The 57,385-nt window shown below is 49.8% G+C and carries 57 protein-coding genes, 1 tRNA gene and 1 pseudogene (2 of these 59 only partly in view); 38 read left to right on the forward strand and 21 right to left on the reverse strand.

The annotated features are described in order from the left end of the window. From ABVM99_RS08000 to ABVM99_RS08045, 10 genes are all read left to right on the forward strand, one after another. A protein-coding gene (locus tag ABVM99_RS08000; RefSeq protein WP_058799628.1) for a TIGR03752 family integrating conjugative element protein crosses the window boundary here: on the forward strand, positions 1–59 show its 3' portion. It extends 1,468 nt beyond the left edge of the window; 59 of the gene's 1,527 nt are visible here — the last part of the coding sequence; the start codon falls outside the window, past its left edge; it ends in the stop codon at positions 57–59. An 11-nt stretch (positions 60–70) separates the two neighbouring features. Continuing rightward, complete coding sequence (locus tag ABVM99_RS08005; RefSeq protein WP_305955352.1) at positions 71–334, forward strand: hypothetical protein; 264 nt, start codon at positions 71–73, stop codon at positions 332–334. After that, positions 318–734 carry a TIGR03751 family conjugal transfer lipoprotein gene (locus ABVM99_RS08010; RefSeq protein ID WP_000926982.1) on the forward strand — a complete coding sequence of 139 codons (417 nt, stop codon included), beginning with the start codon at positions 318–320 and terminating at the stop codon, positions 732–734. Before ABVM99_RS08005 ends, ABVM99_RS08010 begins: the two co-directional genes overlap by 17 nt. Next, positions 734–3,550, forward strand: a complete 2,817-nt coding sequence (locus tag ABVM99_RS08015; RefSeq protein WP_058799627.1) for a conjugative transfer ATPase — start codon at positions 734–736, stop codon at positions 3,548–3,550. The genes ABVM99_RS08010 and ABVM99_RS08015 overlap by 1 nt, the downstream gene beginning before the upstream one ends. Further along, a complete protein-coding gene (locus ABVM99_RS08020; RefSeq protein ID WP_000737122.1) occupies positions 3,547–3,954 on the forward strand; it encodes a hypothetical protein in 408 nt (135 codons plus the stop codon). Before ABVM99_RS08015 ends, ABVM99_RS08020 begins: the two co-directional genes overlap by 4 nt. A gap of 266 nt (positions 3,955–4,220) precedes the next feature. Beyond that, positions 4,221–4,628 carry a TIGR03757 family integrating conjugative element protein gene (locus tag ABVM99_RS08025; RefSeq protein WP_032676590.1) on the forward strand — a complete coding sequence of 136 codons (408 nt, stop codon included), beginning with the start codon at positions 4,221–4,223 and terminating at the stop codon, positions 4,626–4,628. Next, entirely contained in the window at positions 4,625–5,596 is a 972-nt protein-coding gene (locus tag ABVM99_RS08030; protein WP_058799626.1) for a TIGR03756 family integrating conjugative element protein, read from the forward strand. The genes ABVM99_RS08025 and ABVM99_RS08030 overlap by 4 nt, the downstream gene beginning before the upstream one ends. An 11-nt stretch (positions 5,597–5,607) precedes the next feature. Continuing rightward, a complete protein-coding gene (locus ABVM99_RS08035; protein WP_058799625.1) occupies positions 5,608–7,002 on the forward strand; it encodes an integrating conjugative element protein in 1,395 nt (464 codons plus the stop codon). Between the two features lies 1 nt (position 7,003). Next, the gene (locus tag ABVM99_RS08040) at positions 7,004–7,342 is read left to right on the forward strand and encodes a hypothetical protein (protein ID WP_058799624.1); all 339 of its coding nucleotides are present in this window, start codon (positions 7,004–7,006) and stop codon (positions 7,340–7,342) included. A gap of 10 nt (positions 7,343–7,352) precedes the next feature. After that, positions 7,353–8,897, forward strand: coding sequence for a conjugal transfer protein TraG N-terminal domain-containing protein (locus ABVM99_RS08045; protein WP_058799623.1), 1,545 nt, complete (start codon positions 7,353–7,355; stop codon positions 8,895–8,897). 44 nt (positions 8,898–8,941) lie between these two features. Here ABVM99_RS08045 and ABVM99_RS08050 read toward each other — a convergent pair whose 3' ends face one another. Next, positions 8,942–9,217, reverse strand: coding sequence for a hypothetical protein (locus ABVM99_RS08050; protein WP_007849143.1), 276 nt, complete (start codon positions 9,215–9,217; stop codon positions 8,942–8,944). Between the two features lie 746 nt (positions 9,218–9,963). On the opposite strand from ABVM99_RS08050, the gene ABVM99_RS08055 reads away from it, so the two are divergent. Beyond that, positions 9,964–11,790: an AAA family ATPase gene (locus ABVM99_RS08055; RefSeq protein WP_058799622.1), complete on the forward strand. Its 1,827-nt coding sequence runs from the start codon at positions 9,964–9,966 to the stop codon at positions 11,788–11,790. Between the two features lie 166 nt (positions 11,791–11,956). Here the strand turns inward: ABVM99_RS08055 and ABVM99_RS08060 are convergent, their stop codons facing one another. The 4 genes from ABVM99_RS08060 to silR form a co-directional block, all read right to left on the reverse strand. Then, positions 11,957–12,229, reverse strand: a complete 273-nt coding sequence (locus ABVM99_RS08060; protein ID WP_223195297.1) for a DUF305 domain-containing protein — start codon at positions 12,227–12,229, stop codon at positions 11,957–11,959. Positions 12,230–12,455: 226 nt separating this feature from the next. Then, positions 12,456–12,887, reverse strand: coding sequence for a silver-binding protein SilE (gene silE / locus ABVM99_RS08065; RefSeq protein WP_006785880.1), 432 nt, complete (start codon positions 12,885–12,887; stop codon positions 12,456–12,458). Positions 12,888–13,136: 249 nt separating this feature from the next. Then, entirely contained in the window at positions 13,137–14,612 is a 1,476-nt protein-coding gene (silS, locus tag ABVM99_RS08070; protein ID WP_058799621.1) for a copper/silver sensor histidine kinase SilS, read from the reverse strand. Continuing rightward, positions 14,605–15,285, reverse strand: coding sequence for a copper/silver response regulator transcription factor SilR (gene silR / locus ABVM99_RS08075; protein ID WP_000697968.1), 681 nt, complete (start codon positions 15,283–15,285; stop codon positions 14,605–14,607). Before silR ends, silS begins: the two co-directional genes overlap by 8 nt. A gap of 189 nt (positions 15,286–15,474) precedes the next feature. Between silR and silC the strand changes: the two genes are divergently transcribed. From silC to ABVM99_RS08110, 7 genes are all read left to right on the forward strand, one after another. Beyond that, positions 15,475–16,860 carry a Cu(+)/Ag(+) efflux RND transporter outer membrane channel SilC gene (gene silC / locus ABVM99_RS08080; protein WP_000475503.1) on the forward strand — a complete coding sequence of 462 codons (1,386 nt, stop codon included), beginning with the start codon at positions 15,475–15,477 and terminating at the stop codon, positions 16,858–16,860. 28 nt (positions 16,861–16,888) lie between these two features. Further along, on the forward strand, positions 16,889–17,242 hold the full coding sequence (cusF, locus tag ABVM99_RS08085; protein WP_001246153.1) for a cation efflux system protein CusF: 354 nt from the start codon (positions 16,889–16,891) through the stop codon (positions 17,240–17,242). A 113-nt stretch (positions 17,243–17,355) separates the two neighbouring features. Next, positions 17,356–18,648, forward strand: a complete 1,293-nt coding sequence (gene silB / locus ABVM99_RS08090; protein ID WP_004098959.1) for a Cu(+)/Ag(+) efflux RND transporter periplasmic adaptor subunit SilB — start codon at positions 17,356–17,358, stop codon at positions 18,646–18,648. 10 nt (positions 18,649–18,658) lie between these two features. Continuing rightward, positions 18,659–21,805: a Cu(+)/Ag(+) efflux RND transporter permease subunit SilA gene (silA, locus tag ABVM99_RS08095; protein ID WP_000574021.1), complete on the forward strand. Its 3,147-nt coding sequence runs from the start codon at positions 18,659–18,661 to the stop codon at positions 21,803–21,805. An 86-nt stretch (positions 21,806–21,891) separates the two neighbouring features. Beyond that, positions 21,892–22,332, forward strand: coding sequence for a DUF411 domain-containing protein (locus ABVM99_RS08100; RefSeq protein ID WP_002436620.1), 441 nt, complete (start codon positions 21,892–21,894; stop codon positions 22,330–22,332). Between the two features lie 97 nt (positions 22,333–22,429). Continuing rightward, positions 22,430–24,901 carry an Ag(+)-translocating P-type ATPase SilP gene (silP, locus tag ABVM99_RS08105; RefSeq protein ID WP_139759005.1) on the forward strand — a complete coding sequence of 824 codons (2,472 nt, stop codon included), beginning with the start codon at positions 22,430–22,432 and terminating at the stop codon, positions 24,899–24,901. Positions 24,902–24,941: 40 nt separating this feature from the next. Continuing rightward, entirely contained in the window at positions 24,942–25,139 is a 198-nt protein-coding gene (locus ABVM99_RS08110; RefSeq protein WP_000843497.1) for a DUF2933 domain-containing protein, read from the forward strand. 33 nt (positions 25,140–25,172) lie between these two features. Here ABVM99_RS08110 and ABVM99_RS08115 read toward each other — a convergent pair whose 3' ends face one another. After that, the gene (locus ABVM99_RS08115; protein ID WP_000287501.1) at positions 25,173–25,910 is read right to left on the reverse strand and encodes a peptidoglycan DD-metalloendopeptidase family protein; all 738 of its coding nucleotides are present in this window, start codon (positions 25,908–25,910) and stop codon (positions 25,173–25,175) included. Between the two features lie 288 nt (positions 25,911–26,198). Next, entirely contained in the window at positions 26,199–26,648 is a 450-nt protein-coding gene (locus tag ABVM99_RS08120) for a hypothetical protein (RefSeq protein WP_058799619.1), read from the reverse strand. A gap of 234 nt (positions 26,649–26,882) precedes the next feature. Here ABVM99_RS08120 and pcoA point away from each other — a divergent pair, with 234 nt between their 5' ends. The 7 genes from pcoA (at position 26,883) to pcoE (ending at position 33,734) form a co-directional block, all read left to right on the forward strand. After that, positions 26,883–28,700, forward strand: coding sequence for a multicopper oxidase PcoA (gene pcoA, locus ABVM99_RS08125; protein ID WP_058799618.1), 1,818 nt, complete (start codon positions 26,883–26,885; stop codon positions 28,698–28,700). A 5-nt stretch (positions 28,701–28,705) separates the two neighbouring features. Next, a complete protein-coding gene (gene pcoB / locus ABVM99_RS08130; protein ID WP_170877252.1) occupies positions 28,706–29,596 on the forward strand; it encodes a copper resistance outer membrane transporter PcoB in 891 nt (296 codons plus the stop codon). A gap of 39 nt (positions 29,597–29,635) precedes the next feature. Then, on the forward strand, positions 29,636–30,016 hold the full coding sequence (gene pcoC, locus ABVM99_RS08135) for a copper resistance system metallochaperone PcoC (protein WP_023321956.1): 381 nt from the start codon (positions 29,636–29,638) through the stop codon (positions 30,014–30,016). 55 nt (positions 30,017–30,071) lie between these two features. Further along, positions 30,072–30,950: a copper resistance inner membrane protein PcoD gene (pcoD, locus tag ABVM99_RS08140; RefSeq protein ID WP_306430878.1), complete on the forward strand. Its 879-nt coding sequence runs from the start codon at positions 30,072–30,074 to the stop codon at positions 30,948–30,950. A 54-nt stretch (positions 30,951–31,004) separates the two neighbouring features. Further along, the gene (gene pcoR / locus ABVM99_RS08145; RefSeq protein WP_001188930.1) at positions 31,005–31,685 is read left to right on the forward strand and encodes a copper response regulator transcription factor PcoR; all 681 of its coding nucleotides are present in this window, start codon (positions 31,005–31,007) and stop codon (positions 31,683–31,685) included. After that, entirely contained in the window at positions 31,682–33,082 is a 1,401-nt protein-coding gene (pcoS, locus tag ABVM99_RS08150; protein WP_058799615.1) for a copper resistance membrane spanning protein PcoS, read from the forward strand. The genes pcoR and pcoS overlap by 4 nt, the downstream gene beginning before the upstream one ends. A 217-nt stretch (positions 33,083–33,299) precedes the next feature. Continuing rightward, complete coding sequence (gene pcoE, locus ABVM99_RS08155) at positions 33,300–33,734, forward strand: copper resistance system metallochaperone PcoE (RefSeq protein ID WP_058799614.1); 435 nt, start codon at positions 33,300–33,302, stop codon at positions 33,732–33,734. Positions 33,735–34,012: 278 nt separating this feature from the next. On the opposite strand, the pseudogene ABVM99_RS08160 reads toward pcoE, so the two are convergent. Continuing rightward, positions 34,013–34,246: pseudogene (locus tag ABVM99_RS08160) on the reverse strand (S24 family peptidase); the annotation flags it as partial. 338 nt (positions 34,247–34,584) lie between these two features. On the opposite strand from ABVM99_RS08160, the gene ABVM99_RS08165 reads away from it, so the two are divergent. Further along, a complete protein-coding gene (locus tag ABVM99_RS08165; protein WP_139379931.1) occupies positions 34,585–35,682 on the forward strand; it encodes a hypothetical protein in 1,098 nt (365 codons plus the stop codon). A 612-nt stretch (positions 35,683–36,294) separates the two neighbouring features. Here the strand turns inward: ABVM99_RS08165 and ABVM99_RS08170 are convergent. Next, positions 36,295–36,561: a hypothetical protein gene (locus ABVM99_RS08170; RefSeq protein ID WP_000226128.1), complete on the reverse strand. Its 267-nt coding sequence runs from the start codon at positions 36,559–36,561 to the stop codon at positions 36,295–36,297. Positions 36,562–36,677: 116 nt separating this feature from the next. On the opposite strand from ABVM99_RS08170, the gene ABVM99_RS08175 reads away from it, so the two are divergent. The 10 genes from ABVM99_RS08175 to ABVM99_RS08220 all read left to right on the forward strand — a co-directional run bounded on the left by ABVM99_RS08175 (position 36,678) and on the right by ABVM99_RS08220 (position 44,530). Continuing rightward, a complete protein-coding gene (locus tag ABVM99_RS08175; RefSeq protein WP_001096463.1) occupies positions 36,678–37,568 on the forward strand; it encodes an integrase domain-containing protein in 891 nt (296 codons plus the stop codon). Then, positions 37,561–37,806 (forward strand): hypothetical protein, encoded by a 246-nt coding sequence (locus ABVM99_RS08180; RefSeq protein WP_058799612.1) that lies wholly within the window; start codon positions 37,561–37,563, stop codon positions 37,804–37,806. The genes ABVM99_RS08175 and ABVM99_RS08180 overlap by 8 nt, the downstream gene beginning before the upstream one ends. Positions 37,807–38,263: 457 nt before the next feature. Continuing rightward, complete coding sequence (locus ABVM99_RS08185) at positions 38,264–38,680, forward strand: hypothetical protein (protein ID WP_000559511.1); 417 nt, start codon at positions 38,264–38,266, stop codon at positions 38,678–38,680. A gap of 88 nt (positions 38,681–38,768) precedes the next feature. After that, positions 38,769–39,134 carry a hypothetical protein gene (locus ABVM99_RS08190; RefSeq protein WP_001003975.1) on the forward strand — a complete coding sequence of 122 codons (366 nt, stop codon included), beginning with the start codon at positions 38,769–38,771 and terminating at the stop codon, positions 39,132–39,134. A gap of 154 nt (positions 39,135–39,288) precedes the next feature. Further along, positions 39,289–39,597 carry a hypothetical protein gene (locus ABVM99_RS08195; protein WP_032676630.1) on the forward strand — a complete coding sequence of 103 codons (309 nt, stop codon included), beginning with the start codon at positions 39,289–39,291 and terminating at the stop codon, positions 39,595–39,597. A gap of 81 nt (positions 39,598–39,678) precedes the next feature. Continuing rightward, the gene (locus ABVM99_RS08200) at positions 39,679–40,302 is read left to right on the forward strand and encodes a hypothetical protein (protein ID WP_058799611.1); all 624 of its coding nucleotides are present in this window, start codon (positions 39,679–39,681) and stop codon (positions 40,300–40,302) included. A gap of 95 nt (positions 40,303–40,397) precedes the next feature. Further along, entirely contained in the window at positions 40,398–41,390 is a 993-nt protein-coding gene (locus ABVM99_RS08205) for an ArdC family protein (protein ID WP_058799610.1), read from the forward strand. A gap of 91 nt (positions 41,391–41,481) precedes the next feature. Then, a complete protein-coding gene (locus ABVM99_RS08210) occupies positions 41,482–42,435 on the forward strand; it encodes a DUF1281 domain-containing protein (protein WP_000493293.1) in 954 nt (317 codons plus the stop codon). A gap of 130 nt (positions 42,436–42,565) precedes the next feature. Continuing rightward, positions 42,566–43,249, forward strand: a complete 684-nt coding sequence (locus tag ABVM99_RS08215; RefSeq protein WP_000793034.1) for a hypothetical protein — start codon at positions 42,566–42,568, stop codon at positions 43,247–43,249. A 105-nt stretch (positions 43,250–43,354) separates the two neighbouring features. Then, positions 43,355–44,530: an IS4 family transposase gene (locus ABVM99_RS08220; RefSeq protein ID WP_058799609.1), complete on the forward strand. Its 1,176-nt coding sequence runs from the start codon at positions 43,355–43,357 to the stop codon at positions 44,528–44,530. Between the two features lie 93 nt (positions 44,531–44,623). Here ABVM99_RS08220 and ABVM99_RS08225 read toward each other — a convergent pair whose 3' ends face one another. From ABVM99_RS08225 to ABVM99_RS08250, 6 genes are all read right to left on the reverse strand, one after another. Then, positions 44,624–44,902: a hypothetical protein gene (locus tag ABVM99_RS08225; RefSeq protein WP_032676634.1), complete on the reverse strand. Its 279-nt coding sequence runs from the start codon at positions 44,900–44,902 to the stop codon at positions 44,624–44,626. Next, complete coding sequence (locus tag ABVM99_RS08230) at positions 44,899–45,546, reverse strand: hypothetical protein (protein ID WP_032676635.1); 648 nt, start codon at positions 45,544–45,546, stop codon at positions 44,899–44,901. Before ABVM99_RS08230 ends, ABVM99_RS08225 begins: the two co-directional genes overlap by 4 nt. 35 nt (positions 45,547–45,581) lie before the next feature. Beyond that, the gene (locus ABVM99_RS08235; protein ID WP_058799366.1) at positions 45,582–46,127 is read right to left on the reverse strand and encodes a hypothetical protein; all 546 of its coding nucleotides are present in this window, start codon (positions 46,125–46,127) and stop codon (positions 45,582–45,584) included. A 57-nt stretch (positions 46,128–46,184) separates the two neighbouring features. Then, positions 46,185–47,381, reverse strand: coding sequence for a conjugal transfer protein TraF (locus ABVM99_RS08240; protein WP_233429979.1), 1,197 nt, complete (start codon positions 47,379–47,381; stop codon positions 46,185–46,187). Between the two features lie 108 nt (positions 47,382–47,489). Next, on the reverse strand, positions 47,490–48,506 hold the full coding sequence (locus tag ABVM99_RS08245; RefSeq protein ID WP_058799607.1) for a hypothetical protein: 1,017 nt from the start codon (positions 48,504–48,506) through the stop codon (positions 47,490–47,492). Between the two features lie 176 nt (positions 48,507–48,682). After that, positions 48,683–49,243 carry a hypothetical protein gene (locus ABVM99_RS08250; protein WP_064372538.1) on the reverse strand — a complete coding sequence of 187 codons (561 nt, stop codon included), beginning with the start codon at positions 49,241–49,243 and terminating at the stop codon, positions 48,683–48,685. 197 nt (positions 49,244–49,440) lie between these two features. Between ABVM99_RS08250 and ABVM99_RS08255 the strand changes: the two genes are divergently transcribed. Both ABVM99_RS08255 and ABVM99_RS08260 read left to right on the forward strand, forming a co-directional pair. Further along, on the forward strand, positions 49,441–50,979 hold the full coding sequence (locus tag ABVM99_RS08255) for a TraI domain-containing protein (protein WP_058799606.1): 1,539 nt from the start codon (positions 49,441–49,443) through the stop codon (positions 50,977–50,979). A 40-nt stretch (positions 50,980–51,019) separates the two neighbouring features. Then, positions 51,020–51,973, forward strand: coding sequence for a site-specific integrase (locus ABVM99_RS08260; RefSeq protein WP_032676642.1), 954 nt, complete (start codon positions 51,020–51,022; stop codon positions 51,971–51,973). 276 nt (positions 51,974–52,249) lie between these two features. Here ABVM99_RS08260 and ABVM99_RS08265 read toward each other — a convergent pair. From ABVM99_RS08265 to aspA, 6 genes are all read right to left on the reverse strand, one after another. Beyond that, positions 52,250–52,325: transfer RNA gene (locus ABVM99_RS08265), tRNA-Phe, on the reverse strand. A 115-nt stretch (positions 52,326–52,440) separates the two neighbouring features. Then, positions 52,441–53,016, reverse strand: coding sequence for a transcriptional regulator (locus tag ABVM99_RS08270; protein WP_001188509.1), 576 nt, complete (start codon positions 53,014–53,016; stop codon positions 52,441–52,443). A 36-nt stretch (positions 53,017–53,052) separates the two neighbouring features. Next, positions 53,053–54,756, reverse strand: coding sequence for a protein-disulfide reductase DsbD (locus ABVM99_RS08275; protein ID WP_001651309.1), 1,704 nt, complete (start codon positions 54,754–54,756; stop codon positions 53,053–53,055). Next, positions 54,732–55,079: a divalent cation tolerance protein CutA gene (cutA, locus tag ABVM99_RS08280; protein WP_000887832.1), complete on the reverse strand. Its 348-nt coding sequence runs from the start codon at positions 55,077–55,079 to the stop codon at positions 54,732–54,734. The genes ABVM99_RS08275 and cutA overlap by 25 nt, the downstream gene beginning before the upstream one ends. Before the next feature lie 120 nt (positions 55,080–55,199). Beyond that, positions 55,200–56,501: an anaerobic C4-dicarboxylate transporter DcuA gene (gene dcuA, locus ABVM99_RS08285; RefSeq protein WP_000637595.1), complete on the reverse strand. Its 1,302-nt coding sequence runs from the start codon at positions 56,499–56,501 to the stop codon at positions 55,200–55,202. Between the two features lie 114 nt (positions 56,502–56,615). Then, a protein-coding gene (aspA, locus tag ABVM99_RS08290; RefSeq protein ID WP_000069440.1) for an aspartate ammonia-lyase crosses the window boundary here: on the reverse strand, positions 56,616–57,385 show its 3' portion. The gene runs 667 nt beyond the window's last position; only the last 770 of its 1,437 coding nucleotides appear in the window; its start codon lies off the right edge, out of view — the gene reads right to left on this strand; its stop codon occupies positions 56,616–56,618.

The following is a 57,385-nucleotide window of genomic DNA, read 5'->3' on the forward strand; positions in this document are numbered from 1 at the left end:
GCCGCAAGGTGAAATATGACGATTTCAGCCTCGCTGGTAGCAGCACGGGCATGGACTGATGGGGATAAAAATGCAGAACAATAAAAACCTCGAATATCGGGTGGACTATATACCACTGGGTGGCCGTCTCTTTGCCGGTTTTGTCAGGTGTGATAATGGCAAATGGGAAGGTAGCAGGCATGAAGTCACCGAACAGGCCCTGCTCGCTGTCGGAAAGAAGCTTCTGAGCGAGGGTAATGGAATGCAGATGCAACTGCCTGATGGGCGAGTGTTTCGTCTGTCAGCTGTCATCAGTGATTCGGATGAAGCGGAGGTGCATGTTGCTCAGTTTTAATCATCTGGCCACCATTATGTTGGTCGTTGTACCGCTTGCCCTCTCGGGTTGCAGTACGTCAAAAGAGGAAATGTTGCCGCCTGGCGACAGCACCATGCTTGAATTATGGAACGATGGTGCATCGGCAACTCATGCTACCAACGAGAGCAGAACAACACTTCGCCGGCCAGTTACAGACAGCGAACGTGAGATCAATCAGCAGGTCAGTAACAGCTACAGCCGCACCCAGGAAAATGAAATTCAGCAGACGTTTCCGCGTCTGCCAAATCCTGACATGGTCATGTATGTTTTCCCGCATCTGGCTGGCGGGAACACGCCGGTTCCAGGCTACAGCACCGTCTTTCCTTTCTACAGCCAGGTACAGTATGCGTTGCCTGGTGAGCGAACGGAGGATCTCTGATGGCTTTCCCTCTATTTAGCCGACGTCGAGCGTCTCAGGATGCTCATCAGTACGGTAACGGTCCGTTTTCCGTCAGTGGGTATGAACCGCTTACCCGGGAAGGGCAGCTGACTCATTCAGATGAAGCGCGTCTGTATTCCACGGCACCTTCCATTATCGATCATGTTCCCTGGGGCGAGTATTTGCCAGAGCATGAATGTATTCTGCTTGACGATGGCGTATCCGTTGGGGCCGTGTATGAGATTATCCCTGTGGGCACTGAAGGACGCCCGGAAACACGTCTGGACGAGATCTGCAATATTGCTGAGAACGCCCTACAGGACAGTCTCCCTGAACTGGATGATCATCAATGGGTGGTACAGTTTTTCTGCCAGGATGACTCTGATCTCTCTACTTATATGGATACTATCAGAGGCTATGTCAGGCCAAGAGCTCAGGGAACCGAATTCACTAAAGCCTGGCTGGCGGAACAGGAGCGCCACCTTGAAAATGTGGCGGTGGAACAGGGGCTGTTTGTAGACGAGGCTGTCACAGGGGCCGCCTGGAGAGGGCAAATTCGCAGAACGCGCATGGTGGTTTACCGTTGGGTCGAGACGCCATATCGTGACCCCATGCCACCGGAGGTGCTGCTGAAACAGGTCTGCGATCGTCTGACTGCAGCACTGAGCGGTGCCGGTATCCGGTGCGAAAAGCAGAACGGCGAGCAAATCCATAGTTGGCTGTTGCGTTGGTTCAACCCGGCGCCGGCGTGGGTCGATAAGAAAACATTGTATCGTTGCGCAAAACACTCCGATCATGCACCGGGTGATCTGCCTCTTCTGAATGATTTCAGCGAAAGCCTCTGGTTTACCCGTCCGCGAAGTGATGCCGAAAGCGGTGTGTGGTGGTTTGATGATGTGGCACATAAAGCTGTTCCGGTTGCCCGCCTGCGTACTGCACCTTCCACCGGTCATCTGACGGGGGAGGTTAAACGTGGTGATAATGTGAATGCCATTATGGATCTGCTTCCGGAAGGGACAGTTCTGGCCATGACCCTGGTGGTTCAGCCTCAGGACAAACTCGAAGAAAGTTTTGCGAGCCTGAGCCGCAATTCAATGGGGGAGAATGTTGATTCCCTGCGTGCTCGTGAAGACGCTGCTACAGCGCGTAATTTCCTGGGAAACAAACACAAACTTTACCGTGCGGCTATCACACTGCTTATCAAGGCTCAGGATAAGGAAACACTCGATAAACGGTATCTTGATCTCAGCAGTAAATTACTGAACTGTGGGATGGAACCGATAAATCCAGAACACGATATTGGTCCTCTCAGCAGTTATATGCGTGCGTTACCCATGTGCTTTAACCCTCAAATGGATAAACACAACTGGTACACGCGCCTTATGTTTGTACAGCATTTTGCATGTCTCGCCCCTATTTATGGTCGTGACACCGGTACCGGTCACCCGGGGCTTACGTTCTGGAATCGTGGTGGTGGCCCCCTGTCCGTAGATCCACTTAATAAAAATGACCGTACCCAGAATGCACACCTGCTGCTGTTCGGGCCAACAGGTGCCGGTAAATCTGCCACTGCGCTCGATAAACTGGCTCAGATGGTGGCTATCTACCGCCCCCGTATATTTTTGCTGGAAGCGGGTAACAGCTTCGGTCTGTTTGGCGATTACTGTAATTCGCTGGGGCTCTCAGTGCACCGTGTCAGTATCAAGCCTGGTAAGGTTATTTCACTTGCTCCGTTTGGCGATTCACATCTGCTCATGCAGGCGAAACCTGAGACGCTAGTGACAAGCGAAGAGGCCCTCCCTGACATTGATGAAGATGATGAGGACAAGGACGAAGAACGTGACATTCTGGGTGAAATGGAGATTGCAGCGCGGTTGATGATCACCGGTGGTGAAGCAGCAGAAGAGGAGCGAATGACACGCGCCGACCGCGGTATGATTCGTGAGGCGATACTCATTGCGGCTCGTAAAGCGTTTGACGAAAACCGCCAGATGTTACCGGAAGATTTAATGTTCTCGCTTGAGAACATTGCCCGCGATGTCAGCATGGGAGAAGACGGCCGCGAGAAACGCACGCCAGCGCGACGTGCGCGAGCTGAAGAGATGGCAGAAGCATTACGCATGTTTACCGAAGGTTTTGAAGGGGAGTTGTTTAACCGTCCGGGCGCGCAATGGCCAGAGGCAGACGTGACTATTGTTGATTTAGGTACGCTGGCGCGTGAAGGCTATGAAGCTCAGATGGCCGTTGCTGTCATCTCGCTGCTTAATACGATTAACAATATCGCAGAAAGGGAACAGTTCAGCGATCGGGATATCATTGTGCCAATCGACGAAGCGCATATTGTAACTGCTAACCCGCTGTTGGGCCCGTATGCAACCAAAATTGTCAAAATGTGGCGTAAGCTCGGATCATGGCTATGGTTGTTCACACAGAACCTGGAGGATTTCCCTGACACTGCGAAAAAAATGCTCAATATGGCGGAGTGGTGGATATGCCTCGTTATGCCACCTGATGAAGTTGAACAAATAGCGCGATTTAAGACGCTCACAGAAGAGCAGAAGGCGATGCTGTTGTCCGCGACAAAACTTCCGAGAAAATACACAGAGGGAGTTATTTTGTCCCGTAAGGTACAGGCGTTGTTTCGTGCGGTCCCCCCCAGTTTGTACCTGGCGCTGGGAATGACTGAAAAAGAGGAAAAAGCCGAAAGACGGGCCATTATGAATGAATTAAATTGCTCGGAGCTTGAGGCCGCATTTCACGTTGCGCGCCGCCTCGATGAGAAACGTGGCATTGGTACTATTCAGGGGACAATATGAAAAAACTGACTATGGCGACGCCGATCGTTGTACCGGACAAGGCTTTTATTGCCTCTGTTATTTTTACCGTTCCGCCACAGGGTTCTGCCTCAGTCGGTGTGGCTGACAGTGAGTCGATTAAGCATCTGCAAGGGGAGATCGTTAAGAGACTGGAGCAGCCTGTATTGCTGTCGGTCTATCCTCACCGGGTTGGCCGGCGCAGCTGCGTTGCAGTCCACCTCAGCGACGTGCATGAGAAAACCCTGGATATCCTGATAACTGTTACCGGCAATACACTCTGGCCAGCAGAACAGGAGTACCGGTCGGGTATCCGATGGAATATCTGTGTACCCGATGCAACCGATATGCTCTGGGTTCTTAAGGAAATCGACAGGGTGACCTGTGACACCGGATGTGACTTATAACCCTCCGACCTTGCCAGACAGCGGTGTGTTTTCCGCTGTCTGGTAAGGGGGGAGGCTGCGGGTGCGGGCGGCAAAGAGCCCGCGTGTATTAAAGTTCCTGCATTTAAAAAATGACATTTCCAGCGATCTGAGATTTATGCTGACGTACAGATGATGAATTACCAGGGCAAGATTAATTATCATTTTTCACGTCAGAATTAATTACTGACCCCTCCTTAAAGAGAACGCACCCTGAATAGGTTTTTCACACTCAGGGAGTGTTTTTCATGAAAATGCCATTTTGCTGCCTGGCAGCACTGTTCCTTTCCGTCGGTGCCAGTGCCGGCACAGTGATATATACCGACTCCTCTCATGCCATAGCAGCAAATCCTGGTCCGGATGTCTCCGTTGTTGAGCTCGATGCGCCCGAACGTGCACAGGCGGACATTTTCGGTCAGTTATCTGCCGATCCCGTTCTTGCAGAACAACGTGCCCGGGCAGTGATCTCTTCCCCGAATTTCCGGCAGCAGCAACAACAACTGGCGGAAGCTTATGCGGGTGTCACTCATGCCTGGTCCCTCGGCCTGGAAAAATACCCGGCTGTGGTTTTTGATGACGTCTTTGTTGTCTACGGTACGACTGATGTCAACGAGGCAACCCGTCAGCTCGCTGCCTGGAAGGAGAAGAACCGATGAAATCTTTCTCCTTCCGCCCACGTCGACTGGCGATCGCCACATTGCTGGTTTGTTCCGGCACCATGGCCAGCGTCAATACAGCGAATCTTCTGGCCAGCGCGGCAAGTACAGACTGTATCAGCTGGCGTGTCAGTGGTATCTGCTACTGGTTATTGTGTACCCCATTTGGTTGCACGGTGAAAACCTCGGTGAAAGTGACACATTTCATTCCGGAGGCTGTGGTATCGGCTTACCTCAACCCCGGAGATAACCCCTGGACTGAAATGTCCACAGTTAGTAACGCCGCCAGCGGTGCTGAAGGTTCTCTGCTGGAAAGTGTGACGGGCGTGAGTACGGGGGGCGGTCGTCAGGAGATGAAAGCTCCCGGGGAACGTAAGCAGAACCTGCATTTCTATTACGGCGACGCCTATGGCCATCCAGCAACAAAAGTCATTGGCGGTATGGTGCCGGGCTATTCATGCGACAGTGCTGCCACTCCTTTCATGCCATATTTCAACAGCTCACTGGATGCTCTGGTCTGGCGAACGGGTGTCCCGGAGACCCTTTATCCCGAAGCACTCATCCCCGGGCAACGAGAAATCGGGGAAACCACATCCGGCAATATGTGGGGGAACGTTTATCCACGTAGCGGGTTTGTCACCCAGATAGACAGTTACAAATCAGCAGCGGTTGTAGTTCAGCGTGTCGCTGACGTCATTACCCGCTCCGGCCAGCTCCACGTCTACAACCCCCTTACGGGACAGAAGTCCCCGGGTTACTGGCCACCCGAGCCGGTAAAAGAAAATACCGGCACGAAAAACCACAAATGGCAGCGACTTTCGCCTCAGTTGTCCCAGACCTGTGCAGTGTTTCCCGACACCAATGGCCAGATTGCCCAGGACGGTAACTATGCCTGGGCATTGTGGCAACCGTACAGCTGCTGCAAACGTCGCGGCCAGACGTTCCTTTCCAGCACCGATTTCTCATAAAGGTTCAGAACATGAAAAAAGCAGGACTTTTACTGATTTTTGCCTCGCTGCCGGCAATGGCAGCTGATATCTCTTTGTCTTCATCGGGGGCGTCAGTTAGCGGTAACGCTATCAGCGATGGGCTCTTTTATTCTATTGGTGGCGGTTCGGTTATTTCACCCCCGCCTAGTCGTAACAATATGTCCAGGATAGGCATTAATGGTGGCCTTAGCAGTGATCTGATGTGTGGCAATTTCGACATCAAAACAACCGTTGGCAACCAGCTGAATGGTATTACCAGCGGGTTTAAGGATCTGATGGGGAATGTGATTCAGGGGGCGACCGGTGCTGTCATGAGTATGCCGGCAATGGCTATTCAGCGCGCAAACCCCGGGCTGTATGAAATGCTCACCAATGGCGTTCTGCAGGCCGGTTTGAGCTTTGATAAAGCGATGTTGAACTGTCAGAGCATGTCGAAGAAGCTGGCTGATTATACCATTGGCAATAAATGGCAGCAGGTAGCTGTCTCTGAAGAGTACAAAGATATTGTGGCCACAAGTGGCGGCGATGCGGTTTCCAGCGACCAGAAACTGCAAAAAGCAACTGGAGAGGAAGGTGTGACGTGGGTTGGTGGGCAGAAAAGAGGCGGCAAGGGGCAGCCCGCAATTCAGCCCACTCGGGATCTGGCCAAAGCTGGTTATAACATGATGAATAATTTGCCAGTGACCAGTAACAGCAGCGTCGGCTCCTCGATCTGCAATGGTACCGCATGCCAACGTTATAAATCTTCTGAAGAGGCCGCAGCGGCCGTTGTTAAAGTGCTTGGTGATCGCTCCATCAGGACTTGCCGGGAAACCAGTGAATGTACCAGTGGTGGAACCGATAACCAGCCGGGCAGTGCTGTCGCTGGTACTGGCTTTTCTCCCATCCTTGAGGATGCCACGAAAGAGAATCTGGAGCAGCTTAGTAAGCTGATTAGTGGTGAACTGCAGCCCACCACTGATAACCTTTCCGCACTGAAAACCGGCAGTCTGGTTGTCACCCGCGGGGTAATTCAGGCATTACGTGACGATCCGGACAAAGCGGCCCTGGTTCAGCGGCTTGCCGGCGAACTGGCGATGTCCGATACCGTTGAAACCGCGCTAACAATGCGCAGGATGCTCACCACCGGTGAATCCGAACCTAATGCTGCAGAGCAGCCGGAAGCCATTGCTGAGGGTGATCGCCGCATCGATGCCCTCGATCGCGAGCTGACGGCGCTGCGTAATGAGATGGAGTTACGCAAATCTATAAGCAATAACAGCCTGCTGACGGCACTGGAGCGGCAGGGGACAAGGAATCAGGATAACCGTCTGCAGCAGAAAGCCGGTAACGAGGACCAGGGCTTCAGCCAGATGGGCCAGTCTCAGTCTTCCGGAGCAAACTGATATGAGACTTTACCCGTTCAGCGGCCATATTGGCCGCATTCTCCTTATGGTGCTGCTCATTCTGTTGATGACGGCCTGCATGTTTGCTATCGCAGCGGTATTTATGGCTTACGACCCTGATGGCCACATCACACGGCGCTGGTTGCATGACAGCCGATGGGGACTGTTTGCCTGGCGACTGGTTCTTTATGGCTGCCTTATTACCGCCTGGATATTGAAGGTACGCCCACAGGCATTAATCCGCTGGCCGGATGGGCGTCCGCGTCTTGTGCGTATGGAACTGATGGGGGTGTTGTTCCTGGTAGCCACGGAATATGTGGCCTGGACAAGCGCTGTGTAAGGAGAGGACGATGACCGCAAACAGTTTTCTGGAATATTTTCTCGTTCTCTTTGGCTGGGTAATGAACAATGCCATGTGGAGCATTCTCAGCAATACGGGCCTTTTTGCATTGCCACTGGTGGTCAGGGTTCTTGGCGTCTGGCTGAAAGTGAGGGAGGAGGGGGCTGACGAGGGGAACAAAGGGCTTCTTGCCCTTCCGCGAATCGAACATGCACTGTATGTGTCTTATCTTGTGATGCTCTTTTGCTGCATTCCACTGTTGCCGGTGGATATCAGCACGATCAAGTTCGACAGTTCGCGCGCTAAACAGTGCGGCGTCAGTGTGCCGACCCCACAGAATTCTGGCTACAAGGGGCTCGTTAATGATTTTGACGGTCGCACGGCCGAGGTTCCAGTATGGTGGTATCTCCTGCATATGATGTCGAAGGGCACAACGCAGGCAATGATTGCGTCAATCCCATGCGGTACGAATTTGCGACAGATGCGTTTTGACGTTCAGAACACGAAACTGCGTGATCCTGTGTTGCTGCAGGAGGTCCAGGAATTTGCAGATCAATGTTACTCGAGAGCATATTTCAGACTGAAAAACAGCAACAGTCAGCTCAGTGATGCCACCATCAACTCCGTGGGCTGGATAGGTAGCAGCTACTTCCTGAATACTTCCGGATATTATGACTACTACACGGCTATGACGCCACGTAGCCAGTGGCCTTACAACAGCAGCCGGGACAGTGGCTATCCGGATACTGGTGCAGGTGGATATCCAACATGTAAGACGTGGTGGTCCGATGGTACTTCCGGGCTTCGCAAACGAGTTCTGGCCAGCTTTAGTGATAACACACGTAAGGAGATGCAGCGCCAGTTCTCCGGACAGCAGTGGGAAGAAATCGCCCTACGCTGGCTTGTCAGCCCACGTAACGCAGATCTGTCCGGGGGCGGTACCACTTATGCTGTTGGCAGTAGCGATACAACCACCGGAGTAGTTGGTAATCTTACACGCCTTACCTCGTCTATTGGTGTAGGACTGAAACAGGCCGAGGCGTTACCTGGTTTTGATGCAATGAAGCAGGCACTGCCGATGATCCAGGCATTATTGCTGATGATGATAATCACGGTCATTCCTGCGTTAATGATGTTCAGCGCCTACGATCCGAAAACCATTTTTACTATCTCGTTCGCATTATTCGCTCTTCAGTTCATTACGTTCTGGTGGGAATTGGCAGGCTGGCTTGATGACAGATTGATCACCATCCTCTATGACAATATGGCTGAGCAGGGGATTGCAAACAGCTCGGTGCCTTTCGCGGCTTTCTTTAGTTCAACGGCTGATGGATGGATTATGAACCTGGTACTGGGGATGATGTACCTGGTCTTTCCGATGTTTTGGGTTGGTATGCTGAGTTGGGCTGGAGCCCAATTAGGTTCAATGGCAAGCATGATTAGTAACTCTGCAAAAATGCCAATGCAAGCTGGTTCTGAAGCAGGAAAACAAGCACAAGGAATAGCTATTGATGCAGCTTCAGGTGGTATCAAAGGTGGAATAAAAAAGGCCTAAGTAAGTTATATTTCAAAACGAAAACGGTGGTTATTACCACCGTTTTATTTAAAATCTTCTTTGCGTTCCCAGCTATACCAAAGCCACGGCCTATTTTTTCTGAATTCGGTATCATCATAATTTTTCGGCGCTTTAGAAACTGCAGATGCTACAAAATTCAGTACACTACTCCCCAATGAATTGGTTGCGCTTGTTAGTGCAATTGGCTCAGGTTTTTTCCGCTTCAGCTTGGATTCATCACAAACGATATTGCGGCGTTTTGTGGTGAAGCGCGCAAATGTGCTGCTCAGGTCATCTTTATTGAAACTGTCCTCGCTCATGGTAACGACTCCTCATTTCGTCTAATAAATAAGCTACTAAATATCCACTATACGCGCAAATTTTTTAGCGCTATTTAAGCCGCATATTCTTGTTTCAGGTTTTTAGAAAACCGACCGTTCCGTGGGGGGCAGGCGTAGCGCCTCCCGTACCTGATCGACCATGTCTATGAAATCCTCTTCCTTCTGCAGGAAAAAAAAGCCTGATGTACCTTAAACAGGGTCGCCAGATCGCGGCGTTCCGCCTCGATAAAGAGTGCAAACGCCAGGGATGGCCAGCCTGCTCTCGTTGCTGCTGGATTGTTCTCGTGTTGTTTAACTCCAGATCCGAAAAATGGAGTTTTTGGATCCAGAACAGCAAAGTGCGTGATATTTCCTGTTAATGCAAATATATATGTAATTTATATTAAATAATGTTAACAATGCCGAATAAGCATTAGTCAGAGATTATTATTAACAATTTATGCAATAAACGCCTTCATGCCCGCTCCGGATATAAAAGAACGTCACCAAAAGCGTCCTCCGGCCGTCGGATGCTGGGACGCCAGCTTCGTCACCTATACCAGCCCTGGACAGTTTCGGGTGATTGACAGGGCAGTAATGTTCAGTAAGCGCGACTGGATCATAATCCCGGAATGCCATTAGGATATTCTGAATAACGATATAGCCCTGCACGTGGGCAGGACTTAACAAAATATACATTGTATTCAGGTTCCGGTAACAATGCTTTCTTACACACAGGACTGTATATGCGGCTCAGAAAATTAAAACTGAAAAACTTCAGAGGCTACAGAAATACCACAGAAATCATTATCGATGAGTGCATGACGGGCATTGTCGGCCGAAATGACTTCGGGAAATCAACGCTTCTGGAAGCGCTGGCTATTTTTTTTGAAACAGAAGGAATGAAGGCAGACAAGAATGACATGAACTGTTTCAGCCTGAGAGAAGGGGAGGGCCGTTTTGAAATAGCCTGTGAATTCGATGAATTACCCGATTTTATCATGATCGATGACAGGGTGCAGACCACTCTTGCCTTCGAACATCTGCTGAATAAAGACGGCAATTTTGAAATCGTCAAATCGTTTAAAGCAACGACCTCAGGAAAACCGGAGCAGACCTGCATCCGCTGCATCCACCCGGATGAGGAACCCCTGAGAAATTTACTGGGCATGAAAATTTCCGACCTCAGGGCGGCGGGAAAAGATGTGGAAAAAAATGTGGCAGATAAACGCACTGCATCGTTATGGCGTCAGGCCATCAGGGAAGCCGCAGCCCCCTATACCTGTTCGGAAATTCTGCTGGATGTCGATAAAGAGTTCGGAACCGATACAAAATCATTATGGGGTAAGATCCTCGACTTGCTGCCCACGTATGCGATTTTCAAAGCCGACAGGGAAAGCAGCGACGGGGATTCCGAAGCCAAAAACCCCTTACAGCAGGCCGTAAAAGACGCTCAGGCTGGGCTGCAGGACAAAATTACAGCGCTGGAAAATGAGATTCAGGACAGTGTACTTGATGTCGCACAGAGAACGCTGGATAAATTACGTGAAATGGCACCCGAACTCGCCAGTGAACTAACTCCACGATTTAAGGAGAAACCCAAGTGGACCTTCAATTTCACCCTTGATGGGGAAAATGGTATCCCCATCAATAAGCGAGGTAGTGGGATAAGAAGGCTTATCTTGCTGAATTTTTTCAGGGCTGAGGCTGAGAAGAATGTTGCGGGGACGCCCAGAAATGTGATTTATGCCATAGAGGAGCCTGAAACTTCACAGCATCCGAACTATCAGATGATGCTGATGAAAGCGTTACTGGCACTGGCAGGCCAGCCGCACCGTCAAATTATCGTCACCACCCATGTCCCGGCGCTGGCCGGATTGATCCCTGTCGAAGGCGTACGTTATGTCACCAGAAATGAGACGGGTGAACCCGTTGTAAAAATGCCGGATGACGATGTGCTGAAGGAAGCAACTGAAAGCCTGGGGGTGTTGCCAGAGACTGGTATGGAAAGGGCTAAAGGCATTGTTCTGGTAGAAGGAAAGTCGGATGTCACTTTCCTGAGGCATGCGGCCAGTTCATTTAAACAATCAGGTGTGCTGCCAGCCTCTCTTGAGGACGTGAAAATTGTGCCAGTCCTCATAGGAGGATGCGGGAGCGTCAAACACTGGGTTACCTTAAATCTGGCCAACGATCTGGGGCTTCCCTGGTGCGTATTTCTGGACTCCGATATTGGGGGAGACCCTGCACAGGTTCTGTCCATTCAGAAACGTAAACAAGAAGTGGAGGAAGCCGGTAAGGTATTCTTCGCCACGCGCAAACGTGAAATAGAGAACTATCTCTGCCCGGATCTGATCGAAGAAATTACCGGTGTAGCAGTCACGTTTACGGACACCTGTGACGCTAAAAAAATAATCGGCCGGGCTGTGGGAATGAAACCCGATAATGTGCTTGATAAATTCTGGCCCCAGATGACAGCGGAAAGAATAATCTCAAGATCAACCTATCATGACGGAACGCAGGAAAGAATTGAACTGATTGAGATCCTGAGCGACATTATTTCCATGACGAGATAATGTGTTAAAATAATCGCAGCTGCATATATTCCGGTCCACAGCAAAGGACCGGAGTATAGAATATAAAAAACCCGAAATTAATCGGGTTTTAATTATTTAACGTTTAACAGGATCCCGTGCCCGGGAGTGATTTAAAATTACGCTTATCATGGCGTTTTTGCAATCTTTATTTTTGACTGCCAAGCCATTTATTCATCTGCTCGATTTCACCTTTCTGAGCTTTAATGATGTCCTGCGCAAGCTTTCTCATTTCGGGATCTTTTCCGTATTTAAGCTCGGTCTCAGCCATTGCTATTGCTCCTTCATGGTGTGCGATCATACCTTTTGCAAAGGCCTTATCGGGATCGGGCTCATTAACGGCGGCCATCATTTTTTCATGCATGTCTTTCATGCCAGCCATATATTCCTGTGACGATGCCGATGAGTGCATATCTGACATTTACATTTCCGAATGTTCGGCAGAAATTGCTGGCAGGGATAACATTAATATAACAAAAAGGGTGTTTTTGATTTTCATTTAATAAATCCTTTTCAGGTAGGTACCGGTTAATTGTAGCTGAGTCATATAAAAAAGCCCCCTGATGGGGGCAAAAATGTCACAACATATCCGGTTAAGGAATAATCTATCAAGGAAAGGGTAAAAAGCACGGATACTACAGTCGCATTCAGCCTACATTGATCATGCGGCGGTGCGCTTCGGCCATGGCCTGATGTGGGCCGGACTGACCGTTATTCATGAATTCATGGGCAACCGCTGCTCTTTCATGCTCATCCATCGCCGCGTAAGACGTTGAAGGGACGGTCGTGGATACTGTGTTATTTCCCATCATCTTCTGATGACTTTCCACCATTTTCTGGTGCGCATCTGCCGATCCGTTCGTCATGGTTTCATGAGCAATAATGGCCTGTTCATGCTGGTCCATACCGGTCATACGGGGAGCAGTCCCCTGGATCCCGACAGGAGCCGCAGCAGACTGCATCTGGTGAGCAGGGGCCTGTGCATTGTTGACGCGCTCATGGATATTCACGGTTTCAGTGGCCCAGGCCGAAGAAATTAAACCAAAGCCCAGCAAAGATGCTAATACGATATTTTTCATGATAACTCTCCATTTCTCAATTAATGATGTCCGGGGAAGTACAACCGGTGTTTTCAGTTTCATAACTTAAACAGGTTCGGCAGTTCTTATTTCTCCGGGAGATGGCTGGATATTCATTCCTGGCGTACTCTGACGCCGGGTATTGATGAAGCAATCCAGCCTTCCTGATAAGTTGCACTAATTATATCGAATGGCTTCTGTTTGCTGCATGACAGGCTAATGACATCTTTGTCATTTAAATCTTTATTCTCAGTGTTGGGGATCCGGAATCATTTTCTCCAGTCTGGGTACGGATAAAATAAAACGTGTCGAGCGTATATCCGATTCCACATGCACTCTTCCGTGATGTGCTTCCACGATTGACTTCACAATCGCAAGACCGATGCCGCTGCCTTCTCCTTTTCGTTGTCTGGACGGATCCACCCGATAAAAACGGTCAAACAGCCTTGATAAATGCTCTTCAGGGATTGGTTTCCCCGGATTTTCAATCACAAGGTCAAAAAAGCTCCCCTGTTTTCTTATTGAGACGGTGATTGCCTGTCCCTCAGGGGTATAACGCAGGGCATTGGATAACAGATTATTGATCGCTCTTCTGAACATTTGTGGATCTCCCTCGACCAGACAGGGCATCCCGTTAAATTTGAGCGTGATATTGCGTTCTTCGGCCCAGGCTTCGAAAAACTCGAAGACTTTCATGACTTCCGCTCTGAGGTCAAACATGACCCTGTCAGGTATCAGCTGATTATTATCTGCCTGTGCCAGGAACAGCATATCGCTGACCATTTTGGTCATCCGGTTATACTCTTCAAGACTGGAATAGAGGACATCCTCAAGTTCCCTCTGTGTTCGATCCTGACTCAGTGCGATTTCAGTCTGCGTCACCAGATTGGTGATGGGCGTTCTGATCTCATGCGCGATATCGGCAGAGAAATTGGCCTGGCGGGTAAAGACATCCTCAATCTTTCCAATCATATGATTGAACGAGATAACCAGTTGCTCCAGCTCAATGGGAACGCGTGTCGGTTCCAGTCGCGCATCAAGATTCTCGGAGGTGATGTTTTTAATGGCATTGCTGACATTACGAAGGGGCAGGTGCCCCTGACGGACAGCGATTCGAATGATCAGAACAATCAACAGGCTTATCACGACGGCAATCGCAATCAGGTTCTTTTTCAGCGCATCGAGGTAATGGAGATGGAAATTAATGGATAGGCCAGTCAGCATGACATAGTTCTGCTGTTTGCCCTGAAATATCGCCTGAGCAGAGGAGGCGATAATCCTGTATGTTTCCATCTTCATTTCGGACCCGGTATCCATCGGTCCCGCAGGATCCTCCACCGTCCAGAGAAAGACATCCCGTGCGCGGCTGTGCTCGCTAAAATCTGCTGAATTCACTGCCGGGCGTAGTGCCGCCCCCTGAGCTGAGCTAAAGAGCACTTCACCCCTGGGATTGAGGAGCAAAAGGGCAACGTTGCGGTAGCTGGCAATTGATTCCTTTATTTTGCTTATTTTTTTATCATCCGGATCCACCGGGGACTGCAGTATACGGTTCAGTGTGGTGCTGATTTGTTGAAGATCGCTGACATCCTGCTCGGCAAAATGATTTTCAACAGAATGCAGCATAAACCAGGTGAAGGCGATAAAAGCCAGTATCGTGGACAGGCTGATAAAAAAGGTCAGCCGCAGAGCGAGTGAGAAAGGGCGTCTGGAAGGTTTGCTATGCATCCGGGACCTCCAGCATGTAGCCCACGCCCCGGACTGTCTGGATCAGCTTTGTCTCGTAATCGTTGTCTATTTTAGCGCGGAGTCGCTTTACTGCGACATCGATCGCATTAGTGTCGCTGTCAAAATTCATGTCCCAGACCTGAGAGGCAATCAGGGAGCGGGGAAGAACCTCTCCCTGATGGCGAATGAAGAATTCCAGCAGGCTGAACTCTTTACTGGTGAGCACAATGCGGTTTCCGGCGCGACTGACTTTTCTGGATACGAGATCAATCGAGAGGTCAGCCACCTTAAACTGGCTTTCCGTGATCATCGTGTTTCCCCGCCTCAGAAGGGTTCTCACCCGGGCGAGCAGTTCGGCAAACGCAAAGGGTTTAACCAGATAATCGTCCGCACCCAGTTCCAGTCCTTTGACCCTATGTTCGATCGTGCCGAGGGCTGTCAGCAGTAAGACCGGCATACCCTTTCCGGCAGTGCGCAGCATGCGGATGATATCCCAGCCGTTCACATCAGGTAGCATGATATCCAGAATGACTAAATCATACTCGGCTGTCATGGCGAGATGATATCCGGTAAGACCATTATCAGCGTGATCCACTACGAACCCTGCCTCTGTAAGCCCTTTGCTGAGATATTCACCTGTTTTAATTTCGTCTTCGACGATCAATATTTTCATCTTGCTCCCCGGCTGGCTGCTAATGTCATTCTATTGCGCCCACGATCGTTATCAACGGATTACAGCAAAAATGACAACATTGTCATTATCCTGTCACTCGGCAAACAGAGAGCGTTAGGTAAAGTACCCCTATCAATACTCTGGACTTCATTTGAACCATTTACCAGGTCTGCCTGGACGAGAAGCGTTATGTTCAAATTAAAATTACTCAGCATTAGCACGATATTCATCCTGGCAGGCTGCGTGTCGCTTGCGCCTGAATATCAGCGGCCCGCAGCACCGGTACCCCAGCAGTTTTCACTGTCCCATAACAGCCTGACGCCAGCGGTAAATGGCTATCAGGATACGGGCTGGCGTAACTTTTTTGTCGATCCCCAGGTTACCCGGTTGATCGGTGAAGCTCTGACTAATAACCGTGATTTGAGAATGGCTGCCCTGAAGGTTGAAGAGGCCCGAGCCCAGTTCAACGTCACGGATGCAGATCGTTATCCCCAGCTGAATGCCTCATCCGGGATAACATACAGCGGTGGTCTGAAAGGTGACAAGCCGACCACACAGGAGTACGACGCGAGACTGGAGCTCAGCTATGAGCTCGATTTTTTCGGCAAACTTAAGAACATGAGTGATGCTGACCGCCAGAACTACTTTGCCAGCGAAGAAGCCCGTCGGGCCGTACACATCCTGCTGGTCTCCAACGTTTCACAGAGCTATTTCAGCCAGCAACTGGCGTACGAACAACTCCGTATTGCGCGGGAAACGCTGAAAAATTATGAACAGTCCTATGCTTTCGTTGAGCAACAGCTCGTGACCGGGAGTACGAACGTTCTGGCACTTGAACAGGCGAGAGGACAAATCGAAAGTACCCGCGCCGAAATAGCCAAACGAGAAGGCGATCTGGCTCAGGCAAACAATGCCCTGCAACTGGTGCTGGGAACGTACCGCGCACTTCCGTCAGAAAAAGGGATGAAAGGCGGGGAGATCGCACCAGTAAAATTGCCACCAAATCTATCTTCACAAATTTTGCTGCAGCGACCGGATATTATGGAAGCGGAATATCAGCTGAAAGCGGCTGATGCCAATATTGGCGCAGCGCGAGCGGCCTTTTTCCCCTCCATTACCCTGACCAGTGGTCTTTCCGCAAGCAGTACGGAGCTGTCAAGCCTGTTTACGTCAGGAAGTGGAATGTGGAATTTTATCCCTAAAATTGAAATTCCTATTTTTAATGCTGGCAGGAATAAAGCCAATCTGAAGCTGGCTGAAATTCGCCAGCAACAATCGGTGGTTAATTACGAACAAAAAATTCAGTCAGCCTTTAAGGATGTTTCCGACACGCTTGCGCTGCGCGACAGCCTTAGCCAGCAACTTGAGTCACAGCAGCGTTATCTTGATTCACTTCAGATAACTCTCCAGCGTGCCAGAGGATTATATGCAAGTGGTGCTGTCAGTTACATCGAAGTGCTGGATGCAGAACGTTCCCTCTTCGCTACGCAGCAAACCATTCTCGATCTTACCTATTCCCGACAGGTTAACGAAATTAATCTGTTTACCGCGCTGGGTGGCGGTTGGGTAGAGTAAATTTATTTAATTAATCAGGAAATTAAAAATGCGTAATTCACTTAAAGCCGTTTTATTTGGTGCCTTCTCTGTCATGTTTTCTGCCGGTCTTCATGCTGAAACACATCAGCATGGCGATATGAATGCTGCCAGTGATGCTTCGGTACAGCAGGTTATCAAGGGCACCGGTGTCGTTAAAGACATTGATATGAATAGTAAAAAGATTACCATTTCGCACGAAGCAATCCCTGCTGTGGGCTGGCCTGCAATGACCATGCGCTTCACTTTTGTTAATGCAGACGACGCTATCAATGCCCTGAAAACCGGCAACCATGTCGATTTCTCGTTTATTCAGCAGGGCAATATCTCCTTACTCAAAAGCATTAACGTTACGCAATCCTGATTATCAGTCCGGAGCGAATACATCCAGTGCGCCTGAACATTCATTAAGGGATTACTGTGAATGAATGATCGGGCGCATATGCCAGGTGTTTTGATTTTTCAGCGAGAAATTGTATGGCTTCTTTAAAGATAAAATATGCTGCAATAATTATCAGCAGCCTCATAGCAGGAGGGCTGATATCGGTTACTGCCTGGCAGTATGTAAACTCATCACAAAAAACAGTACAAACCGAACAAAAGGCACCGGAGCGAAAGGTACTTTTCTGGTATGACCCGATGAAACCGGATACCAAATTTGATAAACCCGGAAAATCTCCCTTTATGGATATGGACCTGGTGCCAAAATATGCTGATGAAAGCGGCGATAAAAGCAGTGGCGGGATCCGTATCGATCCAACGCAGGTTCAGAATCTGGGATTAAAAACGCAAAAAGTCACGCGAGGAATGCTGAATTATTCTCAGACAATCCCGGCTAATGTCAGTTACAACGAGTATCAGTTTGTCATTGTGCAGGCGCGCTCTGACGGTTTCGTCGAAAAAGTGTATCCCCTGACGATTGGCGATCATGTGAAGAAAGGCACTCCGCTTATCGATATCACCATTCCTGAATGGGTTGAGGCACAAAGTGAGTTCCTGCTGTTATCCGGTACAGGCGGTACGTCAACCCAGATAAAAGGGGTTCTGGAGCGACTTCGTCTAGCTGGTATGCCGGAAGAGGATATTCAAAGGCTGCGTTCAACCCGCACAATCCAGACCCGTTTTACCATTAAAGCACCTATTGATGGTGTCATTACTGCGTTTGACCTGCGCACCGGAATGAATATTTCGAAAGATAAAGTAGTGGCTCAGATTCAGGGGATGGACCCGGTCTGGATCAGCGCTGCAGTGCCAGAATCTATCGCATATCTGCTGAAAGATACGTCGCAGTTTGAAATTTCGGTACCGGCTTATCCGGATAAAACATTCCATGTCGAAAAATGGAACATTCTTCCCAGCGTGGATCAGACAACCCGTACGCTTCAGGTCCGTCTCCAGGTTTCTAATAAGGATGAGTTTCTCAAGCCGGGCATGAATGCCTATCTGAAACTGAATACCAAGAGCCAGGAGATGCTGCTGATACCAAGCCAGGCCGTTATCGATACCGGCAAAGAACAGCGCGTGATTACTGTTGATGATGAAGGCAAGTTTGTGCCGAAACAGATCCACGTTCTGCATGAATCACAGCAACAGTCCGGCATCGGTTCCGGCCTGAATGAAGGCGATACCGTGGTGGTCAGTGGCCTGTTCCTCATTGACTCCGAAGCCAATATTACGGGCGCGCTGGAACGTATGCGCCACCCTGAAAAAACAGAAAGCAGTATGCCAGCAATGTCTGACCAGCCTGTAAATATGCATTCAGGGCACTGAGGAGACGACGATGATTGAATGGATTATCCGGCGCTCTGTCGCCAACCGTTTCCTGGTCATGATGGGGGCCCTGTTTCTCAGCATCTGGGGTACATGGACGATTATTAACACGCCGGTCGATGCCTTGCCTGACCTGTCAGATGTGCAGGTCATTATCAAAACCAGCTATCCCGGCCAGGCCCCGCAGATTGTAGAAAACCAGGTCACCTATCCACTTACCACCACCATGCTGTCCGTACCTGGCGCAAAAACCGTGCGTGGTTTTTCACAGTTCGGGGATTCGTATGTGTATGTCATTTTTGAAGACGGCACCGATCTGTACTGGGCCCGTTCCCGCGTGCTGGAATATCTGAATCAGGTTCAGGGAAAACTGCCTGCCGGTGTGAGTTCTGAAATCGGTCCTGATGCCACGGGTGTGGGCTGGATTTTTGAATATGCCCTTGTCGATCGCAACGGAAAACACGACCTTTCAGAACTGCGCTCTCTGCAGGACTGGTTCCTGAAATTTGAGCTGAAAACCATCCCGAACGTGGCTGAGGTCGCTTCGGTTGGCGGCGTGGTGAAACAGTACCAGATTCAGGTCAATCCGGTAAAACTGTCCCAGTACGGTATCAGCCTGCCCGAAGTGAAACAGGCACTTGAATCGTCTAACCAGGAGGCCGGTGGCTCATCCGTTGAAATGGCCGAAGCGGAGTATATGGTCCGTGCCAGCGGTTATCTTCAGAGCATTGATGATTTTAATAACATCGTCCTGAAAACAGGTGAGAACGGCGTGCCGGTTTATCTGCGGGATGTTGCCCGCGTGCAGACCGGGCCCGAAATGAGGCGTGGTATTGCCGAGCTGAACGGCCAGGGAGAAGTCGCTGGCGGCGTGGTGATCCTGCGGTCGGGTAAAAATGCGCGCGACGTTATCACGGCAGTGAGGGATAAACTGGAGACGCTGAAGGCCAGCCTGCCGGAAGGCGTTGAAATCGTGACCACCTACGATCGCAGCCAGTTAATCGACCGGGCGATTGATAACCTCAGTTCCAAACTTCTGGAAGAGTTTATCGTGGTGGCCATCGTCTGTGCTCTGTTCCTGTGGCACGTACGTTCTGCCCTGGTGGCGATTATCTCTCTGCCGCTTGGCCTGTGTATCGCCTTTATCGTCATGCACTTCCAGGGACTGAACGCCAATATCATGTCGCTGGGAGGGATAGCGATTGCCGTCGGTGCGATGGTGGATGCCGCCATTGTGATGATTGAAAATGCGCACAAACGGCTTGAGGAGTGGGATCATCAGCATCCGGGTGAGCAGATTGACAACGCCACCCGCTGGAAGGTGATTACCGACGCCTCCGTGGAAGTGGGACCCGCGTTGTTCATTAGCCTGCTGATCATCACCCTGTCCTTTATTCCTATCTTTACCCTGGAAGGGCAGGAAGGTCGTCTGTTTGGCCCGCTGGCATTCACGAAAACGTACTCCATGGCGGGAGCGGCCGCACTGGCCATCATCGTCATTCCTATTCTGATGGGATTCTGGATCCGGGGGAAAATTCCTGCCGAGACAAGTAACCCCCTGAACCGGGTGCTGATCAAAGCGTATCATCCTTTGCTGCTGCGGGTCCTCCACTGGCCAAAAACAACCCTGCTGGTTGCGGCCTTGTCCATTTTCACGGTTATCTGGCCACTGAGTCAGGTGGGCGGTGAATTTCTGCCGAAGATTAACGAGGGCGATCTGCTGTATATGCCGTCGACCTTGCCTGGCGTCTCTCCGGCAGAAGCTGCAGCGCTCCTGCAGACAACAGACAAGTTAATCAAAAGCGTTCCTGAAGTGGCTTCTGTATTTGGCAAGACCGGTAAAGCAGAGACCGCAACGGATTCCGCGCCGCTCGAAATGGTGGAAACCACGATCCAGCTCAAACCTGAGGATCAGTGGCGTCCCGGCATGACAATTGACAAGATTATTGATGAACTCGACAGGACAGTCCGTTTACCGGGTCTGGCAAACCTCTGGGTGCCGCCTATCCGTAACCGTATTGATATGCTCTCAACCGGGATCAAAAGCCCGATAGGTATCAAAGTGTCCGGGACTGTTCTGTCCGATATCGACGCGACGGCGCAGAGTATCGAGGCGGTAGCCAAAACCGTGCCTGGCGTGGTGTCTGTCCTGGCTGAGCGACTTGAGGGCGGGCGCTACATCGATATCGATATCAACCGGGAGAAAGCCTCCCGCTACGGGATGACGGTAGGTGATGTCCAGCTGTTCGTCTCTTCAGCAATCGGAGGTGCTATGGTGGGTGAGACGGTTGAAGGGGTGGCCCGGTACCCTATTAACATTCGCTACCCGCAGGATTACCGGAACAGTCCGCAGGCGCTGAAACAGATGCCGATCCTGACCCCGATGAAGCAGCAGATCACGCTGGGCGATGTCGCGGATATTAACGTCGTTTCTGGACCAACCATGCTGAAAACCGAAAATGCCCGGCCAGCCAGCTGGATTTATGTTGATGCCCGCGGCAGGGACATGGTGTCGGTGGTTAACGACATTAAGACGGCCATCAGCGAGAAAGTGAAACTGAGACCGGGAACCAGTGTGGCATTCTCCGGACAGTTTGAACTGCTTGAGCATGCCAACAAGAAACTGAAGCTGATGGTGCCGATGACGGTGATGATCATTTTCATCCTGTTGTATCTGGCATTCCGCCGGGTTGACGAAGCCCTGCTGATCCTGATGAGCCTGCCGTTCGCCCTGGTTGGCGGAATATGGTTCCTGTACTGGCAGGGCTTCCATATGTCAGTGGCGACCGGAACCGGGTTTATCGCCCTGGCCGGGGTGGCAGCAGAGTTTGGCGTGGTCATGCTGATGTATCTGCGTCATGCCATTGAAGCGCACCCGGAATTGTCCCGTAAAGAGACGTTCACACCGGAAGGTCTTGATGAAGCCCTCTATCATGGTGCCGTACTGCGTGTCCGGCCGAAAGCCATGACCGTGGCGGTGATCATTGCGGGTCTGCTGCCAATACTCTGGGGAACCGGCGCAGGTTCAGAAGTCATGAGCCGTATTGCTGCGCCAATGATTGGTGGGATGATCACGGCTCCGCTGCTGTCCCTGTTCATTATTCCTGCCGCCTACAAATTAATCTGGCTGCGCAGACATAAAAAAAGCGTGTCATAACCCTGAAAGGGCGCCCCCAGTGGGCGTCCTTCTGCACTGATTCACCCTGACGTCAGGGTTTATATCGATAATATACAGAGGTGAGTATGAAAAAAGTGGTTCTAATGGCCCTGGCTCTCGGCCTGTCACTGCCTGCAATGGCGAGTGAAAAAGTCATTGATATGTACAAATCTGAAAACTGTGGCTGTTGTTCCCTGTGGGGCAAAGCGATGGAAAAAGACGGGTTCGAAGTGCGAACTCACGTCATGAATGATCAGGCGCTGTCAGCCCTGAAAGAAAAGCATGCTGTTCCTGCTGGACTACGAAGTTGTCATACCGCGGTTGTAGGTAATTTGATCATTGAAGGCCATGTGCCTGCGGCAACGATACATAAGGCCATGCAGTCTGGTTCGGGTATATACGGTCTCGCCACCCCCGGTATGCCAGCAGGAAGTCCGGGAATGGAGATGGGGGCCCGAAAAGAGGCTTACGATGTTATCGCATTCTCACCGGAGGGCAGTAAAAAAGTCTTCCAGCGAATCGAATAGTCAGCGGAACGGCTGATAACGGGACGCCGGCAGCAGGCACTCTTATGCCGGCGGCATTCGTGGTAATCGCATCCATGACATATCCTGAAGACAGAAAATGCTTCAGATATGCATAAGGAGAGTTACTGTGAAAAATGACAATGCAGTGGAACATAACAACCAGACTGCTTCTGAGCAGACATCATCCCCGGACGAGAGTCACGCATTGCATAAGGTGAGAGATCCCGTGTGCGGGATGGTCATCCTGCCTGACAAGGCGCACAGCAGCATTCGATACCAGGACCATCAGCTTTATTTCTGCTCCGCCAGCTGTGAGAGCAAATTTAAAGCCCATCCCGATCATTATTTTACCGAAGATGCCAGTGAACATCACCATCACCACGACCACCATGAAGTCAGCCCTGATAAGATAAAACAGTCTCACCGCCAGGCGGAGAAAGAGATTTCTGAAGGTGTGTGGACATGTCCGATGCATCCGGAGATACGCCGTAGTGGTCCCGGAAGCTGTCCTGTCTGTGGAATGGCACTGGAGCCGCTCGTAGCTACGGCATCCACGGGGACGAGTGATGAACTTCGCGACATGACAAGACGCTTCTGGCTGGGGTTGTTGCTGGCGTTTCCGGTTCTGATACTCGAAATGGGTTCTCATCTGTTTCCCGCTTTGAGGAATACAGTACCGCCACAGTACAACACATGGCTGCAGTTACTTCTGGCCTCTCCTGTCGTTTTGTGGTGTGGCTGGCCATTCTTCGCCCGGGCCGGAATGTCGTTACGTAACCGCTCCCTGAATATGTTTACCCTTGTTGCAATGGGGACCGGCGTATCCTGGGTTTACAGCGTCATTGCAACCGTCTTCCCCTCCTGGTTTCCTGCATCGTTCAGAAACATGGATGGCCTGGTGGCCATTTATTTTGAAGCCGCAGCTGTTATTACGGTGCTTGTTCTGCTGGGACAGGTCCTTGAATTGCGGGCAAGGGAACAAACCTCAGGTGCCATTACTGCGCTTCTTAACCTTGCCCCCAAAACCGCCAGGCGGCTGGATCAAGACGGTCATGAAACGGATATTAATGCGGAAGATGTCCTGCCTGGCGATAAGCTCCGCATCAGACCTGGAGAGAGTATTCCGGTCGACGGTATCGTGGTCGAAGGCAAAACAACCGTTGATGAATCGATGGTGACCGGGGAATCTATGCCTGTTACCAAAACGGAGGGTGACCCTGTCATCGGGGGGACCATTAATCAGACAGGTAGTCTTATCATCCGTGCAGAGAAAGTCGGTGATGAAACGATGCTCTCACGAATTGTTCAGATGGTCGCTGATGCACAGCGTTCGCGGGCCCCCATCCAGAGAATGGCTGACAGCGTTTCAGGCTGGTTTGTTCCTCTGGTGATACTTATCGCGGTTGTTGCTTTCATGATCTGGTCTGTCTGGGGGCCCGAGCCCAGGATGGCGCACGGTCTCATTGCGGCTGTGTCGGTCCTGATTATTGCCTGTCCCTGCGCGCTGGGGCTGGCCACGCCGATGTCGATAATGGTGGGGGTGGGCAAAGGAGCCCAGGCCGGGGTGTTAATCAAGAATGCCGAAGCCCTTGAGCGTCTTGAAAAAGTGGACACGCTGGTTGTCGACAAAACAGGCACGCTCACGGAAGGTTCGCCGACGGTGACAGGGATTATCAGTCTCAATCCGGGTGGGGAAACATCTCTTTTGCGTGTAACGGCCGCAGTGGAAAAAGGCTCGCAGCATCCGCTGGGTATGGCAGTAGTTAAAGCAGCACAGGAAAAGGGGATCGCAATACCCGCAGTCACTCATTTCAATGCGCCGTCGGGTAAAGGTGTCTCAGGCGATGTCGAAGGTCAACGGGTTGTTATTGGTAATGAACTGGCTATGCAGGAAAACAGTATCGTTATTGATAATCAAAAGGCCGTTGCGGATACGTTGCGGATGGAAGGCGCTACCGTTATCTATGTGGCCACAGACGGGCACCTTGCAGGCCTGATAGCTATCTCGGATCCCGTGAAAGCAACCACGCCGGATGCGCTTAAAGCTTTGCGTCAGGCGGGGATCCGCATCGTTATGCTCACCGGGGATAACCAGCTTACCGCTGAAGCAGTCGCACGGAAACTGGGAATAGATGAGGTTGAAGCCGGGATTCTGCCGGATGGCAAAAAAGCAGTGATAACCCGACTGAAAGCGTCTGGCCATGTGGTTGCGATGGCCGGAGACGGTGTGAATGATGCCCCGGCGCTGGCAGCGGCTGACGTGGGTATAGCCATGGGAACGGGTACAGATGTGGCAATTGAAAGTGCCGGAGTCACCCTTCTCAAAGGCGACTTGATGATACTGAACAGGGCCCGTCATCTGTCAGAAATCACCATGAAAAATATCCGACAGAATCTGTTTTTTGCATTTATCTACAACGCACTTGGCGTGCCTGTGGCTGCAGGTCTGCTTTATCCTGTGTATGGAATACTGCTGTCGCCAGTTATTGCGGCGGCGGCCATGGCTCTTTCCTCCGTCAGCGTCATTGTGAATGCGTTGCGTCTGAAAAGTGTCAGGCTCGGGAAATAACACTGAGTGAAGGGGCTGTTACGAACAGAAGGAGTCCAGTATGAAAAGTACCACCTATGCGCTTATTGCTGTCGCCGCGATCGCGGCATTTGCCCTCCTGCGCGAACACTGGTCACATGTGGCAGGTTACTGGCCATATCTGTTATTGCTGGTCTGCCCGCTAATGCATCTTTTCCACGGCCACGGAGGGCATGGAGATCATCAACATCAAGGAAGTGAAAACGATAAAAAAAATTAATCCGGCAGACGGGGCCGCGTCGCGGCCCCGTTATCAGTCCAGGTATCGTTCGTAGTCTCTGGCATGCGCAAAGGCATGCTGTTCAAGTTTGTTATCAGCGGGTGCCGCTGCCCGGAACGCCAGTGAGTTAACAGGATTGTTATTGATGACCAGCTCGTAATGCAGATGAGGACCGGATGAACGTCCGCTGTTACCGGATAACGCAATAGCGCCTCCCCGGGTAACCCTGGCCCCTTTAGTAACGAGTATTTTATTGAGGTGGAGATAGCGAGTTTTAACACCGGCTTTTCCTGTTACTTCAACAAAATATCCCATGGTACTGTTGTATTCGGCCCGGGTGATTTTTCCGTCGATGACGCTGACTATTTTCGTGTTCATGGGCATGGAATAATCAATGCCATTATGGGGACTCACTTTTCCCGATACCGGGTTAAGTCTTGCAGGATTGAAAGGCGAACTGAGTCTTGCTGTGGCCGGTAACGGATAATCGAGACTGCCTTTCCCGGAAGTATCGGAAAGATTATAGAACTTTTTATCTGATATACGATACGCCGTGTAATTAAATGAACCGGACGTAAATTTATAGGCCACGACACGTGATTTTCCCGCTTTCTTTTGCAGTACGAGTTTTAATGATTCATTTTTTTTCAAATGCCGCAGATTAAACCGGGAAGGCAAGGAGCGCTGAAGGGTAGCGATCTCGTTCGATTCCAGCCCCGAGCGGGTGGCTGAAAGGTAGGCATTTTCTTTTACGACATCGGTAGAATACATTTACTGGAATTCGCCGTTAGCATGAACACTGCGGCGTATGCTAGGGGTTTTCAGGAGGCGTGTCATCTGTCAGTTAATCGGGAGCACCGTTGATGGTCGTCATTTTTGTAACATATCTTGTTTCCCGTTTGCTCCTGAAGCTCTGGGAACTGTATGACCAGCCCGACGGTGATGATTAACGGGACTGAAACAGGTTACGGCAGAGCAATATGGGGCTCATGTCCTGCTACGTAACCCGTCAGTAAAGCCCTGCTGCGCACCTGACGCTAAGCACTAACCCGCCTGCAGTTACCTGGACGAATACAGGCCGCGAAGCTTTCTTGCCTGCGTCTGATGAGCTTCCGCACCGGCATTATTGACCTGCTCATGCACGAGGGCGGCTTTCTCTCCGGCATTCAGTTCGTTAAAAGAAGAAGAGGAGGTCTTTGAATTTGCACCACTGTCGGACAGCATTTTTTTATGTTCCTCAATCATTTTCTGATGTGCATAGGACGCGCTGTTGTTCATAAATGAATGAGCAACAATGGCCCTTTCATGTACATTCATTTCAGAGAATGAGGGCGTGCTGTTTTTATTAATCCTGTCCGGCAAATTTTCATGCGTCGAGGAATTCACATGACTGACGGCTGAGGCATTATTAACAAATCGATGTGCTTCATGGGCAATATCACTGGACTGAGCAAAAGCTGCCCCACAAAATAAAGCTGTAAACACAGTGGTCGTGATTAATATATTCATGTGTAATTACCTTCTGAGGTACATAAAAGATGTCCTTACGATCATATATAAAAATAATCAACCTGTGGGGAAGATGACGTAAATGTAATACAGGTATGTACATTACACGATTGTAATGAATTTGTTTCTTAAGGTGTGCTAGCTTCATTTCATTGTAAGAGGATGAACCAGTAATTTAATTTAAATCGGTTCTCGAATTCTGTCAGTAACCATACTTTAAATAAGGGAACGCGCATGCTGTTGAAAACGTCTCGACGAACTTTCCTGAAGGGGTTAACCCTCTCTGGCGTAGCCGGAAGTCTTGGCGTATGGAGTTTCAATGCGCGTTCCAGTCTGAGCCTGCCAGTTGCCGCATCCCTGCAGGGTACTCAGTTTGACCTGACCATTGGTGAAACGGCCGTCAATATCACGGGCAGTGAGCGTCAGGCCAAAACAATCAATGGAGGCCTGCCGGGGCCAGTTCTTCGCTGGAAAGAAGGTGACACCATTACCCTGAAGGTCAAAAACCGTCTTAATGAACAGACGTCCATTCACTGGCACGGCATCATTCTTCCGGCCAATATGGATGGTGTTCCGGGGCTGAGTTTTATGGGCATAGAGCCTGATGATACCTACGTTTACACCTTTAAGGTTAAGCAGAACGGGACTTACTGGTACCACAGCCATTCCGGTCTGCAGGAACAGGAGGGGGTATACGGTGCCATTATCATCGATGCCAGGGAGCCAGAACCGTTTGCTTACGATCGTGAGCATGTGCTCATGTTGTCTGACTGGACCGATGAAAATCCTCACAGCCTGCTGAAAAAATTAAAAAAACAGTCGGATTACTACAATTTCAATAAACCAACCGTTGGCTCTTTTTTCCGCGACGTGAATACCAGGGGGCTGTCAGCCACCATTGCCGATCGGAAAATGTGGGCTGAAATGAAAATGAATCCGACTGACCTCGCGGATGTCAGTGGCTACACCTACACCTATCTCATGAACGGGCAGGCCCCGCTGAAAAACTGGACCGGACTGTTCCGTCCCGGTGAAAAGATACGCTTACGGTTTATCAACGGTTCGGCAATGACCTATTTCGATATCCGTATCCCCGGGCTGAAAATGACGGTCGTGGCTGCAGATGGCCAGTATGTAAACCCGGTTACCGTTGACGAATTCAGGATTGCCGTTGCCGAAACCTATGATGTCATTGTGGAGCCTCAGGGTGAGGCCTATACCATCTTCGCACAATCCATGGACAGGACCGGTTACGCACGTGGGACACTGGCCACGAGAGAGGGGTTAAGTGCTGCCGTTCCCCCCCTCGATCCCCGTCCTCTGTTGACCATGGAAGATATGGGTATGGGAGGAATGGGACATGATATGGCAGGAATGGACCACAGCCAGATGGGAGGCATGGATAACAGCGGAGAGATGATGTCTATGGACGGTGCTGACCTTCCGGATAGCGGGACATCCTCCGCGCCCATGGATCACAGCAGCATGGCCGGTATGGATCATTCCCAGATGGCCGGAATGCCGGGTATGCAAAGTCATCCTGCGTCAGAAACGGATAACCCACTGGTTGATATGCAGGCGATGAGCGTCTCTCCGAAATTAAACGATCCGGGTATTGGTCTTCGAAATAACGAAAGAAAGGTTCTCACGTACGCGGATTTGAAAAGCCGCTTTGAGGATCCTGACGGACGTGAACCTGGCCGCACCATAGAACTGCATTTAACCGGTCACATGGAAAAGTTTGCCTGGTCATTTAACGGAATCAAGTTTTCAGATGCCGCACCGGTGCTGCTGAAATACGGTGAGCGACTCAGGATCACGCTGGTCAACGATACCATGATGACTCACCCCATTCACCTGCATGGTATGTGGAGCGATCTGGAAGATGAAAACGGTAATTTCATGGTTCGTAAACACACAATAGATATTCCCCCTGGTACAAAACGCAGTTACAGAGTGACAGCAGATGCGCTTGGCCGCTGGGCGTATCACTGCCATCTGCTCTATCACATGGAAATGGGAATGTTTCGTGAAGTCCGGGTGGAGGAATGATGCGAATGAAGAGAAGTTTTAAGGCCATACCTGTTCTGGTCGCCGGTTTGTTTACCTCACAGCTTTCGATTGCGGCGGGCTCCGTCTCTGCAGATCCCCACGCCGGGCACGACATGTCTTCCATGCAGATGCCGGCAGATGAGAATTTCACTGAGATGACATCCATGGAGCCCATTGTAACTGAGAGCAGAACGCCAATTCCGCCTGTTACCGATGCCGACCGGAAGGCTGCATTCGGCAATTTACCGGGGCATGCGATTCACGACAGTGCGATTAATTATCTGGTTCTGCTGGATCAACTGGAATGGCAACGGTCGGATAACACCAACAATTTCAGCTGGAGTGTTAACAGCTGGATTGGAGGCGACACAGATCGGATTTGGCTAAAGAGCGAAGGTGAACGAAGCAATGGGGAAACGGAGGCGGCTGAAGCGCAGTTACTCTGGGGACATGCGGTTGGCCCATGGTGGGATTTGGTTGCGGGTGTCAGGCAGGATTTCAGACCTGCTTCTGCCCAGACCTGGGCTGCTGTCGGTTTTCAGGGGCTCGCACTCTATAATTTTGAGTCTGAAATTACGGGTTTTGTCAGTAATGGCGGAAAAGCAGCCCTTCGTCTGGGAGGAGAATACGACGTTTTAATGACTAACCGGCTCATACTCCAGCCATCCTATGAGGTGAATTTCTACAGTCAGGATGATGAATCGCGGGGTCGCGGCAGGGGACTGACTGACACAGAGCTGGGGCTCCGGCTGCGCTATGAAATACGCCGTGAGTTTGCACCCTATATAGGCGTTTCCTGGAATCAACTTTACGGGAAAACATCCGATATGGCGAAAAGAGAAGGTGAGAAAGACCATCAGGTAGTATTCCTGGCGGGAGCCAGAATCTGGTTTTAACGCACTGATATAAAACACTCAACTAAACAGGTAAATAAAATGTCGATTTTAAATAAAGCCATTCTTACAGGTGGCCTCGCTATGGGCGTTGCTTTCTCTGCTATGGCCCATCCTGAGTTAAAAAGCTCTGTGCCACAGGCTGATTCAGCCGTAGCGGCCCCGGAAAAGATTCAGCTTAATTTCACAGAAGATCTGACCGTGAAATTCTCAGGGGCTAAATTAACAATGACCGGGATGAAAGGCATGTCATCACATTCGCCGATGCCAGTCGCGGCAAAAGTGGCACCAGGCGCTGACCCTAAATCAATGGTCATTATCCCACGAGAACCTCTGCCAGCCGGCACTTATCGTGTTGACTGGCGCGCGGTTTCTGCAGATACACACCCTATTACCGGCAATTACACTTTTACAGTGAAGTAATATTATGAACGACCTGATTATGATTGTTATTCGTTTTCTTCTTTATCTTGATTTGATGGTAATATTTGGATTGCCATTTTTTCAGATATATGGAATAAGCGGTGTCAGACATGAAACGTATAACCTGACTAATTTCAGGTCGTTTATAACCTTTGCTGTTGTTGCTGGCATCATTCTCACTGGTATTAATATGCTCCTGGTATCTAATGCCATGAGCGGAGTAACTGATCTCAGAGAATTATCTATCCATATTATTGAGATGGTGATAGAAGAAACTGATGTAGGTATTAGCTGGATTGTCAGGCTCTGTGCCCTGTTTACCACACTCGGTGCTTTGTTCCTTTACACTAATAAGAGAGTATTGTCCTGCCTGCTGATGACGATGAGTGGGGGCGTGGCGCTGGCTACACTTGCCTGGGGAGGACACGCCGTTATGCATGACGGTCTGCATTACTATCTCCATTTACTGAGCGATCTGACCCATCTCGGCGCTGCAGGAGCCTGGACAGGTGCTCTGGTTGCATTTGCTATCCTGCTGATGCGCAGAAACGAGCATAATGCACAGAGCGTCATTGTGATATCTGACTCCCTGGCAAAATTTGCCACGGCAGGAACGGTGATTGTTGTAGCCCTGATCCTGAGTGCGCTGGTCAACTATCTGTACATTGCTGAGGGTAACTTAACTCCCTTATTCAACAGCTCCTGGGGGGGGATATTGCTTGCTAAGACGGCTCTGTTTGTTCTGATGCTTCTTCTGGCTGCAGCAAACCGGTTTCACCTGGGTCCCCGGCTTGAAGTTATGGTCAGGGAAGGGAATTATGATCGCAGCGTTGCCCTGATGCGAAACAGCATCCTGACAGAATTCGTTGTTGCGATTATCATTCTGGGCGCCGTAGCGTGGCTTGGAATGCTTGCTCCGTCTCAGGTCAGCTAGGGGACAGCCAAAGCTCATGCGTGAGATTTTTACTTTCATATCAGCGAGTTGACCATGCAGCGTATTTTAATCGTTGAAGACGAACAAAAAACAGGTCGTTACCTTCAGCAGGGACTGGTTGAGGAAGGCTATCAGGCCGATCTCTTTAATAATGGCCGCGACGGTCTCGGGGCCGCGTCGAAGGGACAGTATGATTTGATAATACTGGACGTGATGCTCCCTTTTCTCGACGGGTGGCAAATCATCAGCGCACTGAGGGAGTCCGGGCATGAAGAACCGGTCCTGTTTTTAACCGCAAAGGATAACGTGCGGGACAAAGTGAAAGGGCTGGAGCTTGGCGCAGATGACTATCTTATTAAGCCCTTCGATTTTACAGAGCTGGTTGCACGTGTAAGAACCTTGCTGCGACGCGCCCGCTCTCAGGCAGCCACAGTTTGCACCATAGCAGATATGACCGTTGATATGGTGCGCCGGACCGTGATCCGTTCGGGAAAGAAGATCCATCTCACCGGTAAAGAATACGTTCTGCTTGAGTTACTGCTGCAACGTACCGGAGAAGTGTTACCCAGAAGCCTTATCTCGTCCCTGGTCTGGAACATGAATTTTGACAGTGATACGAATGTGATTGATGTGGCAGTGAGACGCCTGAGAAGTAAAATTGATGATGACTTTGAGCCAAAACTGATCCATACCGTTCGCGGTGCCGGATATGTCCTGGAGATCAGAGAAGAGTGAGGTTCAAAATTTCCCTGACCACGCGCCTGAGCCTGATTTTTTCTGCAGTGATGCTTACGGTATGGTGGTTATCCAGTTTTATGCTGGTGAGCACCCTGAATGGCTATTTCGATAATCAGGACCGCGATTTTCTGACAGGTAAACTTCAGCTCACCGAAGAGTTTCTTAAAACAGAGACGTTCAGGAACAAAACGGATATTAAGTCATTATCAGAAAAAATAAACGATGCGATGGTGGGGCACAATGGCTTATTCATTTCTATAAAAAATATGGAAAATGAAAAAATTGTGGAACTGTATGCCAAAAATTCTGTTGTTCCAGCGGTCCTGCTGAATAAGTCGGGTGATATTCTCGACTATATGATCCAGACGGAAGAAAATAACACAGTGTACCGTAGTATCTCGCGGCGGGTTGCCGTGACGCCGGAAGAGGGTAAAAGCAAACATTTCATCATTACGGTTGTCACAGATACCGGGTATCACACCCTGTTTATGGATAAGCTCAGTACCTGGCTGTTCTGGTTCAATATCGGTCTGGTCTTTATTTCTATTTTTCTGGGCTGGCTGACCACACGTATTGGTCTGAAACCGCTACGGGAAATGACCAGTCTGGCTTCCTCCATGACCGTACACAGCCTGGATCAGCGTCTTAATCCCGATCTGGCTCCGCCGGAAATTTCTGAGACCATGCAGGAGTTCAATAACATGTTCGATCGCCTGGAGGGGTCATTCCGGAAACTGTCTGATTTCTCGTCTGACATCGCGCATGAGCTGCGCACACCGGTCAGTAATCTGATGATGCAGACGCAGTTTGCACTGGCTAAGGAAAGGGATGTTTCGCATTACCGCGAAATCTTATTCGCTAACCTGGAAGAACTGAAAAGGTTGTCACGAATGACCAGTGACATGCTTTTTCTGGCACGTTCAGAGCATGGTCTGCTGCAGCTGGATAAACATGATGTGGATCTGGCAGCCGAACTGAATGAATTACGTGAGTTATTCGAGCCCCTGGCCGACGAAACAGGAAAGACAATCACGGTTGAAGGAGAGGGCGTTGTTGCCGGAGACAGCGATATGCTGCGACGTGCTTTCAGTAACCTGCTTTCCAATGCAATCAAGTATTCTCCCGATAACACCTGTACAGCGATACGCCTTGAGCGTGACAGTGACTGTGTGAACGTGATGATTACGAATACGATGTCTGGCCCGGTTCCCGCTAATCTGGAACGTTTGTTTGATCGGTTCTATCGAGCAGATTCATCAAGGGTCCACAACACGGAAGGCGCGGGGCTGGGATTATCAATTACAAGGTCGATCATTCATGCTCACGGCGGCGAGCTGTCAGCAGAACAGCAGGGGCGGGAAATTGTGTTCAAAGTGCGCCTGTTAATGGATTAATCCCGTTATTCAGGAGAAACCTGGAAGGTGACAAAATTGTCATCATTCAGTCACGCGATAAACAGAGGCGGTTTTTTATAATCATTCATAAATCAGGAGCAGAGTGATAACGCAATCGCCTGGTTCCTGGAGTGATGAATAACCCGCCCTGAGATCAAATGCTTTCTCTGTTATAAGCCGTTGATTGTTTGGGTATGAAAACACCGGAGACCCAACCATGAAAAAGATCCTTGTATCATTTGTTGCCATTATGGCTGTCGCTTCATCCGCCATGGCTGCAGAGACAATGAACATGCATGACCAGGTAAATAATGCCCAGGCACCCGCCCATCAGATGCAGTCAACCTCTGAAAAAAGCGCTGTTCAGGGAGACAGTATGACAATGATGGATATGAGCGGACACGATCAGGCTGCAATGTCCCATGAAATGATGCAAAACGGCAACGCTTCTGCCCACCAGGACATGGCGGAGATGCATAAAAAAATGATGAAATCCAAGCCAGCAGCTTCTAACGAAACAGCAAAATCATTTTCCGAAATGAACGAGCATGAGAAAGCCGCTGTTATGCATGAGAAGGCGAATAATGGTCAATCTTCCGTTATTCATCAGCAGCAGGCTGAAAATCATCGCAGCCAGATCACCCAGAATTAACCCGCAGCTCCACTTGTTAGACCCTCATTTGACGCCGAAGTCACTGGCTTACGCTCCCGTCCGGGAGCGTTTTTTTAACTCTCTCATAAATTTTCAACTGTCAAGGGAATGGCATTCATCTGACCAACGTAGTCACGCAACGCTAGATAACCGCATAAACCTTTTTTCCCGTGTAACTTGCAGTTTCTACGTAAGCGTGCGCCGAGAACCGTATTGACTGAAGTTGGTTATTCCGCTCGCAGTATTACTCGCCACAGCAGCAGTTCACTGACCCGTCCTGCCTTATCCACAATCATCAAATCGCCTGAATGTAGACCAATGTCCGTCATTGAGTTCCCTATGGTTCGTACAAAATAAGTCGAGCCCCTCCGCTGAATACAGTATTCATTCAGGTCAAGTTCCGTTTTTACGTAATATTGTGCCGGCGAAGGGAATCCGGCAGGGCATCGCTCAGTGAAAAAGGGGGCGGTAAAGGGCCCGGAGCTGGGCGCTGCTGGGACAAAACGAAGCATACTAAACCTCAAACAATACTGTATGAATAAACAGTATTGTTAATCTTTTTTGGACGCTTTCAAGTTGTATCAGCAGAGTTATTGGTAATGCCCTGTTATTGCGCAGGAAATTTTAGCTATGGAAGAAAGGAGTAACAAATGCCTGACAACCCCTGCTGGCTCTATGTGGTGTAGGAAGGAGAGCAGTGAAAGAGGCAAAATGCATCAATTTGTAATCACTCTGATGCTTTATTTTGGTTTTTATATCTGATAATGTCTATTTAAATGTAATCACATACTTGAGGGTAGGCATGTTCAGATTCACACAGTTACTACAAAGCCTGATCAAAACGGGGAATATGGTTGCTGAAGATCGCATATCACAACTTGAAGATACATCCGTTAAGGAATTAACTACAGTTCGACTTCGTCCCGAAACAAAGGCCTACTTGCAGTCGCAAAGCGAGACTCTTGGCGTTTCACTTTCTCAGGTGATTAATATGATCCTTGACGGCGTGGTTTCAATGGAAATGAAACCAGCAGCTGATAACAAAATCAAAGGAATATATGACAGGATTATGTCGCTGTTTGAATTGCATAACATCAATACAGTTGATATGGCGAAAATGCTCTCCGGCTATGGGATCAAGTTATCGCATATTCGAAATCCGGATAAGTTTATTGATATTCTTTCAATGGATATGATTAAGGAGATAGCTAACTGGTTTTCGATTAATTATAAATGGATCATAGGAGAAACAAACGAGTTATATTCTCCTCGGGATAACACCTGGTATAAGGATTCCTATGGTTTCTCGCTACTGTTGTTGGAGAAATCATTCCGACATTCTGATCTTAAGGTTTCTGTAGTTAAGGCAAATAATGTATCTTTTGAGAAAGCTGAGAAACTTGAAGAACAATATTCCAGGTTGTATGTCGGATTCATATTAAGTTATACATCTAAGGTTAATGGTGTATCTTTTACAAAATACGAAGTTTGCGAATTCCAGAGATGGAATTATAATAAATGTCGTGGTTACTTAAGATTCATTTTTTATTTTTTGGATTCTGTCAGGACGAGAATAAACTGCCAGGGCGTATCATTCAATGAAGAGATTGTTGATGGTTTGATGGCAGGTAGGTTATTTCCATCAACAATTAAAGGGATGTTATCAGAAACTTGGTTCATTGCAGAACGAATAGGGCATATAGAAAGTAATTACGATGTAGAGATAAATCCAGTTGAGTATTTGAACAGGTTTAACAGACTTATACGTTTATTTCGATTCGGTAGTTCTGTGACAATTTTAGATATTGAATATACAACGAAAGATTTTTCATATGGATGGATTATAAAGTATTCATGTAATGGGGAATATCATACGGAGTTTTACCACAGTCTGGCCACTGGTCTGGACGATATTTATGATAAGTTCATCGTCGAGAATCCTTCATAAAGGTGACTAGTGATTACATGTAAATCATTAAAGGAACCCTTCAAATTTTGGAGGGTTTCCTGCAGACTCGTCTTCCATGTCACAGATAAAAACTTGATAAAGGATCACGCTCCGATCTAATATCTTTCTCGTTGTACCGTTGCGTTGTATGCAACATGCCAATGCCTCGGTGATCTGAGAGAGGCGCCTTCGGGTGATCGCCATGCCAATGCCACCGTGACCTGAGAGGTGGCGCCTTCGGGCGGTAACTTCGTTTACCCTTTGAAAACGAAGATCGCATACAGTTTGAATCTGGCGATGAAGGTCCCTTTCACTTCTGTATCTGTTTTTCAGATACGTCTTGCAGCCGTTGTCTGGTCGCAATTTTCTTATCGTTTTCACTTTTTATGACGCTGCTGGCCATTGCGAACTTTGCGGTGTGGGTATGACCATTTGGAACATTTGGGCATATTCCACGACTGCATTGAGAGCAGAGGAGCGCGGCGTCACTTGTGCACGAGTGAAACGAGTACCAAGTGACGCGCGCAGCGCATAACTGGCAGAGCTGACGCACTGCCATTTCGACAACTTTTTTACCAACTGACCAACACGTACTTAAAGGTTTTAAGGGCCTTAAAAACGTACTTCATTCACTGCTTGTTCATTTATCAACCAAACGTCTTTTCCGTAAAAACGGGTAAGGACTTCATTCTGAAAGGAGAAAATCGACACGATATCGATGGCGACACCAGTCAACATACTGGTGTGTGGAAGCAGACTGATTAATTTCAGCCCGGTGCAAACCGCGAACAGGTCAGAGACCTGGGGAGCTTCGCAATAACTCAACATTTCGCCGCCCCGATGCACAGATATCTGTCGAGACGCAGGAAGCGCAACCATAAACCGTGCCGTCGGGGTGAAATTCATCGTCTGTAGCTGTGGCGCAGCCGGTGTCAGTGCTTTTCCGTTCAGGCAGACGGAAAAGCACTGACACCTGTTTAAATGGAGGGTTGTTTATGGCAAAACTGAATAAAAATCTTAAAACGCTTGCCAGGCAGGCAGGGGGAAGTTTTAAAACCGTTTCTGACCGAATGAAAATTGCGGACAGGTTTGCCGAACGTTTATTAAAACTTAATGTTCAAATCAGAGATATTAAAAATATCAAGACGGGGCATATCGAGTTGTATATGAAGAGCCGCCTTTCAGAAGATATTTCCAGACGCACACTTCAGAACGAAATGGCAGCTATCCGGGCTTTGTTACGTGTTGCGGGGAAAACATTCATGGCAAATCCTTCTCATGAAAAACTGAGCAATCAGGCTCTGGGTATTTCGGAAACGAGCCGGGATGGAACTAAGGTTGCTATTCCCGATGCTTATTTTCGGCAGGTATTGACGAGTGTAGAGCAAAAGGATGATGGCGTTGCATGTGCAATGAGATTATCCAGATTACTCGGGTTAAGAACAGAAGAAACAGTACAGTCTGCTAAATCGTTGCGTACCTGGCAAAAAGCTTTACTCAATGGTGACGAAAAAATACGTGTTGTATTTGGGACAAAAGGAGGACGACCAAGAGATACAACGGTATTAGATCGTGAGTCAACTCTGGCTGCAATAAATGCGTCCCTTAAACACTTGAATGAAAATAATGGAAAGTTGATTGATAAGCCATCATTACATACGGCTATTGAACGTTATCGCAATGTTGTCCGTGAGTCCGGATTAACAGGAAAATATGCGCCTCATAGTTTACGCTATGCCTACTCTGTTGATGTCATGAATTATCATATGAAAAGAGGCTTCACTAAAGAAGAGGCACAGGCTCTGGCATCAATGGATTTGGGACATGGCGATGGCAGGGGACATTACGTGGCTCGTGTTTATAATAAGGTAGAGGGTAATGAGTAAAAGCATTTTTGTTTCTGGTGAGGATTTGGTTATTGATCGTGTGTTTTTGGGATGGAAGGAAAGGATTTCACGTATTATCGATAGGGGGCATTACGAGGTGGCCTGTTCACAGGAGGCTCATGCGCATTACGGCGACAAATTTACCCGTATTGATGCCTGTCTGTATTTCATACGTGGCGCACTGTCTGAAACTTTCAGGAAATCACTGAGAGAAAAAGAAAACGCTCATGAAATATAAAAATATGATCCTTTTTTTTGGTCAATTTAAACATGACACATTTTCTCAGGATATTCTCAGCAGTAGTGACTTTCCCGTTAAGGGCTTCATCGTCCTGGTTCAAACCACAATGTGGGAAGATCTTTGCGTTGACACTATTGCCTGAGGTGCGGGAATTGTGTACGCTTAATTTGCTAACGTTGTCTCTGACAACTGCCAATGCCTGAGTGATTTGAGACAGGCGCCTTCGGGTAATCACATGCCAATGCCATCATAACCTGAGAGATGGCGCTTTCGGGCGGTTCAAACCTGTTTAACCTTTGCAAACAGGAACCTGATTACAGGTTAAGGTCCTTTTCTACTTCACTTCACACTACCAAACACCTGATTTACTCATCCGGCATTTTTGGCCTGATTCTCACCCTGAGGGATACTTTCCCTTTGGGACGGTTCCCTTTTTTCATAAGGAATCGTACCCATGCATTACACCAGAATGATCAATCCGCTCGCGTTACTGAGTTGTGACTCACCCGCTTCTGCAAAAATCATTGTGGATTACGTAAAAACTCAGCTTAACGTTCGTCTGGATAACAAACTCATGGTCGACGCAGATCCTCAGGTTCCTGCTGACGGCCTTCCTGATTACCTGACTTTTCTCAGACATGTCGCGCATACAGTTGGTTTTGCAACTGAGCATGGCTTCATAAAACATACCTTTGTCGAAGAAGCAGTGAGTGAGCTTACGCTTCTGGGGACAGATGTTCACAGTTTTCACTGGAGTACAGCTTTTCTTCAGGGCGTTACCAGGTCTCGCGAGGAAAAAGAGCTGGACGAAGCTACAGAGCAATTGCGCGAAATGTTTTATCAGAGCGCCCATTTCTCAGACATCGCCTGACGGCCTTATTAGTCGAAGATTTTCTCACCCTAACGGGACTTCTGTCCCGGTCAGGGACAGGATTCCACAACTCTTTAAGGAATCCTTTATGAACGAGTTAATTCTCACCGAAGATTTTCACATCCGTGCCAGCGAGCGTAATGCTCACAAAGTTGCACTGGCTAAAGCGGAAGGCGAACTGCTGAGTATCGCAGCGCTTCGCCGCCTTGACCTAAATACCGGGACAGATGAAGACGGCTTTCCGTATTACGTCTGGGATATGGCTTCTGTTGCCCGGGAACTGGCTGAACTGTATGTTCGAAAACTTATACCGGGATCATGGGAGGCATTCTTTAACGACCTCTGCCGCATGGCAGAAGGTATTGATAAAGAAGCCTGGACATATTTCTACAAAAGCGCAGTCAAAGACGAAGAGGCCTTTCTGTCTATGGAACGCAGCGATGCTGATTTCTGACGTGAAGCACTGAACCCTATGGGGACTTTCTCCATACGGAGGTGGTTGTGTTTTCTGAATGAAGCCAGCTTATAACTGATGTACCAACCCATGCGGGGACAACCTCCCTGCATCTGCGGTGATGGTTTTCTCCGCATTAACTAAGGAGAAAACCATGAGCAGTATAATACTGTTGTTTATCACCCATACCACGCGCGTCCTCAGCCGCATTTCAGAAGCAATGCGGCAGCAGCAGGCCGAATGGTTCACCAACCGTAGCGGTCACAGCAGTTTCCGCGCCGAGGTCGTTCAGTCTGAAGGGGGTTTTACCGCCATCATTTCACGCAGAACGGGCTACAGTTCGCGTGACTGGCAGTATCAGCAACTGGCCAGCGCCGGTCAGTTTGCCTCCGCACGTAAGGCTTTACGGGCGGGACGGCAGATGGCGCAGCAGATGGCCTGGCTGCGTTACCGTTTCGACTGAATCAGTTCTGACTGATTAACACTTCCCGGAGGGACCTTCCCTCCAGGGGAGGTCTCCTCCTTATTAATTTAAGGAGTCCTGATGATTCGCTTTACCTCAACCGAATTACGCCCTCTTTTATCACAGCAGGGCGGTATGCAAAGGCCACTGCTGCTTGAAAAGAACCTTGGTATATACATCCGGGTTCCGGATGACCGAAACCCCTGCGAATGGCTCAGGGCATGGGCGGAAGGTTGTAATCCCTCGAAAGATGCAAACTGGTCGGAAAATGCAGACCTGTTAATTCCCGAGAAGGAATACGCTTTTCAGACCTTTATGGAGCAGAGCAAATTCGACGCCGTTCTGAACGAACACCACGATCTTTTTATGATGCCATCGGCCGGTCCACTGGGGACTGGTATGACAATTCGTAAGGAGACCCGTCCGCCAGAAAAGGTGTATGTCCTGGTGGAGGAATATCGCAGCAATATTCGCTGGCTCTACGATCAGTCTCTCCGGCATTTACCTGCCTGTGTAGGGAATGCGGAACGTCTGAGCTGGCGCTCACAGGCGCTGTCTGTGCTTGACAGGGTAATCCGTCTCGACTGTAAACGGGCAAAACCGGCTGATCGCACGATGTTTGAGAGTGCGGTTCGCAGCGTACGCAGCAGCGTCAGCGAGGTGATGTCTGATGGCTCTTTCCGTTACGCGGGAACCCGCCGCTAGGTTGTATTACTGACTATCTCTGACTTTTTTCCACTCCCGGTGGCGCATTCTTCCGCCCCGGGGAGGATGCGCCCTTTTTTACAGGTTGCATCCTTATGAACAAATCCATTCGCGGCCGTAAGGCCGCGCCGGCTCAGAAAGCCGATCTTTACCAGCAGGTCACCGACAAAATCATTGCCGCCCTGGAAAAAGGGGTTCCACCGTGGCGCCGGCCGTGGCGTTCTGCACAGAACGTACATGGCAGCGCGTTACCGGTGAATGCCACAACCGGCCGCCATTACAGCGGAGTGAATATACCCTTGCTGTGGATGTCTGCTGAAGAGCGGGGATTTTCATCCGATCGATGGCTGACATACCAGCAGGCGAAAGCCGTGGGTGGTCAGGTGCGTAAGGGTGAAACCAGCTCGATGGCCATCATCTACAAACCGTTTGAGAAACAGGCGACGGATGGCAACGATAACAAGCTGTTCGATAAAGACGGTAATCCCGTCATGGAGTCGCTTGCAATGCTGAAGCCGCTGCAACTTTTCAATGTCGCCCAGTGTGATGGACTGCCGGATGCTGTTGCCGGCATGCCGCCAACAGAGGCAGAAGAGGAGCGGCATTCCATACTCAGTGAACAACAACAGGAGCAGGTACTGTCAGTACTGAATGCAACCGGTGTGGTTTGCACATCGTACCGACAAAACCGGGCGTATTATCAGCCATCAACCGATCGAATTGTGATGCCTACGACTTCGCAGTTTAATTCTGAAGCTGATTATTGGTCCACGCTACTGCATGAACTGGTTCATGCAACCGGCCACAGCCGCCGCCTTAGCCGTGAAGGGATAACATCTTCTTCGCGAAAATTCGGTGATCCGGTTTACGCCGTTGAGGAGCTTATTGCCGAAACCGGCAGTGCTTTTCTTTGTGCAGAGCTGGGTATTTACGGTGATGTTCAGCATGAAAGCTATCTGGCCAGTTGGCTGAAGGTACTTCGTGACGATAAAAAAGCCTTTTTCCGCGCCTGCCGGTTTGCCCGGGAAGCGTCGGAATTTTTACTGCAGCCACTGAACCGACAACCGGAACAGAACAAGGCTGCTTAACAATAAACTTGATGGCCCTGGCCATCAGCATCCCCTGAGGGTATCTCCTCAGGGAGATGCCCTCTGTCTAAACTAAAGAGGAGTAATAACTATGTTTTCATGGTGCAAAAACCGTCTGGAAATCACTGCGAAATCTGTTTGTATTGACGTGATGCAGTCCTGGATTGCCGGCACTGAAACTCCGCGTTATCGACATGCCATACGGCAGGCCATAAAGCTGTTTCTTGCTGGATGTGCCGGGATACTTAAGCCAACAAAAGCGACAGAGTTTACTGCTTATCCGATGCTTACGGCCGCTGGTACGGGGGCTTCTACTTCGGCAAACCAGGCGTTCCAGCATTTCCTGGAATTAATGGAAAAGGATGCGTGGCTCGACAGCGCTACTATTGCACGTATGGAGAAGATCTGGGTTCAGTCCGGCCTGGAAACACTTAAATGGGAGAGTATTCCAGTTTCATCGCGCCAGATAATGTCCCAGTTGATGGCTGTTCACTATGCTGACTGGTTTGGTGTTGCCAGCTTCGGGGAACAGTTCGATCCGCAGGAGCGTTGGGAATGGCTCAGTATAATGCCGGCCGCGAGTTGTCCCTGCGATATGCTGATGATAATGCCGTCACGTCTTGCAACTGAGTTGAACGGTAACAGTGGTTTGTTCCGGGGGCTTAACACAACTGCAGATCTTTACACGCAGCTGTATGGTGTGGAGTTCCCGGCTGGTCATAAAGCCAACTGGAGCCGTGAATCACTGGGCACGATATTACTGACGTTCGATACCCCCTGGTACCCGCCATCTGGAGAGGTTATGGGTGAGATGTCAGAGCTGTTTGACTGTGAGATCCGTCATTACTGGAAATCAGTGGATGAAGGTTTTTCCGGATATAACTGTTTTGACCGCGGTGATCACGTTGACAGTGGCCCCTGGCCGGAAGAAATGCAGCAACTGAGCAACGGTGAAACAGCAAGAATGTACCTTGTCTCTACGGAAACCACAGCGGTAACGCCATATGCGGCGCCAGCGGCACAATACGGGAGCATTCGGGCCTGACACTAAACCAGGATAACCCGGGCTAACCGGTTCAACATACTGGCCACAACACTTGTTGTGGCTTTTTTTCACCCTGACGGGAAACACTGTTTCCCTGTCAGGGGCGTGTTTCCCGTTAAAGGAGACATGCATGAAAAATCTAATAAACCATGAAAAGGCGTTCATTTCGCTTTTCAACCAGACTGCTCGTTATCACCATCGACATCAGGTTTTTGAAGACTTCATCAGTTGCAGCGTTATTGCTCTTCAGAATGCCCTCAGTTTCTGCGAAAAGCGGGAGCAGAAATATCTGCGCATAGTTGCACGTTATGAAAAGAAGGATGTAGTCCGTATGGCAGAATTGCTGGCCCATGTTGTCAATGGGCTGGATGATTCACCGGGGGATTTTCTTGGACAGGTTTTCATGCAGCTTGAACTGGGTGATAAATATCGTGGTCAGTTTTTTACCCCATGGGATGTGGGCATCATGATGGCGCGCATGCAGCTCGGCAACGTTGCTGATAATTTTGCGGACAAGCCTTTTATTACCCTGGCGGAGCCAGCCTGTGGCGCGGGATGTATGGCGCTCGCATTTGCCACTGTGCTGCGCGATGCCGGTTATTCACCACACCGGTATTTGTGGGTTTCAGCTACTGATATCGATCCGCTGGCTGCGGGGATGGCTTATATTCAGTTAACGCTGTGTGGAGTGCCAGGTGAAGTGGTTATTGGCAACTCTCTTTGCGATGAACGCCGTCGTGTGTTGCATACGTTTGCGCATTACCAGGGCAACTGGCCCGGTCGTTTACGTCATGTCCTGAATCAGGCCGCCTGAATAATAAAAAGCTCCCTCCCGGGCTGATGGTTCCCCATAAATAAAGACAGGCATAGAAGGTTGTGATCTACTTAGTGTTCCACCAAAAAGTAAGGTCACTCCTCTATGCCTGTTTCACAAGTTTGCCATAAATTTTTCAGCCAGTCCCTGAACTCCATTCATCAGTACCGTAAAAACGCCCTGCTCGATATGACCGTGGCCCTGACGCGTGGTGCTTCGCTTTCTCTTACCAGCATCGGCAGATACCTGCCAGGCCCCGCACGTGTTAAGCACAAGATTAAGCGTGTTGACCGACACCTCAACAGCGACCTGATGTTCAGTGATATTCCCTCCGTCTACCAGCAGCTTGTATCCCGTCTCACCCACAGCCTTTCAGTTTGTGTCATTGTCGTGGACTGGAGTGGCTATCCTTCATCAGAGCTCAGTGTTTTGCGGGCAAGCTTATTGTGTGATGGCAGAGCTATCCCTCTGATGAGTAAGGTCATTTCCTCCCGCTACCAGAACAACTCTGCCGTGCAAAATGCCTTTCTCGATCAGATGGCTGTCGCCATCGGCAAAGATAAGCAGGTCATTATCGTGACCGATGCAGGCTTTCGCAGTAGCTGGTTTCACCACATCCGCTCTCTGGGCTGGGATTTTGTCGGACGGGTCAGGGGCAGCCTCTATTTTCAGGTCGTCGGGAATGAAGAGTGGCAGATGGCGCGGGATATTGCGTCATCAACAACGGCGCGCTATCTGGGATTCGGGCGACTGGCACGCAACGCCAGTCGTGACTGTCCGGGACATTTCTACATCGTGCATAAGCGGGCGACGGGCAGGAAAAGCCGCCAGCATTATCCCAAAACAGACAGGATGTACCGTAAAAACGCGCGTGAACCGTGGCTGCTTTTTACCAGCCTGATGGAATATAAGCCACGCGAGATAGTTAAAATTTATAGTCGCCGTATGCAGATAGAACAGAACTTCAGGGATGAGAAAAGCGAGCGCTATGGGCTGGGACTGCGGGCAAGTAAAAGTCGGGGAGAAAAACGACTATCCGTGCTTTGCCTGGTTGCAGTTCTCTACAGCATCATCATATGGCTGACGGGATATTACCTTGAAAGTAAGGGAATAAATCGATGGTTCCAGGCGAACAGTGAGAAATCACGCAGGGTGCTGTCGTATCTGACATTGAGTGAAAATGTCATCCAGCAATCGCCGGGGCTTCTGTCGGGGATGAACCCCGACAGGGTATACGCCGATATGGCGAGGACTTATCGAAACATCATCATGGTGTATTAATGATGTTTCTGGGGATCCCTCAGCCCTCCCGGGGGCTTTTTTATTGGGTATAGAGATTGAATGGTTGATGAGGCAGCATCTTGCTACTGGCCGTTATAGTAGTCTTATCTGAGTTGGCATTTCTCCGCGAACGAATTTAATGGTGAGCGGAGCATCAGTTCTGACCTGCAAAAGTGCTTTTACTTCCTCTTCAATTTCAGGCCAGTACAGGCCTGTTTTCTTATATGCAGGGAAAAAGAAAAACCTGATAACGGCAACGATCCTGTTCATCCAGTTTGCCTTCACGGACTTGTGGATGTCTTCAAACTCATCCAGTGTCATAGCGCCAATTTCCTTCCCGTTGGCTTCGACTACCCAGTACACATCTTTCATTCCGTCACCTCATCGTTCAGGCTTTTCCGTTTATCTACATCGTCTATTAAGGTGTTTGCCTGGAGATGACGAAGTGCGAACTCCAGTGAGGGAAACTCCATCGTTTCCTGACGTGACATAAAGCGATCTGTGGCGATGCCATATGTACCTGTTTCGATATTAAAAACGAAGCTGTGGCAGCAGTCCACCGCGGGGTAGTTATAAATCATTAATGATTTTTCTTTTCGCTCATCAGCAATAAGGTACGGCAGAACAAACTCCACCATCCGGATTGTTTGCTCCAGTTCTTCTTCAGACTTTGTTGTGAAACCGATCCCGTAAACTGACTGCCCGGTATAAATATTGCCGAAGGCAGTCAGACGCAGACCTGCGATCGTACCGACCCATTTATCACGGTATGCTCGCATGGTGGTTGAGGCATCCTCACTCATACTAAATATTCCATGCCAATTGGGAGCATCTCCCCAGCTCGCTATGACGAGTTCATCTCTCTGATTTTCCAGGTCTGCAAGGTGGTCTTCGGCTATTTCCAGATTTCGTTCTGCACGTCTGACTGAGCGCTCTCGCTTTGCAATAACCTCTGAGGCATCGCTAATTAGCTTTTCAATGGCTTTGATATTTTCACCAGTTGGTAAACTGGACATATCAGTCTCCTGCGGCCGTGGAGAAGGTGACTTGCTCATTGCCCGACCTCCCGACTAACCTTCGTACCGCGTGCGACTTCCGGAATTTGTTTCCACAGGCGCGCGGTCCATTCAGGTTTAAGATGCTCCGGATTGGAGGAACGATAAATTGCGGTCACGTTGCTGCGTTTAGCATCGCCTGTGACTTCTATTGTCAGACGATCATTAGCTGCCCAGTTCCGGCTCATGCGATAATAAGACCCAGGTTGGGCTGACCAACTGGCACCTTCTGAAATTGCCGATGCTGACCAGCCAGCATTTCCCTGACCATTGTTTCTTGCGGCTGAAACGTCTTCATCAGAAGGAAAACCATAATGCTGCTTCAGGCGTAGTGCAGCAGTATCTACGCCGACTGGCAGGCTGAATGCCTGGGCAATCTCATTACGTTCAGCCTGTTTTTCAGAAGGATGCTGCTCACCAGGTGATATCATCGTGCTGACATCTGACAGTTGCCGCTGAAACTGATTGAGCTGGTTCTGGCTACACCCAGCAAGAGCCATAAGTACAAAAGAGATACCTGAGCAAAGAATGAGTTTTTTCATAGTGTTCTCCTGAGGACTTCCAGGGCTGTCAGTAAACAGCCCCTTCATTTTGCTGGATCAGAAAGTGAATTGAAGTTGTGCAACCGCCCCGTAGGTACGATCAGTGCCTGCGATGCCCGTGATATCCAGGTGAACCACATCAAACGGAGAGAACCCCAGGCCGGCAGTGAAAGCATTGCCTTCTCCGGAAGCCATGTTCTGGCGGTAACCCGCGCGCACCTGCATCCAGTTCCAGGCATTAATCTCGGCACCCAGACTTGCAAACTGACGCTTATTATCACTGGTGAAACCACTCGCCTCAGTCAGGTCGACATCGAGCGCGGTTGTGATGAAGCTGTTGTGCCATGAGGCGCCGGCAGTGGCCTGCGGTTTAATCTTGAACGTTCCCTTTTCACCATTTACTTCTTTGGTATCGATTGAGCGGGGGATGATATTTTGTACGGCCAGACCAAGAGTCCAGTTGTCGTTCAGGTTTGTGGACAGACCGACGTCGGCGTTAAAACCGGTTTTGGTATTGCGGTACTCGCTGGAGTCAATGTCGTTTTTGTCAAAATTACTGACGGAAACGTTGTAGTTAAACAGGTCAACGCGCTGGTATTTTGGTGTGATACCAAAGGACCAGGCATGTCCTGCAGTTTCGAACTCATGCGCCATGGCCACGCCGACATCGGTGATCACAGCTGCACGGCCATAGGCTCTTGACGTAAGTGAGTCAGTATCTACTGCAGAAGGGGGGATTGTGCCATCGGCGACCTTGTCGAGGTATTCCAGGTCGTGATCGCTGACTTTACCATCGACAGAGACAGTACCCCATGATTTCACCACAACGGCGAACGGTAGTGTCTGGTTCGGCACAGTTGCAATAACTGAAGCCCCGACCTGGCCGTTCGCATGTGTGTTTTTCAAATCCTGAAGCTTACTTTTGAGTGCCGCTGCGCTTTCGCTGACACCGGACTGATTAGCGACGGAGCTGTCGAAACGATCCCAGAGGTCCTTAACATCATCCGCTTTATCCACGGTTTTATCCGGGTCAGAGACCTGGGCGCCCACCGATGGCAGCACCAGGCTGAAATCATCGGTTGGTCCGGACGTAGTTAACAGGGCAGGGTTAGACAGAGCCGCAGTGCCGTAGTGTGCAGATGCCACGCCGGTGCCACCCATAGCATCACCGCGTGCTTCCATCCAGTTCGTCGCAGCATTAACCGACGGCACAGCGGTAACCAGAAGAGCAAGGGAAACGCAGCGTGTAATCATTGAAATTGAAGCTTTCATCATTTATATCCTTTGTCGTTTATGGTGTTTAAGGCAAAAAAATCCCCTGGCGCTGGCGCACCAATAAAACAATGTGTCTGACTAGTTATTTCACTTAATATTGGGGGCTGTTATTTGGCTAACAAATTTACTCCATTCTGGTGTTATAAATTCCTCAGGGAAAAGAAAAGGTTCTCTTTCCTCTTCGGTCCAAATATTTTGAGAAAACTTACCTGACTCTGTTCGTTGAAGTTTCTGAATCTCCCGCAGTGCAGCGGCCGGAAGTATCTTTCCTTCTCTCAGCGCATGCAGTAAATAACCGGATGCATAAAATGTGTCAAAACTGTTGAGAATATGCGCCCTGAAGAGAATGTTGCTCATGCTCAGGAATGAATTAAGTTGTGTTTTATAAGCACCTGAAGATGGACAATGTCCGATACATTCAACTACACGAATTGTTGTGTTATTAACGATTTTATAGCGCCGAATAAAAATGAAAACATGTCCGGATTCGTTTTTGATATCTCCTGATGTGTATTGATTCTCTTTGACGAGGAATATGTCAGGACGGGTCAGGTTGTCGTCAGATGTATATTCCTGAATTCTTTTTTTAATTATCATGGCAACCTGCATCCATTCGCTGAAAGCGGTCAGGTACACTGGCCGGGGATCACTTCCTTCCAGCCATCTGGTACTTACACAGAACCAGTCAGATAGCTGTTTCAGCAAAGGTGCAGTTAAGTAATCCATCGTTCTTTCACGGCTTTCCAGAACGCTCAGACCGATATTCCAGTCCGAGAGCAGACGAGCCACGTCCAGTACTGACAGGCGGTGCTCATCCATCAGCAGCCAGAACCGTTCGTGGATATGTGTGATCACAGCCTGTCGGGGGATAAGCGTCTCGCGCATGATACCCTCGACGAGAATATTGACCAGTTCAGCTGATGAAATACCCAGGCGTCCTGATACCAGTGTGACGAAATCCCTGACAGCTGGTTTAAAACGTATTGCAATAGGGCTGCCAGACGTTTTCTTTCCGTCCGAAAGCTGGGCTACCAGCTGCTGCATATTTTCATCCCGTTCAGTGATGATACTGGCAAGGATGGAGGTGATGTTCAGACGGTTCATATAATTTCCCGGTGTTGGCTAATACATTAATTCGACTTAAGTTATTAATTATTGTATCCACTGTGGATACGTTACCGCGCACCAGAGTGGATGTATAACGATGAAAATCGATCGTTCAGATCGACTACATTGATGTAGCCAGTGTGACAACAGGTGAAAAATCAAAACAGGGGAAATTATTTTTTCGGATTGAAAGTTTTTCGTATGACAAGAACGGGCCATAACGCTCTGGACGGTACACGCCAGCGCCACTGTGCAAGAAGAATTTCCAGTTGCATAACTGCACGAGCAGCGGGTGTGAAGGGGACATGTATGACATGGCTTCGGTAATGTCCGGCCTGAATCTGAAGATGCCTTCTGATACGTTTAATTCGATAAGAGGTCAGGAGATGGGAGGCAATCACGATGGTGTTTTCTTTACCACTGAGAGCGACCTCTATACTGGTTAGCACTCCATTCCAGAACCAGACCACACGTTCGGATGAAATACTGACGGTTGGCTGGCCTGGCGACAGATGCACGAATATCCTTGAGCTGCGCTTATGGTAGCTCAGGATGCAGGGCTGGTTGATGAGTCTGCGCTGCATCCAGTTCACCACTCTCAGAGAAAAAGGGGATAGCAAAACAAGCCCCCAGAGATACACCATCCCATCCTGATACCCCGTAATCAGAGCGATGAGCCCGTAACTCGCAAGACCCCAGCAGAGGATAATTCCAGAGACCACTAATCTTTGCATTCCTGTCGCTTCCCTCAGATTTCTGATGGCGCTTAAGGAAGCATGCTGATTAATTATCTTCATCTGAAAACTGTGAACCGGCCTTTAAGGATTAATGCAAGTTCGTTTTGTTTAATCAGGAACTAAGGCTTTTGACTTGCAAAATACAACCGTCTCCATAGCGTAGCGTCAATTCGGAATCTGGTTATGGGGTGGTTATGCGTGGACTGAAATGGTTAACAGGCCTTGGGCTGGCAGTCGGAACGGAACACTCACTAAGGCCATCCGTGCAGCCGGCACAAGCGGGAGGGTTCAGGAACGTACGGTCCGGTCAGTTGTTACTGGGAACTGCGGAGCGACAGAAGATCGTCCGGATGTTGCGGGAAAATTGCCCACTGTCACAGTCAGCCTTTGACGAATTCTGGCTAAAACCCTTAGAGCAAATGGCTGCTCGGGTTCAGGAAGTACCGGCAGCCTGGGCGGGGCCGTTCTCCACACCAGGGAGCTTTACTGACCTCAGTTTATCCGTGGCCGCAAGTGCCGTGAGGCTGGTACGCGGTATGATGTTACCTCCGGGAGCGACGCCTGAGGAGCAGGCAGAGCAGGGGCCTGCCTGGATATGCGCAGTGTTCTGGGCTGGGCTTTTTCATCATCTTGACTGGTTGTCGCAGATTGAAGGGAGCCTGGCGAACGGAAAAGCCTGGTGTCCGGGGATGGAAATACCCGGTGCAAACTGGCGGGTGCGTCCCCGGCAGGGGAGAACGGCTTCAATGAACGGCATGTACATTGCCAGTAAACTCATCCCGGATGCTGCGGCTATCTGGCTTCAACGCTGGCCGGCGATTTCAGGTGCGCTATTTTTGTATCTCAGCGGACAAAAAGCTCAGTCTGGAATTCTCAACAGCATCATCAGCGATGCGCTTGCCAGCGTTGCCAATAAATCAGGAACCGTTTCTGGTACAGCAAGCCCCTCTGAAAGCGATAAGGTGATCACCACAGGGGAGGAAGGGGAGGAAGAATCCAGAACAAACAATATCCCAAATTTAATAGACGACGATATGCATCAAACGTCCAGTCACAAAAATATAACACCGGTTTCAGAGCCAATTAACAATGCTTCAATAGGTTACGATACTAACCAGACAGGTGATTATGCTGCTAAGGATGTTACCGGTCAGGTTACGTTGCTTTCGGCATTTGATAATCATGATACACAGTCATCCGATGAACGAACAGGTGATGAAGCTGTCCCGGATGAGTCGGTATCAACCGCAGAACTTCTTAGCGTGCTTGACCAGATGTCGGGCTCTGGTGCTCCTGTTGTTGAAGCGAAGGTTGAAACTACTTCTTCTGAAGAGCCTTCGCTGGTCGGGATGGAATCTGGCACTCCAGGAGAAAAGTTTCTGGACTGGCTGAAATCCTCAATCCTTGACGGTACGGTTAGTGTCAATGAGGGCGAGAGTTTTGCACATATTCTGGCTCAGTTTGTATTCATTGTTTCACCTGAATGTTTTTTTAAATATTTATCGCTGAATACAAACGAGTCACTGGATAAATCAGAGTTACAAAAAAGCTTTGAAGCTCTGAACGTTCATTATTCACGAAATGGTAAAGGCCTCTGGCATTACCATAAATACGATACGCCGGACAAAAGCGGTCGTTACACCAAAATGTCAGGATACATGCTGAGCGCTGACATTATTTACAGAAAAGGAACCTGTCCACCGGACAGCGTATGGCTTGCACGAAGAAATTAATACTATTGTTTAAGTCAGAATAACAATATACGAGGTGAATATGAACAATGCATTTGAAGAAGTGCTGGATGATTATTTTTTCAGTAAATCTTTGCGCCCGGCTACGGAGTGGAGCTACAGGAAGGTAGTCAGATCATTCATTTCCTTTAGCGGGAAAGGTATTTCACCTGAGCAGGTTGATAAAACGCTGGTTTTAACGTGGCGCCGAAAAATTATCCATGAGGAAGGGCTGAGCAGAACGACATGGAATAATAAAGTGACTCATATGCGCGCTATATTTAATCACGCCATCGTTAATGGGCTTGTAACGATGAGGGAAAACCCTTTCAACGGCGTAATTACCCGACCTGATGTCAAACGCAAAAAAACACTGACTGATGTGCAGATGAATAAAATTTATCTGCACATGCTGGCAAGGGAAGAGGATGAACGGACTGGTATGATGGAGTTAAGAAAAAGCGCCTTACGGCCAGCATGGTTCTGGCTAACGGTACTGGATGCATTGCGGAGGACAGGAATGCGCCAGAACCAGCTGCTGCACATTCGCCTGGAGGATGTAAATTTTGAGCACCGCTGGATTAATCTCCGGCCTGAGGGTTCCAAGAACCATAAGGAACACAGGGTTCCGATTACTGAAAACCTCCGCCCCAGACTTGAAAGGCTCTATAACCTTTCCCTTGAACGTGGCGCGAAGATGCAGGACCAGTTGTTTAATCTATCTCGCTTTGATGGCCGGAAGAATGAAATCAGCAGCAACATGGATTATCCGCCGTTGCGTGCGTTTTTCAGACGACTTTCACGAGAATGCGGTTTTACAGTCAGTCCGCACAGGTTCCGACACACCATCGCGACTAACCTGATGCGTTTGCCGGATCGTAACCTGAAGATGGCACAGGACCTGCTGGGGCATTCAACACCGGCGGTCACGCTGGAGTATGTTGAAAGTGACCTGGATAAGGTCCGGGACATGCTGGAGGAGCTGGATGCGGCATAAGACTAATCTTAAGTTAAATCTAAGTTGATGAAATTAAAAATGGAAAAAAAAGGGATGTTTGCTTTACAAAAGATTGACACAGGGAAGATCTGAGGGTAAATACGTTCGTGAAGTAAATTGTGGACGTGAGAAATCCAGAGGATGGTTGGAACATCCTCTGGATTTAAGTCCCGTGTTCAACTGATGCGGTAACACAACTACCATCATCATGCCGTCTGGGGACTACTGTCTTGCCCGTTAAGGATCTCATCTCTTAACGAACAGGCTCTGAAGAAGTGGTGCCCGGACTCGGAATCGAACCAAGGACACGGGGATTTTCAATCCCCTGCTCTACCGACTGAGCTATCCGGGCAACGGGGCGCATTAAACCGTAAAGGGGCGCGGCCGTCAACGGCTTTACACGAAAAAAGTGATAAAAGCGCGCTGACTGCCTGCTTTTCAGGCAAAATGCATAAAATCAGTACCCGTCAGGTGAGCGCGCCACCCTGACGGCACTGTGCAAAACGCAGAATATCTTCCGCCAACCGCTGAGCGGTATCTACATCAGCCTGACTGCGGTTGACCAGCATTCGGCTGAGACAACCTTCCAGCACCAGTTCCATCTGCCTTGCAACCATCGCCGGATCGTCAATTTCCAGCGTGGTCAGTAGCTCATGAGTAAAATCATGTGCCGCGCGTTTTTGTTGATTGGCCAGTTGGTGAATAGGATGGGTTGGGTCGGGATAAAACGTACAGGCGGCAATGAACAAGCAACCAGGATAACGATTATTACTGACACATTCCGAAAGCGCGCTGTAGCGTGCCAGTAGCTTTTGTTCAGCAGAAAGCGTCTCATCAAGAAGAAGCTGGCGTCGCCAGATATCTACCTGCTGACTCAGATAACGTAGCGCGTCATATAAAATGGCTTCTTTATCTGGCCAGAAACGCTGTAATGTGTCGAGTGGGCGATTTACGCGCTCCGCCACCATTTCCAGCGTAGTATCGGCTATCCCTTGCGTCTCCAGTAATTTCAGGGCTTCTCCCAGAATATCTTCACGTTGCACGGTATTCTCCTCCGTCTTTGCTTTTGCAAGTGTCGCTCACGGTTGGCGATCGTGCAAATGCGCGCTAAAGGTGGCGGCGTCCATAAAGCCGGTGACTCGCGCTTGCGGCTGTTCCTGGCCTTGGGCATCAAAGAACAGAATGGTGGGCAGCCCGAGGACTTGCAGATGCTTTAACAGCGCGACATCCTGCGCATTGTTAGCGGTGACGTTAGCCTGCAAGAGCACCGTGTCGCCGAGCGCCTGCTGGACCTGCGGATCGCTGAAGGTATACTTTTCAAACTCTTTACAGGCCACGCACCAGTCGGCGTAGAAATCCAGCATAACGGGTTTGCCTTTGGCCTGCGCCAGCGCCTGATTGAGTTCGTCCACGGTAGAAATAGCCGTGAAATTGAGGTGCGCTGGAGCTTGCGCGGATGGCGATCCGAACGCCCAATCCTGTAGAGGCCGCACGCTAATGAGCGCTGCCGCCAGCAGGATAATCTGTACGATACGCATCCACGCTCGTCTGGCCTGAAGGCTGGTGATAAAGGCCCAACCAAAGAAAGCGACGCCCAGCAGCGACCACAGACGTAAACCCCAAGCCTCGCCAATAATCCGCTCCAGTAAAAAGACCGGTAACGCGAGGATCACGAAACCAAAAGCGGTTTTGACATGCGCCATCCACGGGCCGCTTTTCGGTAGCAGACGGTTGCCAAACACGGTGACCAGCATTAGCGGCAGACCCATACCTAATGCATACAAATACAGCGTACCGCCGCCCAGCCACATGTTGCCGCTCTGAGCGATATAAAGCAGGATCGCGCTTAATGGCGCTGTGGTACAGGGCGAGCAAATTAATCCGGCAATCGCCCCCATAACAAAAACACCGCCGGGCGAGCCGCCTTGCTGACGATTACTCATTAATGTCAGCCGGGTTTGCAGTGAGGAGGGGAGCTGTAGTGTGAACAGGCCAAACATCGACAACGCAAGCAGGGTGAACACGATGGCAAGGCCGATTAACACATAAGGGTGCTGCAGCGCCGCCTGAAACTGTAATCCCGCCGCGGCGACGACCAGACCCAGTGCGGTATAGGTCAGCGCCATCCCTTGTACATAGATAAAGGCCAGCAGCAGTGCGCGCCCCGTCGACAAACGTTGCCTTCCCCCCAGGACAATACCGGAAATCAGCGGATACATGGGTAAAACGCAGGGCGTAAAGGCGATGCCTATGCCGATCAGCAGCGCCCAGAGCGCGGAAAAAGGTAGCTGGGCGGCGGGTTTTGACGTCTCACTCGTCTGGGTGACAGCAGGCGTCGGCGTGGCGTCTATTGCCGCGGCGACTTCACTTAGCGGCACCGTTTTCGTTTCCGGCGGATAACAGAATCCCGCATCGGCGCACCCCTGGTACGTTACCGTTAATGTCGCGCCAGCCGCCGCCTGGTTAACCGTTACTGGAACGTTTAGCCGCTTACGGTAGATTTCGCTTTTTCCGTAGAACTCATCTTCATGCCAGACGCCTGCCGGGAGTTGGACTGCGGCGATATCCGCTTTCGTCGGCGTGATACTGATTTGTTTACGGTAAAGGTAGTAACCCTCTTTTACCTGCCAGGAGAGGGTAAGATCGTGTTGATTTTGCTGAAAATCAAAAACAAACGCCCGGTCGGCAGGGACGAACTGCGAGCGACCCGGCGCGTCGAATAATCCAGCGAAGGCGGATGTGCTGCACAGCAGCAGGATCAGCGTAAAGATGCGTTGAGCCATGAGAGGTAATCAGTATCTCCGTGAGTAACAGGTAAAACCAGAAGTTCAGGCGTTTGATACGGGTGATGAGACTTCAGGCAGTCGATAAGCGCTTGCTGATGTGAAACGGTGGTTTTTAAGATCATTTGAACTTCATACTCCTGCTCCAGTTTGCCTTCCCAGTAGTACAGCGATGTCGCGCCGGGGAGGAGGGTGGCGCAGGCGGCCAGTTTTTCCGCCAGCACTTTGGCGGCCAGATCCTGGGCGGTAGCTTCATCCGGGGCGGTACAAAGCACCACAACGGCCTCGGGGATGGAAATATCCTGACTCTTAACATCAAGCATAAACACCTCGAAAGAACAAAAAGACCCGCAAGTGAACGGTCACTATACAACGGACGAGGGCAGGATGTTAGTCAAAGGGCGGGAGAATGCGGGGCGTGATACGCCCCGCGGGTGAAACACTTACAGCATAAAGCTGCCCAGCAGGAAGCCGAAGCAGACAGCCAGAACGACGCCCAGGGTGCCTGGGATGAAGAACGGGTGGTTAAAGACGAATTTACCGATACGGGTTGTACCGGTGTCATCCATCTGTACCGCCGCAACCAGAGTCGGGTAGGTCGGCAAAATGAACAGGCCGGAAACGGCGGCGAAGGAAGCGACTGCCGTCAGCGGAGAGACGTTCAGCGCCAGCGCCATCGGCATCAGCGCTTTCGCCGTTGCCGCCTGAGAGTAGAGCAGCGCGGAAGCAAAGAAGAAGATGACGGCCAGCAGCCACGGATGGCCCTGGATGACGCTACCCGCAGTGTCTTTGATCCAGTCGATGTTAGCGGATACGAAGGTATCGCCCAGCCACGCCACGCCCAGAATACAGATACAGGCGCTCATCCCTGCTTTAAAGGTACTGGAGTTGAGGATGGCGTCAGTTTCCACTTTACACAGGATGGTGGTCAGCGTTGCGACGCTCAACATGATGATCAAAATAGCGTTGGTGGTGTTCATCAGCGGTTTCTCAACCAGGCCGAGGCTCGGACTGTTGACAATCGCATAAACAACCACGCAGATAACGCCCAGCAGGAACAGCCAGACGGAATTTTTTGCCATCGGTTTGATTTCAATCTGCTTTTCACCACGCAGTTCAATCAGCCCTTCTTCCAGACGCTTGCGGTAAATCGGGTCGTCCGACAGTTTGGAGTTGAACAGCATCGTGACCAGGAAGGACATCACCAGCACCGCCAGCAGCGTAGAGGGGATAACCACGGACAGCAGGTGAATGTAGCTAATGCCATGACCTTCCATAACAGAAGACATATACACCACGGCCGCAGAAATCGGCGAGGCGGTAATCGCAATCTGCGCGGATACCACGGCGGTCGAGAGCGGACGGCAAGGTTTGATTCCCTGCTCCTTCGCGACTTCGGCAATAACCGGCAGCGTTGCCAGGGAAATGTTCCCGGTACCAGCAAAAATAGTCAGGAAATAGGTCACAATCGGTGCGAGGATAGTGATGTATTTCGGGTTCTTACGCAGCAGTTTTTCCGTCTGGTTTACCAAATAATCCAGACCGCCCGCGACCTGCATAGCAGAGATCGCGGCGATAACCGCCATGATGATGGAAATGACATCGAATGGAATTGTCCCTGGCTTCACGCCGATGGCGGCAAGTACCAGAACACCCAGCCCACCTGCGAATCCAATACCGATGCCCCCAAGTCTGGCGCCCAAAAAGATTGCCAGCAAAACAATGATAAGTTCGACAACTATCATATTAGCCTTCCTTGTTGTTTAACAAGTTGATATTAAATTGTTGTTATTTGGTAACTTCTTGTAAGAAAAAAGGCACGTCATCGTGACGTGCCTCTTTGGTACTACCCTGTACGATTACTGTTCGCTTTCATCAGTATAACGTTTAGCTTTATAAGCCGGGTGCATCAAGTTCTGTACGGAGAAAATATCGTCCAGCTCGGCTTCCGTTAACAGGCCGCGCTCCAGCACAACTTCACGTACGCTCTTACCGGTTTCAGCACAGATTTTACCGACGATGTCGCCGTTGTGGTGGCCGATGAACGGGTTGAGGTAAGTGACGATACCGATGGAGTTATAAACGTACCCTTCGCACACTTCTTTATTCGCGGTAATGCCGTTAACGCATTTTTCCAGCAGGTTGTAGCACGCGTTGCTCAGAATGTGGATGGATTCGAACATCGCCTGACCGATAACCGGCTCCATAACGTTCAACTGCAACTGACCGGCTTCTGCCGCCATCGTAACGGTGGTGTCGTTACCGATGACTTTAAAGCATACCTGGTTTACGACTTCCGGTACAACCGGGTTCACTTTGGCTGGCATGATGGAAGAGCCCGCCTGCAGTTCCGGCAGGTTGATCTCGTTCAGGCCGGCACGAGGACCAGAAGAGAGCAAGCGCAGGTCGTTACAGATTTTGGACATCTTCACTGCCAGACGTTTCAGCGCGCTGTGAACCATAACATACGCGCCACAGTCAGATGTCGCCTCAATCAGATCTTCAGCCGGAACACAGGCGAAACCAGTGACTTCAGCCAGTTTTTTCACCGCCAGCGGAGAGTATTCTTTCGGCGTGTTCAGACCAGTACCGATTGCCGTTGCGCCAAGGTTGACTTCCAGCAGCAGCT

The organism is Salmonella sp. SJTUF15591 (genome assembly GCF_043356435.1).
GTDB classification, from domain to species: Bacteria; Pseudomonadota; Gammaproteobacteria; order Enterobacterales; family Enterobacteriaceae; genus Salmonella; species Salmonella enterica.

Excerpts from the sequence above, each read along its gene's own strand:
- ABVM99_RS08110 (WP_000843497.1), top strand. The coding sequence starts at position 24,942 with ATGAAAAGTACCACCTATGCGCTTATTGCTGTCGCCGCGATCGCGGCA.
- cusF (WP_001246153.1), top strand. The coding sequence starts at position 16,889 with ATGCGTAATTCACTTAAAGCCGTTTTATTTGGTGCCTTCTCTGTCATG.
- ABVM99_RS08205 (WP_058799610.1), top strand. The coding sequence starts at position 40,398 with ATGAACAAATCCATTCGCGGCCGTAAGGCCGCGCCGGCTCAGAAAGCC.
- ABVM99_RS08245 (WP_058799607.1), bottom strand. The coding sequence starts at position 48,506 with ATGAACCGTCTGAACATCACCTCCATCCTTGCCAGTATCATCACTGAA.
- ABVM99_RS08120 (WP_058799619.1), bottom strand. The coding sequence starts at position 26,648 with ATGAATATATTAATCACGACCACTGTGTTTACAGCTTTATTTTGTGGG.
- pcoR (WP_001188930.1), top strand. The coding sequence starts at position 31,005 with ATGCAGCGTATTTTAATCGTTGAAGACGAACAAAAAACAGGTCGTTAC.
- ABVM99_RS08055 (WP_058799622.1), top strand. The coding sequence starts at position 9,964 with ATGCGGCTCAGAAAATTAAAACTGAAAAACTTCAGAGGCTACAGAAAT.
- ABVM99_RS08230 (WP_032676635.1), bottom strand. The coding sequence starts at position 45,546 with ATGTCCAGTTTACCAACTGGTGAAAATATCAAAGCCATTGAAAAGCTA.
- ABVM99_RS08235 (WP_058799366.1), bottom strand. The coding sequence starts at position 46,127 with ATGAAAAAACTCATTCTTTGCTCAGGTATCTCTTTTGTACTTATGGCT.
- ABVM99_RS08190 (WP_001003975.1), top strand. The coding sequence starts at position 38,769 with ATGAACGAGTTAATTCTCACCGAAGATTTTCACATCCGTGCCAGCGAG.
- ABVM99_RS08015 (WP_058799627.1), top strand. The coding sequence starts at position 734 with ATGGCTTTCCCTCTATTTAGCCGACGTCGAGCGTCTCAGGATGCTCAT.
- ABVM99_RS08010 (WP_000926982.1), top strand. The coding sequence starts at position 318 with ATGTTGCTCAGTTTTAATCATCTGGCCACCATTATGTTGGTCGTTGTA.
- pcoA (WP_058799618.1), top strand. The coding sequence starts at position 26,883 with ATGCTGTTGAAAACGTCTCGACGAACTTTCCTGAAGGGGTTAACCCTC.
- dcuA (WP_000637595.1), bottom strand. The coding sequence starts at position 56,501 with ATGATAGTTGTCGAACTTATCATTGTTTTGCTGGCAATCTTTTTGGGC.
- ABVM99_RS08165 (WP_139379931.1), top strand. The coding sequence starts at position 34,585 with ATGGTTGCTGAAGATCGCATATCACAACTTGAAGATACATCCGTTAAG.
- ABVM99_RS08185 (WP_000559511.1), top strand. The coding sequence starts at position 38,264 with ATGCATTACACCAGAATGATCAATCCGCTCGCGTTACTGAGTTGTGAC.
- ABVM99_RS08040 (WP_058799624.1), top strand. The coding sequence starts at position 7,004 with ATGAGACTTTACCCGTTCAGCGGCCATATTGGCCGCATTCTCCTTATG.
- ABVM99_RS08175 (WP_001096463.1), top strand. The coding sequence starts at position 36,678 with ATGGCAAAACTGAATAAAAATCTTAAAACGCTTGCCAGGCAGGCAGGG.
- ABVM99_RS08260 (WP_032676642.1), top strand. The coding sequence starts at position 51,020 with ATGAACAATGCATTTGAAGAAGTGCTGGATGATTATTTTTTCAGTAAA.
- pcoE (WP_058799614.1), top strand. The coding sequence starts at position 33,300 with ATGAAAAAGATCCTTGTATCATTTGTTGCCATTATGGCTGTCGCTTCA.
- ABVM99_RS08220 (WP_058799609.1), top strand. The coding sequence starts at position 43,355 with ATGCCTGTTTCACAAGTTTGCCATAAATTTTTCAGCCAGTCCCTGAAC.
- silS (WP_058799621.1), bottom strand. The coding sequence starts at position 14,612 with ATGCATAGCAAACCTTCCAGACGCCCTTTCTCACTCGCTCTGCGGCTG.
- ABVM99_RS08215 (WP_000793034.1), top strand. The coding sequence starts at position 42,566 with ATGAAAAATCTAATAAACCATGAAAAGGCGTTCATTTCGCTTTTCAAC.
- ABVM99_RS08180 (WP_058799612.1), top strand. The coding sequence starts at position 37,561 with ATGAGTAAAAGCATTTTTGTTTCTGGTGAGGATTTGGTTATTGATCGT.
- ABVM99_RS08100 (WP_002436620.1), top strand. The coding sequence starts at position 21,892 with ATGAAAAAAGTGGTTCTAATGGCCCTGGCTCTCGGCCTGTCACTGCCT.
- pcoD (WP_306430878.1), top strand. The coding sequence starts at position 30,072 with ATGGTAATATTTGGATTGCCATTTTTTCAGATATATGGAATAAGCGGT.
- ABVM99_RS08025 (WP_032676590.1), top strand. The coding sequence starts at position 4,221 with ATGAAAATGCCATTTTGCTGCCTGGCAGCACTGTTCCTTTCCGTCGGT.
- ABVM99_RS08005 (WP_305955352.1), top strand. The coding sequence starts at position 71 with ATGCAGAACAATAAAAACCTCGAATATCGGGTGGACTATATACCACTG.
- ABVM99_RS08250 (WP_064372538.1), bottom strand. The coding sequence starts at position 49,243 with ATGCAAAGATTAGTGGTCTCTGGAATTATCCTCTGCTGGGGTCTTGCG.
- ABVM99_RS08020 (WP_000737122.1), top strand. The coding sequence starts at position 3,547 with ATGAAAAAACTGACTATGGCGACGCCGATCGTTGTACCGGACAAGGCT.
- ABVM99_RS08170 (WP_000226128.1), bottom strand. The coding sequence starts at position 36,561 with ATGGTTGCGCTTCCTGCGTCTCGACAGATATCTGTGCATCGGGGCGGC.
- ABVM99_RS08195 (WP_032676630.1), top strand. The coding sequence starts at position 39,289 with ATGAGCAGTATAATACTGTTGTTTATCACCCATACCACGCGCGTCCTC.
- ABVM99_RS08200 (WP_058799611.1), top strand. The coding sequence starts at position 39,679 with ATGATTCGCTTTACCTCAACCGAATTACGCCCTCTTTTATCACAGCAG.
- ABVM99_RS08255 (WP_058799606.1), top strand. The coding sequence starts at position 49,441 with ATGCGTGGACTGAAATGGTTAACAGGCCTTGGGCTGGCAGTCGGAACG.
- ABVM99_RS08275 (WP_001651309.1), bottom strand. The coding sequence starts at position 54,756 with ATGGCTCAACGCATCTTTACGCTGATCCTGCTGCTGTGCAGCACATCC.
- ABVM99_RS08115 (WP_000287501.1), bottom strand. The coding sequence starts at position 25,910 with ATGTATTCTACCGATGTCGTAAAAGAAAATGCCTACCTTTCAGCCACC.
- ABVM99_RS08030 (WP_058799626.1), top strand. The coding sequence starts at position 4,625 with ATGAAATCTTTCTCCTTCCGCCCACGTCGACTGGCGATCGCCACATTG.
- cutA (WP_000887832.1), bottom strand. The coding sequence starts at position 55,079 with ATGCTTGATGTTAAGAGTCAGGATATTTCCATCCCCGAGGCCGTTGTG.
- ABVM99_RS08240 (WP_233429979.1), bottom strand. The coding sequence starts at position 47,381 with ATGATTACACGCTGCGTTTCCCTTGCTCTTCTGGTTACCGCTGTGCCG.
- ABVM99_RS08035 (WP_058799625.1), top strand. The coding sequence starts at position 5,608 with ATGAAAAAAGCAGGACTTTTACTGATTTTTGCCTCGCTGCCGGCAATG.
- ABVM99_RS08050 (WP_007849143.1), bottom strand. The coding sequence starts at position 9,217 with ATGAGCGAGGACAGTTTCAATAAAGATGACCTGAGCAGCACATTTGCG.
- silE (WP_006785880.1), bottom strand. The coding sequence starts at position 12,887 with ATGAAAAATATCGTATTAGCATCTTTGCTGGGCTTTGGTTTAATTTCT.
- silB (WP_004098959.1), top strand. The coding sequence starts at position 17,356 with ATGGCTTCTTTAAAGATAAAATATGCTGCAATAATTATCAGCAGCCTC.
- ABVM99_RS08225 (WP_032676634.1), bottom strand. The coding sequence starts at position 44,902 with ATGAAAGATGTGTACTGGGTAGTCGAAGCCAACGGGAAGGAAATTGGC.
- silA (WP_000574021.1), top strand. The coding sequence starts at position 18,659 with ATGATTGAATGGATTATCCGGCGCTCTGTCGCCAACCGTTTCCTGGTC.
- silP (WP_139759005.1), top strand. The coding sequence starts at position 22,430 with ATGCTTCAGATATGCATAAGGAGAGTTACTGTGAAAAATGACAATGCA.
- pcoB (WP_170877252.1), top strand. The coding sequence starts at position 28,706 with ATGAAGAGAAGTTTTAAGGCCATACCTGTTCTGGTCGCCGGTTTGTTT.
- pcoC (WP_023321956.1), top strand. The coding sequence starts at position 29,636 with ATGTCGATTTTAAATAAAGCCATTCTTACAGGTGGCCTCGCTATGGGC.
- ABVM99_RS08210 (WP_000493293.1), top strand. The coding sequence starts at position 41,482 with ATGTTTTCATGGTGCAAAAACCGTCTGGAAATCACTGCGAAATCTGTT.
- ABVM99_RS08060 (WP_223195297.1), bottom strand. The coding sequence starts at position 12,229 with ATGTCAGATATGCACTCATCGGCATCGTCACAGGAATATATGGCTGGC.
- silR (WP_000697968.1), bottom strand. The coding sequence starts at position 15,285 with ATGAAAATATTGATCGTCGAAGACGAAATTAAAACAGGTGAATATCTC.
- silC (WP_000475503.1), top strand. The coding sequence starts at position 15,475 with ATGTTCAAATTAAAATTACTCAGCATTAGCACGATATTCATCCTGGCA.
- ABVM99_RS08045 (WP_058799623.1), top strand. The coding sequence starts at position 7,353 with ATGACCGCAAACAGTTTTCTGGAATATTTTCTCGTTCTCTTTGGCTGG.